This is a genomic window from Streptacidiphilus sp. MAP12-33 (genome assembly GCF_041261265.1).
In the GTDB taxonomy this organism is placed as follows: Bacteria; Actinomycetota; Actinomycetes; order Streptomycetales; family Streptomycetaceae; genus Streptacidiphilus.
The window spans coordinates 115,095-171,790 of sequence record NZ_JBGCCA010000014.1; the positions used below are offsets into that span (position 1 = coordinate 115,095).

Consider the following 56,696-nt stretch of genomic DNA (forward strand, 5'->3'; position numbering starts at 1 on the left):
GGCGACGACCTGCTGACCAAGGTGATCACCGCCGCCAAGGCGGGCAGCGCGCCGGACCTGGTCCAGGCCGAGTACCAGGCCCTGCCGACGCTGGTCAGCAACAACGTCCTCGCCGACATCTCCGCGCAGGACGGCTCGGCCTCGGGGAAGTTCGCACCCGGCATCTGGAAGCAGGTCACCCTCGGCACGGGCGCCGTCTACGCGATCCCGCAGGACAGCGGTCCGCTGATGTTCTACTACCGCACCGACCTGTTCCAGAAGTACGGCCTGACCGTCCCCACCACCTGGGACCAGTTCAGGGCCGACGCCGAGAAGCTGCGCGGCGAGGACTCCTCCAGGTACCTCACCACCTTCTCCGCCAACGACGCCGGCCTCTTCGCCGGTCTGGCCCAGCAGGCCGGCGCACAGTGGTGGACCACCTCGGGCAGCAGCTGGAAGGTCAGCCTCGACGACGCCGCCACACAGAAGGTCGCGAGCTTCTGGGGCGGCCTGGTCAAGGAGGGGGCGATCGACAACCAGCCGATGTACACCCCCGCGTGGAGCAAGGCTCTGGACGACGGCACCCAGCTCGCCTGGGTCAGCGCGGTGTGGGCGCCCGGCGTGCTGAGCAGCAGCGCCCCGTCGGGCAAGGGCAAGTGGGCGATGGCGCCGCTGCCGCAGTGGACAGCCGGTCAGAACGTCACCGGCAGCTGGGGCGGCTCCTCGACGGCCGTCACCGCCGACTCCAGGAACAAGGCCGCGGCCGCGCAGTTCGCGCTCTGGCTGAACACCGACCCGCAGGCCGTCGCCGCGCTGGTCAAGGACTCCTACGTGTACCCGGCCGCGACCGACGCCCAGACCGGTGGCGCGCTGTCCACCGCGCCGGACTACTTCAGCAACCAGCCCGACTTCTACACCCAGGCCGCGAAGATCGCCGCGACGACCGCGCCCGCCGCGTGGGGCCCGAACGTCAACACCGCCTACAGCGCCTTCAAGGACGCCTTCGGCAAGGCCGCGCAGAACAGGACCGACTTCCTCGCCGCGCTGAGCACCGTCCAGCAGACCACCCTCGCCGACATGAAGAGCCAGGGCTTCACCGTCTCCGGCTGACCCTGCGTCACCTCTCGCCCCGGGCGTTCCTGCGCCGCGCCCGGGGCCCTGTCCCCACGATGCTTACGGAGACCCGCATGGCCGCTCGCCGCGTCCGCAGCGCGCCCTACCTCTTCATCGCCCCCGCCGTCCTCGCCTTCACACTGCTGCTGGCCGTGCCGATCGGCTACGCCGTCTACCTGAGCCTGCGCGAGGTGCACATCAGCGGCCTGGGCCTCGGCCCCGGCGCGCGCACCGAGCGTTGGGCGGGCCTGGCCAACTACACCGCCGCGCTGGGCGACCACGAGCTCCTCGCGGGAGCGGGCCGGGTCCTCGTCTACGGCGGGCTGCTGGTGCCGGTCATGCTCGGCCTGGCGCTGCTGTTCGCCCTGCTGCTGGACGCGGACCGGACGCGGCTGCGCGCGTTCTCGCGGATCGCGATCTTCCTGCCCTACGCCGTTCCCGGGGTCGTCGCCACGCTGCTGTGGGGCTTCCTCTACCTGCCGACCACCAGCCCCGGCTACTACGTGTTGCACCAGCTGGGCATGAGCGGCCCGCAACTGCTCCAGGGCAACGGGATGTACGTGGCCCTGGCCAACATCGCCATCTGGGGCGGCACCGGCTTCAACATGATCGTCATCTACACCTCGCTGCGCTCCATCCCGGCGGAGCTCTACGAGGCCGCGCGTCTCGACGGCGCGAGCGAGCTGCAGATCGCGCGGCGGATCAAGATCCCGATGGTGCTGCCCTCGCTCGTGCTCACCTTCTTCTTCTCGCTCATCGCGACGCTCCAGGTCTTCGCCGAGCCGATGAACCTCAAGCCGCTGACCAACGGCATCTCCTCCACCTGGAGCCCGCTGATGAAGGTCTACCGCGACGCCTTCGTCCGCGGCGACATCTACTCCGCCTCGGCGACCTCCGTGGTCATCGCCGCCGTCACCCTGGCCGTCTCCTTCGGCTTCCTCAAGCTCGCCGGCCGCCGCGCCTACGGGGAGGACACCACCTCATGAGCACCCTGACCACCACCCCCCGGCGCACCCGCAAGGGCGGCTGGATACCCACCGTCGGTCTGCTCGTCGGCGCCGCCTACACGCTGCTCCCGGTGCTGTGGGTGCTGATCGCCTCCACCAAGAGCATCAGCCAGCTCTTCTCCACCTTCACCCTGTTGCCCGGCACCGGCCTCCTCACCAACCTGCACCAGCTCTCCGCCTACCGCGGCGGCGAGTTCTGGCAGTGGATGCTCAACTCCGCCCTCTACGCCGGGGTCGGCGGCGCGCTGTCCGCGCTGCTGTCCGGCGTCACCGGCTACGCGCTGGCCAAGTACCGCTTCGCGGGACGTGCCGCGATCTTCAACATCCTGCTGGCGGGCGTGCTGATGCCGCCGGTCGTGCTGGCTGTGCCGCAGTACCTGCTCTTCGCCAAGGCCGGGTTGGCCGACAGCTACTGGTCCGTCCTGCTGCCCAGCGTCATCAGCCCCTACGGTATCTACCTGGCCCGTATCTACGCCGCCGGCGCGATCCCGGACGACGTGCTGGAGGCGGGCCGGATGGACGGCACCGGCGAGTGGCGGCTGTTCCGCTCGGTCGCGCTGCCGATGATGGCTCCGGGCCTGGTCACCGTCTTCCTCTTCCAGTTCGTGGCCATCTGGAACAACTTCCTGCTGCCTTTCGTGATGCTCGGCGACGACCACAAGTTCCCGGTCACCGTCGGCCTCTACACGCTGCTGCTGCAGGGCGCGAACGCCCCGTCGCTGTACACGCTGGTGATCACCGGGGCGCTGCTGTCGGTGCTGCCACTGATCGCGCTCTTCCTCTCGCTCCAGCGCTTCTGGCGGCTCGATCTGCTCTCCGGGGCCGTAAAGTCCTGAGCAGCGCCGACCCCCGTTCCTGTGACCACTCGTCAGAAAGCTCTCCATGACCGACCCCGAGGCCACCCCCGCCCGACGCCGACCGCCGACGATCCACGACGTCGCGCGCGAGGCGGGGATATCGCGCGGCACGGTCTCCCGTGTGCTCCAGGGCGGCCACAACGTCAGTCCGGAGGCTTTGAAGGCGGTCAACGCGGCGATCAAGAAGACGGGCTACGTCGTCAACCGGCACGCCCGCAGTCTGGTCACCCAGCGCTCGGACTCGGTGGCCTTCCTGCTGACGGAACCGCAGGACCGCTTCTTCGAGGACCCCAACTTCGGCCACCTGCTGCGCGGCTGCACGGCGGCGCTGGCCGAGCACGACATCCCGCTGTTGCTGATGATCGCCGGCACGGAGGAGGAGCGGCGCCGGATAGGGCGCTACATCACCTCCGGGCACGTCGACGGGGTGCTGCTGGTCTCCTCCCACTCGGGCAACCCGATGGTGGAGCTGCTCCAGGAGGCCCGCATGCCCGTCGTCGCCTGCGGCAAGCCGCTCGGCCACGCGACCGCCACCCCTTACGTCGCGGCCGACGACCGCGAGGGCGCACGGCAGTTGGTGCGGCACCTGGTGCAGGGCGGGCGCCGCCGGGTCGCCACCATCACCGGCCCCCTGGACACGCCCGGCGGCGTGGACCGCCTCTCCGGCTACCGCGAGATGCTGGCCGAGGCGGGCCTGGGCTACGACCCGGCCCTGGTCGTCGAGGGCGACTACAGCCGCGCGAGCGGCAGCGCCGGCATGGACGCGCTGCTGCGGCAGGCCCCGGACCTGGACGCGGTCTTCGTCGCCTCCGACCTGATGGCCGACGGCGCGCTCGCCGCGCTGGACCGCACGGGCCGCCGCGTGCCGCAGGACGTCGCGGTCGGCGGCTTCGACGACTCCGCCGTGGCCGCGTCGACGCGTCCCTCGCTGACGACGGTCCGTCAGCCGTGGGAGCGGATCAGCGGTGAGATGGTCCGCGTGCTGCTGGACCTGATCGCGGGCCGCCCGCCGGCGTCGGTGATCCTGCCGACGGAGCTGGTGCGCAGGGAGTCGGCGTAGGGAGTCGGCGCAGGGCGGGGCCGGACGGGTGGAATCGGCGGGCGAGCGGGCTCGGGGCGCGGGGTGACGGTGATGATCCCGGAAAGGTCACCTCACCACACGAACGGACAAGCTGCCCGCCATGCGCCCTGCCTCCGCCCGCCGACTCGCCTCCGCCCTGCTCGCGCTCGCCGCGCTCACCCCCGCCGTCCTGGCCGCCCCGTCGGTCCAGGCCGCGCCACGGACGACGGTCCATCCGTCCGTCCAACGGTCGGCGGACGACTGTCCGCTCGACCCCGTGCTGGCCGCCCGTCTCGACAAGGCGATCGAGGCGGTCCGTAAGGAGACCGGCACCCCGGGCGTCACCGTGGGCCTGTGGATGCCGGGCCGGGGCACCTACCTGCGCTCGTTCGGGGTGGCCGACAAGGCCACCGGTGCGCCGATGCGGCCCGATCTGTTCATGCGGATCGGCAGCGAGACCAAGACGTTCACCGCGACCGCCGTGCTGGAGCTGGTCGACCAGGGCCTGGTCAAGCTGGACGACCCGATCGGCGACTACATCCGCGGTGTGCGGAATGGGCGGAAGATCACGATCCGTCAGCTGCTGGAGATGCGCAGCGGTCTGTTCTCCTACACCTTCGACAAGGCCTTCCAGACGGCCCTGCTCACGAACCCGACCCGGTCGTTCACCCCGCAGCAGCTGCTCGCCTACTCCCACAGCCACAAGAACCTCTTCGCGCCGGGGGCGAGGTTCGACTACTCCAACACCAACTACGTCCTGCTCGGCCTGCTGGTGGAGAAGCTGGGCCGGATGCCGCTCGCCGACTTCATCCGCGAGCGGGTACTGAAGCCCTCCCACCTGGACCACTCCTTCCTCCCGGTCGGAGCCGAGTTCCCCTCGCCGCACGCGCACGGCTACACCAACCAGACGCTGTCCGGTGCCGTCGAGGACAGCACGCACTGGAACCCCAGCTGGGGCTGGGCGGCCGGAGCGATGATCTCCGACCTGCGTGACCTGCACCTGTGGGCCAAGGAGGCCGCGACCGGCACCCTGCTCTCGCCCGCCACGCAGGCCCAGCGGCTGAAGTTCATCCCCGTCGGGGACCCCTCCGGCCTCGGCTACGGCCTGGGCCTCCTCACCAGCCACGGCTGGCTCGGCCACAACGGCTCCCTGCCCGGCTACGAGAGCGTCACCGTCTACCTGCCGCAGCAGGACGCCACGCTGGTGATCCTGCTCAACACCGACGTCCTCCACAACGGCGCGGAGCCCAGCACGCTCTTCGCCACCGCTGTCACCGCGATCGCCACCCCGTCGAACGTCTACGGCGCGCCGAGCCAGCGCTGACCCGCCCGCGCGGCCCGCTCCAGCTCCGCCGGCTCCGAGCCGGACGCCATCCACGACCCGCCGAACCAGGGCTGACCCGCCCAGGGGCTCCTGGGCGTCAGAAGCCGAAGTCCTGGGTCCACCACGGGCCGCCCGCGCCGTAGAAGACGCCGACGCCGAGGGAGTGGTAGGCACAGTCGAGGATGTTGGCGCGGTGGCCCGGGCTGTTGAGCCAGGCGGTCATGACCGCGTCCGGGGTCTGCTGGCCGCGGGCGATGTTCTCGCCACCCAGGTTGGTGATGCCGAGGGCGCGGGCGCGGTCCCAGGGGGTGTGGCCGTCCGGGTCGGTGTGGGAGAAGAAGCCGCGGGCCGCCATCTCGCGGCTGAAGGACTGGGCCAGCTCCGTCAGGGCCGGGGAGGCGCTCAGCGCCCCGCAGCCGTGCTGGGCGCGCGCGGTGTTCACCAGGGCCAGCACGGCGGCCTCGTCCGTGCCGGTCCCGGCGGAGACCGAGGCGGAGACGGAGGGCGAGGCCGAAACCGACGCGCTCGCCGTCGCGGACGGGCTCGTGGACGGGGGTGCGGACGTGGGCGTGCTCGACACGGACCACGTCGCCGTGGGTACCGCCGGGGTCGACGGTCGGCTGCCCGTCGGGTGCGCGCCGATCGGCACGGGACGCGCGCGGGTGCTCGACGCGGTGGCGGTGGGGGTACCGACCGCGCCGGCCGGGTCGCCCGCCACGGTGACGCCCGGGGACATGCCCGGCGGCATCGGCAGTGCGCCGCTCAGGACGACGCCCACCCCCGCCGCCGCGGCCGTCGCCACCGCGGCCAGGACCGCTCTGGCCGGCCCACGCCGACGTGGTGACCCGCGGTGTCCACGGTGTCCGCCCCGCTGGGGGCTGCGCGCATGACGCGACACGACCGTCGCCCTCCCCGCCCCCGACTCGCCAACTCGCCCCACTCGTCCGACTCGCCCGTCCGAGTGATGGCTCAGGACTGTAGGGCATCGCCGGGCAGGAGCGGGAGCGGTGGCGCAGAGTGCCGGTGAGAGACTGGCCCACATGAGTGCAGAGGTTCGGATGACCGCCTGGGTGCGCGGCAAGGTGCAGCAGGTCGGCTTCCGCTGGTGGACCCGCTCCCGCGCTCTGGAGGTCGGCCTGACCGGCTACGCCTCCAACCTCGGGGACGGCCGGGTCCAGGTTGTCGCCCAGGGCACCCGTGAGCAGTGCGAACAGCTGCTGGACCTGCTGCGGCACGGCGACACGCCCGGCCGGGTTGACGGGGTCACCGAGCTGTGGGGGAGCGTCGACAGCGCGTACGACGGCTTCGCCATCCGCTGAGTCGATCCGGGGCATCGCCGCAGGCCGGAAGTATTTCCCGGCTGTTGCGCATTGGGCTGTCGCGTGGTTGACTGCGCACCAACGAAGTCGCCGTGCCACGCAGCGTGACATATCCGCCGCGTCCGTCGGACGACTCAGGTAGCACGCTGTGATCGTGTTGACCGTCTGCGCGTTTGGTGAGACGCTGGAAACCCGCGCACCCGTACGTCCGCTCAGGGCTGATCGGCCCCGTACAGCCTTGCTCGGGCACGCGTTCCGGTGCGGCCCACCTCACACGACCCCAATCGCGGTCGGTCACTCAGCGTGGAGGACCATCCATCATGGCAAAGGCGCTTCTCGGTTACGTCGGCGGACCCGACCCCCGACTGCTCGCCGAGATGCGACGTCTCCAGCAGCGTGTCCAGGACCTGGAATCCGAGCTCATCCGTATCCAGGCCGAAAACGATGCGCTGCAGGCCGTCGCGGACCACGAGCAGCTGCTCCGCATGGACGCAACCCAGCCGGTGCTTGCCTGAACCTGACCTTTCCGCGTAGGTCAGGAACAGTCGGCATCGTCACTGGATAGTGCAAGGGACGCCTCCCCGGCGTCCCTTCGTCGTTCCCCGGCCCTGTTGCTCTGTTCGCCCCCACATGGTTGACCCCTCAACCGCGATATGCCCCTTACTCATGCGCACGAAACCGAGCCGTCACCGGGCTCGGAGGGTGCCGGCGGTTAGGGTGTCCCCGAGTCGTGGGACAGGAGGTCGGGCCGGTGCATCTGAAGAGCCTCACGCTGCGCGGGTTCAAGTCCTTCGCCTCCGCGACGACCCTGCGCTTCGAACCGGGCATCACCTGCGTCGTCGGCCCCAACGGCTCCGGCAAGTCCAACGTCGTGGACGCGCTCAGCTGGGTCATGGGCGAGCAGGGCGCGAAGTCGCTGCGCGGCGGCAAGATGGAGGACGTCATCTTCGCCGGCACGACCGGCCGCGCGCCGCTCGGCCGCGCCGAGGTCGCGCTCACCATCGACAACACCGACGGCGCGCTGCCGATCGAGTACGCCGAGGTCACCATCTCGCGGACGATGTTCCGCAACGGCGGCAGCGAGTACGCCATCAACGGCGACACCTGCCGCCTCCTCGACATCCAGGAGCTGCTCTCCGACTCCGGCATCGGCCGGGAGATGCACGTCATCGTCGGCCAGGGCCAGCTCGACTCCGTCCTGCACGCCGATCCGATGGGCCGCCGGGCCTTCATCGAGGAGGCGGCCGGCGTCCTCAAGCACCGCAAGCGCAAGGAGAAGGCGCTGCGGAAGCTGGACGCGATGCAGGCGAACCTGACCCGCGTGCAGGACCTGGTCGGCGAGCTGCGGCGGCAGCTGAAGCCGCTCGGACGGCAGGCCGCGATCGCCCGCCGGGCGGCGGTGATCCAGGCCGACCTGCGCGACGCGCGGCTGCGGCTGCTCGCCGACGACCTGGTGACGCTGCGCAAGACGGTCGAGGAGGAGATCGCCGACGAGATGGCGCTGCGGTTGCGCCGCGGCGGCGTGGAGGAGGAGCTGACCCGGCTGCAGCAGCGCGAGGCGGTGCTGGAGGCGCAGGTCGCGCAGCTCGGCCCGGCCGTGGAGCTGGCCCAGCAGACCTGGTTCGACCTCTCCTCGCTCGCGGAACGGGCCCGGGGGACCATCGGCCTGGCCGAGGCCAAGGTCCGGCACGCCCGCTCCCCGCAGGGCGAGGAGAGGCGCGGCCGCGACCCCGAGGACATGGAGCGCGAGGCCGCGCGGATCCGCGAGCAGGAGGCGGAGCTCGCGGAGGCGCTGGAGGAGGCGCAGTACGCGCTCGCGGAGACCGTGGAGCGGCGCGCGGAGCTGGAGCGTGAGCTCCAGGCCGAGGAACAGTCGCTCCGGGCCGCGGCCCGTGCGCTGGCCGACCGCCGCGAAGGGCTGGCCCGCCTGCAGGGCAAGGTCGCGGCGGCGCGCTCGCGCGCGTCCGGCTCCGCGGCGGAGATCGGCCGCCTCGCCGAGGCGCGCGACGCCGCGCTGGAGCGCGCGGCGGCCGCGCAGGAGGAGTACGAGACCCTCCAGGCCCAGTCCGACACCCTGGACACCGCGGACGAGGCCCGCGACGCGGAACACGCCGCGCTTCGCGCCTCCCTCGCCGCCGCCGAGGAGGCCCAGTCCGGCGCCCGCGACTCCCTCGCCACGGCGGACCGCGAGCACGCGGCCGTGACTGCCCGCCGTGACGCTCTGGCGCTGGCCCTGCGCCGCAAGGACGGCACGGCCGCGCTCCTCTCCGCCACCGACCGCCTCGCGGGCCTCCTCGGCCCGGCTGCGGGCCACCTCACGATCGCTCCGGGCATGGAGACCCCCGTCGCCGCCGCCCTCGACCGCGCGGCGGACGCCGTGGCGGTCTCCTCCCTCACCACCGCTGCCGACGCCCTCCGCCTCCTCCGCAAGGACGACTCCGGCCGCGCGGCCCTCCTCATCGCCACCCCACCCCCGGTCCCGGCGGGTGGATTCGCCGGCGCGGGTGGTTCGGTCGGCTCGGCGCAGGCGGCTGCGCCCACCCCGGTCCCGGCGGGTGGCTCTTCCGGGCTTCCCGCAGGGGCGGTGGCGGCGGCCGGGCTGGTGTCGGGGCCGGGGGAGCTGGTCGGGGCTGCGCGGGCGTTGTTGCGTGGGTACGTCGTGGTGGACGGCTTGGCCGAGGCGGAGGCCGTGGTCGCCGCGCGGCCCGACCTGGTCGCCGTGACCGCCGAAGGCGATGTGCTCGGGGCCGCGTACGCCTACGGCGGGTCCGCCGGGGCGCCGAGTGTGCTGGAGACGCAGGCCGCCGTCGACGAGGCCGTGGCCACGCTGGAGGCGCTCGGCGTGCGGCGGCAGGCGCTGCGCGTGGAGCTGGAGGAGGCGACCGCGCAGCGGAAGGCGCTGGCCGCGCGGGTCGAGGAGGTCGCCGTCGTGCGGCGGGCCGCCGAGAAGGAGAAGGCCGCGGTCGCCCAGCAGGTCGGACGCCTCGCCGGGCAGGCGCGTGGCGCGGCCGGAGAGGCCGAGCGGCTCGCGGCGGCCGCCGCCAAGGCGGAGGACGCCCAGGAGCAGGCCGCGATGGAGCTCGCCGAGCTCGAGGAGCGGCTGCTCGTCGCCGAGGAACTGCCCGCCGACGAGGAGCCGGACACGGACCGTCGCGACCGCCTGGCCGAGGAGGCGACCTGCACCCGCGCCGCCGAGATGGAGGCCCGGCTGTCCGTGCGCACGCACGAGGAGCGCGTCCGCGGTCTCGCGGGGCGCGCCGACGGCCTGGACCGCGCCGCCCGCGCCGAGCGGGAGACCCGGGCCCGCGCCGCCGCGCGCGCTGCTCGCGCCGCGCACGACGCCCAGGTCGCGACCGCCGTCGCCGACGGCGCGCGGCAGCTGCTGGCCCATGTCGAGCACTCCCTCGGCGAGGCAGCCGGCGCCAAGTCCACCGCCGAGCAGGACCGTGCCGCCCGCGACGCCGAGCTGACCCGCGAGCGCGCCCGCAGCCGCGAGCTGAAGGCCGAGCTCGACAAGCTCACCGACTCCGTCCACCGTGACGAGGTGCTCCGCGCCGAGAAGCGGCTGCGTATCGAGCAGCTGGAGAGCAAGGCGCTGGAGGAGCACGGCATCGAGTCCGCCGCGCTGCTCGCGGAGTACGGCCCGGACCAGCTCGTCCCGCCGCCGCTCCCCGTCGAGGGCGAGGAACCGACCGACGAGGAGCCGCAGCCCCGTCCCTACAGGCGCGCCGAGCAGGAACGCAGGCTCAAGGCCGCCGAGAAGGCCTACACCCAGCTCGGCAAGGTCAACCCGCTCGCGCTGGAGGAGTTCGCCGCGCTGGAGGAGCGCCACCAGTTCCTCTCCGAGCAGCTGGAGGACCTCAAGTCCACCCGCCGCGACCTGCTGACCGTCGTCAAGGAGGTCGACGAGCGGGTCGAGCAGGTCTTCACCGCCGCGTACCACGACACGGCGCGTGAGTTCGAGGGCGTCTTCTCCCGGCTCTTCCCCGGCGGAGAGGGCCGGCTGATCCTCACCGACCCGGACAACATGCTGACCACCGGCGTCGAGGTGGAGGCCCGCCCGCCGGGCAAGAAGGTCAAGCGTCTCTCGCTGCTCTCCGGCGGCGAGCGCTCGCTCACCGCCGTCGCCCTGCTGGTCTCGATCTTCAAGGCACGCCCCAGCCCGTTCTACGTCATGGACGAGGTCGAGGCCGCGCTCGACGAGACCAACCTGCGGCGCCTGATCGCGATCATGGAGGAGCTGCGGGACAACTCGCAGCTGATCGTGATCACCCACCAGAAGCTGACGATGGAGTGCGCCGACGCCCTCTACGGCGTCTCGATGCGCGGCGACGGCATCTCCCAGGTGATCAGCCAGCGCCTGCGTGACGAACCCCGCAAGCCGCCGCGTCAGCTGCGCCGGGCCGAGCCGGTGCGAGAGCCGGCGCAGGCCCAGACGGAGGCCCAGACGGAGGCGCAGGTGGAGGCACCGTCGGCGGAGGCGTTGGAGCAGACGGCGGACGCTTCCGAGTAACGCCCCGGCCGTACCCGATACTGGGAGGGCCATGGAAACCGTCATTCTTGCTGTAGTCATCGCTGTGGTCGCCGTCACGGCGGCCGCTGGTCTCGTCGTCACCGGTCGACGGCGCAAGCAGCTGCCGCCTGCCCCCCAGGCGCAGCCGCAGATCACCAAGCCCGCCGAACCGACGCCCGAGCCGCAGGTCGGCGAGGATGCCGCGGTCACCGCGCCCGAGGAACGGCGCACCGTCGAGGAGGTCGCACTCCCCGCCCAGGCGGAGCCCGCGCAGGCGGAGGCCGCCGAGCCCGCCCTGGAGCTGGAGGTCCCCGAGCCGACCGCCGGCCGCCTGGTCCGGCTGCGCTCGCGCCTCGCGCGCTCGCAGAACACCCTCGGCAAGGGCCTGCTCTCCCTCCTCTCCCGGGACCGCCTCGACGAGGACACCTGGGAGGAGATCGAGGAGCTGCTGCTCACCGCCGACGTCGGCGTCGCGCCGACCCAGGAGCTCGTCGAGCGCCTGCGCACCCGCGTCAAGGTGCTCGGCACCCGCAGCCCGGAGGAGCTGCGCACCCTGCTGCGCGAGGAACTCGTCGCGCTGATCGACCCCTCGATGGACCGGACCCTGCACGTCGCCCGCCACGACGAGGAGACCCCGGCCCGCCCGGCGGTGTTGCTGGTCGTCGGCGTCAACGGCGTCGGCAAGACCACCACCAGCGGCAAGCTGGCCCGCGTGCTGGTCGCGGACGGTCACACGGTCGTCCTCGGCGCCGCGGACACCTTCCGCGCCGCTGCGGCGGACCAGCTGCAGACCTGGGGCGAGCGCGTCGGCGCCCGCACCGTCCGCGGCCCGGAGGCCGGCGACCCGGCGTCGGTGGCCTTCGACGCGGTCAAGGAGGGCATCGCCGAGGGCGCGGACACCGTCCTGGTCGACACGGCCGGCCGCCTGCACACCAAGACCGGCCTGATGGACGAGCTCGGCAAGGTCAAGCGCGTCGTGGAGAAGCACGGCCCGGTCGACGAGGTCCTCCTCGTCCTCGACGCCACGACCGGCCAGAACGGCCTGGTCCAGGCGAAGGTCTTCGCCGAGGTCGTGGACATCACCGGCATCGTGCTGACCAAGCTCGACGGCACCGCCAAGGGCGGCATCGTCATCTCCGTCCAGCGTCAGCTGGGCGTCCCGGTCAAGCTCATCGGGCTCGGCGAGGGCGCGGACGACCTCGCCCCGTTCGACCCCGGCGCCTTCGTCGACGCCCTCCTGGGCTGAGCCCCGCTCCACGCCCCCAGCCGCCGCCCGCACCCCGCGGGCGGCGGCTTCGTCTTTCCGCCCGGCCCCACCCGCGGATACGGTCCTCGTCGTGACGACGGGAAGCGGGACGCGTGGATCGGCGCTGCGCGCGCTCTGCGGGCTGCTCGACGCCTCCGTCGAGCAGATCGCGGCGGCCTCCGCCGACGCCCGGACCTACGACCGCGGCCTGATCGCCCGGACCGCCGACGTCTGGGACAACAACACCTGGCCCTTGTTCCACGTACTGAGCGCCCGTACCCCGTGGGGGCGGGAGCACAGGGCCCGGGCGGCGCTGCGGTCGATGGCCGGGCTGGGGGAGTCGCGGCGGGCGTGGATGACCGAGACCGCGGCGGCACGGGGTGAGCGCCTCGAGCGCCTGGTGCCGTCGATGCCAGGGTCCCTCTACGCCCGCGACTTCCGCGGGCAGGTCCGGCCCTGGTACGACGAGCTCGGCGCGGGCGTTGTCGCCGAACTCGCCGAGGACTACGACCTCGGGTCCGCGACCGTGCGCGCGCTGCGCGTCGAGCGGGCGGGGAGCCGGTTGACCGCGGCGGTGGTGCTCGAGATCGCCCGCCGCTTTCCGATGCCTGACGTGGCCGTCCCCCCGGCGACGCTGAGCCTTCGCTGGCACACGATCGACGGGCTGGCCTTCGACTCCCGGGAGGCCACGGGAGTCCGGATCCCGCCCGGCGAGGGAGGGGTCGCCGAGACGAGTGCCGAGCTCGGCGCTGCGGGCCTCCTGTCGGGCCGGGACGTCACCCTCCGGCTGGACGACAACCACTGGCACCGCTCCGCCGCCGGTCGTCGCGCGGACGGCGTCCTCCCCCCGAACCGGCCGGACGAATCCCGTCGCGACCTTCGTACCCGCCGGTTTCCTGCGGACGCCGTCGTCGCGGCGCGGTTGCTGCACCGCGCCGTGCTGGAGATCCGCGGCGTGCGCCACCCGCGCCGTGCCGCGCGGGTGCCCGTGGCGGACTTCTGCCGCGCCCTCGACGGCGCGGGGACGGAGCTGCTCGACGCGGCGCGGACCGGGGCGTTCGCGCCGCTGGTCGACCGGTGGGCCGGCCGCGGGGGACCGCGGCTCGCGCGTTGGTTCGCGGCGACGACCGGTGCTCCGGCGGAGTGGCCGGCCGCGGTGGAACCGGCTCGGGCGCCGTGGCAGCCGGGGCGGGGCGAACTCCGGTTCCTGTCCTACGCGCGAGCAGAGGGAACGGCCGAGGCCGGGCTCGAACTGCTCTACGCGGCCCCTGCCGCCGACGGGAGTTGGCGGCTGCGTTCGTGGTGCGGCCCGGCTCCCGCACGGTTCCGGCTGCGGTACGAGGCGTTCCGGCGGGTGCCGTGAGGGCTCAGCGGCGGCCGACGAGTTCCGGGGCGCGCTGGTGGCTGGCGTAGGCGAGGGTACCGAGCAGGAGCTTGGGGTCCGGGAGGCGCAGGGCGTTCTCGGGGGTCGGCGGGCGGAGCCAGCGCGCGCCCGGGGTGGGCGGGGCCGGGACGGAGGAGCCCGAGCCGTGGGGGAGGAGGTCGAGCGTCGCGTCGTCCCAGCCGGTGCGGTACAGCAGCTCCGGCAGGCGGGACGCCGTCTGCGGGGTGACGAAGAAGAACGCGCGGCCCTGCGCGGCGAGGACCGGGCCGGGGCGGATGCCCATCCGCTCCAGGCGGACCAGCGCCTGGCAGCCGGCCGGCTCGGGGATGTCGAGCGCGTCGAAGCCGTGGCCGGTGGGGAGTCGGAGGGCGTCCCCCTCCAACTCCGCGGTCCAGCCCCAGCGTGAGCGGTACTCCGCGGCTGCCTCGGACCGGGTCAGCTTGGCCCGGCGCCGCTGAACCCGGAGCCAGCTGTCGCCGAACAGGGAGTCGGTGCTCATCAAGTCCACTCACCTCCAACCGATCGGGGGAGACCTTGGTTACGGGGCGCAGACCCGCCGCCTTCGCGCCCGCACAATTCGGGCAGTCGGCGCCGACGTTCGGGCGGTGTGCTATTTCTGGACTGCGGCGATGAACGGCCTGCTCACCAGTGAAGCGTGAGTGAGTCTCAGGAAGTTCACTCGTAGGGGTGGCGAAAGGTGGCGTTTCTTCGCGCAAGCTCCCCCGGTCGGCGCAAATCGCGCTACGTTCCTGGTGCAGGGTCGGAGAACCCGGCGCGACATGAGCACGTCAGCGGGTATGCCAGAGGCACGGCCGACAGTTTGTTCGGTCATCGCTCAACGGCACTGTCAACTCAGCCCGCTCCACAGCAAACTGACGGCCGCGAGCCCGGGATGGGGGCGTTCCGGTGGGCGACAAGCAACCCAACGACAAGCTGACGGCGTGGTTCGTCAGGAGTGGCTGGTCCAAGGGCGAGTTGGCCCGTCAGGTCAACCGCCGTGCCCGCCAGATGGGCGCAGCCCACATCAGTACCGACACCTCGCGGGTGCGGCGCTGGCTGGACGGCGAGCAGCCGCGTGAGCCGATTCCGAAGATCCTCTCGGAGCTGTTCTCGGACCGCTTCGGATCCCCGGTTCCCGTCGAGGACTTGGGCCTCAAGGCGGTCGCGCCGCTCACCCCCGGCTCCGGTATCGACCTGCCCTGGGGCGGGGACCAGACGGTCCAACTCATCTCCGAGTACTCGCGCAGCGACCTGATGCTCAACCGCCGGGGCTTCCTCGGCACCTCCCTCGCGCTCACGGCCGGTTCCGCCCTGATCGAGCCGATGCAGCGCTGGTTGACGCCCAACGCCCACGGCCGCCCCACCCCGGTGCTCTCCGCCGCCCGCGACGGCGAGGCGGTCACCGGCCGGCTTTCCGGGCCCGAGCTGGACCTGCTCGGTTCCACGGTCGAGATGTTCCGTCGCTGGGACGCCCAGAACGGCGGCGGCCTGCGCCGCAAGGCGGTCGTCGGCCAGCTGCACGAGGTGTGCGACCTGCTCCAGGAGAGCTACAGCCCCGGCACCACCCAGCGCCTGTTCCAGACCACGGCCCAACTCGCCCATCTGGCCGGGTGGATGTCCTACGACGTCGGCATGCATCCGAGCGCGCAGAAGTACTACGTGCTCGCGCTGCACGCCGCCAAGGAGGCGGGGGACCGTCCCTTCGGCGCGTTGATCCTGACGGACATGTGCCGTCAGATGATCCACCTCAACCGCCCCGGCGACGCGCTGGAGCTGATCCACCTGGCCCAGTACGGCTCCCGCGACACGGCGAGTTCACGCCAACTCGCGCTGATGCACGCCATGGAGGCCCGCGCCTACGCCAACCTCGGCGAGGCCGGCAAGTGCTATCGGGCCGCCCGGCACGCCGAGGACTGCTTCGACGAGGCCGGCAAGGACGACCCGATGCCGGACTGGCTGGGCTTCTTCTCCGAGGCCGAGCTGCACGCCGAGAACGGCCACTCCTACCGCGACCTGTGCTACCACACCGGCCGCAGCCAGGTGTACGCGTTGCAGGCGGAGCCCGAGATCGGTGAGGCGGTGCGGCTCTTCTCGGAGGATCCGAGCCACAAGCGCTCCTACGCCCTCAACCTGATCGGCATGGCCAGCGTCCACGTGCTCAACCACGAGCCCGAGGCGGCGGCGGCCACCGCCGAGCAGGCCATGGAGATCGCCGCGCGCATCCGCTCGGAGCGTGTCAATACGCGGCTGCGCAAGACGACGGAGGCGGCCGAGCGGGAGTTCAAGGACGTCCCCAGCGTGCGTCGGCTGCGCGAGCAGATCGACCAGACCATCCCCGACAGCCTGGCCAACCGGAACAGCGCCTGAACAGGCGGTTCCCCGCGTGAACACCGTGGTCTCCGGCCGCGAGCGCCGTCCCCCTTCACCCGACTCGGCTCCCCCACGCCAGGTCATTCGGACGGTTCTCGCGGCCGGTTTTCGGTGAGGTTGCGTTCACCGCCGCGTAACACCGGCGTCAGCTTCGTCACGCATGCGAAACAACACCAGGTCATCTGTGGAAACCGGCCTGCGTCAATCTCCTCAGCATCAGCCGACGACCCCGGGGGCACGGGACGGGATACCCGGGATCGGAGCGGCCCGACATTTCGAGGAGACGCCGATGCCCAGCGGCTTCAGCGGCGGAGACACCGCATTCGTACTCATAAGCGCAGCCCTGGTCATGTTGATGACCCCGGGCCTCGCTTTCTTCTACGGCGGCATGGTCCGGGTCAAGAGTGCCCTGAACATGCTGGCCATGAGCTTCATCGCGCTCGGCATCGTCACAGTGCTGTGGGTGCTCTTCGGCTTCTCGATCGCTTTCGGACCGGATTCCTTCCACGGTCTGATCGGTGACTTCTCGATGGTCGGCATGCGCCACATCGGAATGAACCAGCTCTCCGGAACCATTCCGACCTTTGCCTTCTCGATGTTCCAGCTGATGTTCGCCGTGATCACCCCCGCGCTGATCTCCGGCGCGATCGCGGACCGGGCCAAGTTCACCGCTTGGGCCCTGTTCCTCACCTTCTGGGTCAGCGTCGTGTACTTCCCGGTCGCGCACTGGGTCTTCTACACCGACAACGGCAAGGGCGGCTGGCTGGTCGACCACATCGGCGCGCTGGACTTCGCCGGTGGCACAGCGGTCCACCTGAACGCCGGTATCGCCGGTCTGGCGCTCGCCTTCGTGCTCGGCAAGCGGGTCGGCTTCAAGAAGGACCCGATGCGTCCGCACAGCCTGCCGCTGGTGATGCTCGGCTCCGGGCTGCTCTGGTTCGGCTGGTTCGGCTTCAACGCCGGCTCCGCGCTCTCGGCCAACGGCCTGGCCGCTCTCGCCTTCACCAACACCCAGGTCGCCACCGCCTCCGCCATGGTCGGCTGGCTGATCTTCGAGCGGATCAAGCACGGGGCGATCACCACCCTGGGCGCCGCCTCCGGCGCGGTCGCCGGCCTGGTCGGCATCACCCCCGCCTGTGCCTACATCAGCCCGCTCGGCTCGATCGCGCTCGGCCTGATCTGCGGCGCGCTCTGCGCCTGGGCGATCAGCCTCAAGTACAGGTTCGGCTTCGACGACTCGCTCGACGTCGTGGGCGTCCACGCGGTCGGCGGTGCGGTCGGCGCCCTGCTGATCGGTCTGCTGGCCACCGGTGGCGGCGGCTCCACGGCCAAGGGCCTCTTCTACGGCGGCGGCTTCTCGCAGCTGGGCAAGCAGGCGATCGGCGTGGGCGCGGTCGGCGCCTACTCCTTCGTCCTGGCCTGGATCATCGGCACGGTCATCCAGAAGACCATCGGCTTCCGGGTCTCCGAGGAGGTCGAGATCGCCGGTATCGACCAGGCGGAGCACGCCGAGTCGGCGTACGACTTCAGCGCGGTGGGCGCGGCCCTCTCCAAGGCCTTCGCCCCCTCGGCCCCGGTCACCAAGACGGCAGCCGCCGAGGAGAGCCCCGCCGAAAGCCCCGCCGAGACGAAGGTCGATGCCTGAGATGAAGCTCATCACCGCCGTGATCAAGCCCCACCGCCTGGACGACGTCAAGGAGGCCCTGCAGGCCTTCGGCGTCCACGGGCTGACGGTCACCGAGGCCAGCGGCTACGGCCGCCAGCGCGGCCACACCGAGGTCTACCGGGGTGCGGAGTACACCGTCGACCTGGTGCCGAAGGTCCGCATAGAGGTGCTGGCCGAGGACGACGACGCCGAGAGCGTGATCGATGTCATCGTGAAGGCGGCCCGGACCGGCAAGATTGGTGACGGCAAGGTCTGGAGCGTCCCGGTCGAGTCCGCGGTGCGGGTGCGCACCGGGGAGCGCGGACCGGACGCGCTGTAGGCAGCCACTCCAGCTACACAGTTCAGGGCAGGCGAAGCGGGCTCGCGACCGATGAGGGTCGCGGGTCCGCTCCGCCGTATCCGCAGGCGGGCACTCCCGAGGAACGGGGAAGAACGTGACGGACCAGCAGGCGGCCGGGTCGGGCTACGCGGCGGCGCGGCTCGCGTTGCTGCGGGAGGACGAGCGCAGCGGCGCGGCACGGCGCCAGGCGCTGTCGCAGTTGACGGACCGTTGGCTGTCCGGTCTGCTGGCCGACGCGCTGCAGGGCGCGCCCGCGCAGGGCGTCGCGCTGGTCGCCGTCGGCGGCTACGGGCGCGGCGAGCTCTCCCCGCGCAGCGACCTGGACGTGCTGCTGCTGCACGACGGCGGCGCCCGCGCGGCTGCCGTCCCGGCGCTGGCCGAGCGGCTCTGGTACCCGGTGTGGGACCAGGGCGTGGCGCTCGACCACTCCGTGCGGGACCTGGGCCAGGCCCGCAAGGTCGCCGCCGAGGACCTCAAGGCCCAGCTGGGCCTGCTCGACGCCCGCCACGTCGCGGGCGACCAGGAGCTCACCGCCCAGCTGCGCTCCGCCGTCCTCGCCGACTGGCGGGCGACGGCGCCCAAGCGGCTGCCCGAGCTGCGCGAGCTGTGCCGGGAGCGCGCCGAGCGCCAGGGCGAGCTCGCGTTCCTGCTGGAGCCGGACCTGAAGGAGGCGCGCGGCGGCCTGCGTGACGTCACCGCGCTGGACGCGGTGGCCGCCTCCTGGGTCGCTGACGCCCCGCGCGCCGGTCTCGCCGACGCGGCAACCAGGTTGCGTGACGTCCGCGACGCGCTGCACCTGGTCACCGGCCGCACCACGGACCGGCTGAGTCTCCAGGAGCAGGACGCCGTCGCCGCCGACCTCGGTCTGCTGGACGCGGACATCCTGCTGCGGCAGGTCTACGAGTCCGCCCGGGTCATCGCCTACGCCGCCGACGTCACCTGGCGTGAGGTCGAGCGGGTGCTGCGGGCCCGCAGTGGGCGCGGCAGCCGCCGGATGTTCGGCTTCGGGGGTGGCGCGGCGGGCTCCCGCGGCCCGGTGGAGCGCCGTCCGCTGGCCGAGGGCGTGGTGGAGATGGAGGGCGAGGCCGTGCTCGCCGCGCCCGCGCGGCCGGGAAACGACCCGGTGCTGCCGCTGCGCGCGGCGGCAGCCGCCGCCCAGGCGGGCCTGCCGCTGGCGCTCAGCACCGTCCGGCGGCTCGCCGCCGAGGCGAAGCCGCTGCCGGTGCCGTGGCCGGACGAGGCCCGCGAGCAGCTGATCACGCTGCTGGGCGCGGGGGAGAGCGCGATCCCGGTCTGGGAGGCGCTGGAGGCCGAGGGCCTGGTGGCCCGGCTGCTGCCGGACTGGGAGCGGGTCCGCTGCCGGCCGCAGCGCAACGCCGTGCACCGCTGGACCGTGGATCGGCACCTGGTCGAGACGGCCGTTCGCGCCGCCGCGATGACCCGTCGCGTCGCCCGCCCCGACCTGCTGCTGGTCGCGGCGTTCCTGCACGACATCGGCAAGGGCTGGCCGGGCGACCACTCCGAGGCCGGTGAGGTGATCACTCGCGACGTGGCCACCCGGATCGGCTTCCCCAAGCAGGACGTGGAGACCCTCGCCCTGCTGGTCCGCCACCACCTACTGCTGGTGGAGACGGCGATGCGCCGCGACCCGGACGACCCGGCCACCGTCGCGGTGGTCACCGACGCGGTCGGCACCGTCGGCGCGCTGGAGCTGCTGCACGCGCTGACCGAGGCCGACGCGCTGGCCACCGGCCCGGCCGCGTGGAGCAACTGGCGCGCGACGCTCGTCGGCGAGCTGGTCCAGCGTGCGGCGGCGGCGCTCGCGGGCGTCGCTCCGCCGCAGGACAGCGCGACCGAGGCCACGGCGGAGGAGGAGCGGCTGGCCGTCGAGGCGGCCAGGACCGTCGGCCCGGCGCTGTCGGTGCGCGCCGAGACGGAGGGCGGTGAGGGCACCGGCAGCGAGGCGATGGGCGTCGAGCTCACCCTCGCCCTGCCGGACCGCCCGGACGTGCTGCCGACCGTCGCGGGTGTCCTCGCCCTGCACCGCCTCGCCGTCCGCACGGCCGCGATCCGTGAGCTGGACCCGATCGGCGCCGGCCCGGTCCTCGTGCTGACCTGGAAGGTCGCCGCGGAGTTCGGCGACGTGCCGGAGGCGGCGCGGCTGCGCGCCGACATCCGCCGTGCGCTGGACGGCGGCCTGGACGTCGCCCGCCGCCTCGCCGAGCGCGACGCGTCCGCGCCCCGGCGGCGCGGCGTGGTCGCCCCGCCGCCGCGCGTGACGGTGGCGCGGGGGAGCAGCGCGTCGGCCACGGTGCTGGAGGTCCGCGCCCACGACGCGCCCGGCCTGCTGCACCGGATCGGCCGCGCGCTGGAGGGTACGGGCGTGCGCGTGCACCGCGCCCGCATCTCCACGCTGGGCGCGGACGCGGTCGACGCCTTCTACCTCACCGACGCGGCCGGTCAGCCGCTCTCGGACGCGGCGGCGACGGAGCTGGCGCGCTCGGTGGAGCGGGCGCTGCTGGCCTGAGGCTGCCTGTCCACGGGCCCGGGCAGCGGTTCCCTGAAGCCCACGCGGCGGGCCGGCACCCCGGCCCAGATCTCGTTCGGCCCGGTGGAGCGCGTCAGCACGGCGTTGGCGCCGACGATGGTGCCCGCGCCGACGGTCAGCACGCCGTCCTTGCAGACCACGCGCGCGCCCGAGCACAGGACGGCGCCGTCCTCGACGACGACGCGCTCCATCCGGCTGAGCTCCTGCGGAACCCAGGGATCGGCGCGGCCGATGGTGACGTTGTTGTAGAGGACGACGTCGGCGCCCAGGGTCGTGTAGGGGTGCAGGACCAGCCCGAAGCCCCGGTGGAAGACGACGAGCCCCGGCCCGATCTCGGCGGCGGCGGGCACCTCGACCCCGTAGAGCGCGAGCACCTCCTGCACGAGGCGTTTCAGCAGCGGGTGACGGCGGGCGTAGATCAGCTTGGCGACCAGCGACATACACCCATGCTGGTGACGTCCCGCCGCACCGCGGGGAAGACTCGCGCAGGGTCCCCCCGTACGGGTGGCTGAGAGGGGCCGGCAGCAGGGGGCCAGCGTCGCGGCGCCCGGACTCCCGCCCCCAGCCTTCGGCCGGGGGTGCCCCCTCGTCCGCCCCGCCCAGACTCGGCCCGCTGCGGACATCAGCCGCTTCGCGGCGGGCGCTCCTTGCTCTGGCCCCCCGCTGCCGGCCCCTCTTGCGGGTGCGTTCCCGGGACCGTCGGGCGGGCAGATACCCTGGAAGGCGAATCTCTTCCCGCCCCCGAGCAACGAGGACCCGCGACCGACGTGTTCGACACCCTTTCCGACCGCCTCGCAGCGACGTTCAAGAACCTCCGGGGCAAGGGCCGCCTCTCCGAGGCGGACATCGACGCCACCGCCCGTGAGATCCGCATCGCCCTGCTGGAGGCGGACGTCGCCCTCCCGGCGGTGCGTGCCTTCATCTCCCGGATCAAGGAGCGCGCGGCCGGCGCCGAGGTCAGCGCCGCGCTGAACCCGGCCCAGCAGGTCATCAAGATCGTCAACGAGGAGCTCATCGGCATCCTCGGTGGCGAGACCCGCCGCCTGCGCTACGCCAAGACCGGCCCCACGGTCATCATGCTGGCCGGTCTCCAGGGTGCCGGTAAGACCACCCTGGCCGGAAAGCTGGCCAAGTGGCTCAAGGACCAGAAGCACACCCCGCTGCTGGTCGCCTGTGACCTCCAGCGCCCGAACGCGGTCACCCAGCTCGGCGTCATGGCCGAGCGCGCCGGTGTCGCGATCTACGCCCCCGAGCCGGGCAACGGCGTCGGTGACCCGGTCAAGGTCGCCCGCGACTCGATCGACTACGCCAAGAACAAGCAGTACGACGTCGTCATCGTCGACACCGCCGGCCGCCTCGGCATCGACGCCGAGCTGATGCAGCAGGCCGCGGACATCCGCGCCGCGATCAACCCGGACGAGGTCCTCTTCGTCGTCGACGCCATGATCGGCCAGGACGCGGTCACCACCGCCCAGGCGTTCCTCGAGGGCGTGGACTTCACCGGTGTCGTGCTGTCCAAGCTCGACGGCGACGCCCGCGGTGGCGCGGCCCTGTCGGTGGCGCACGTCACCGGCCGCCAGATCATGTTCGCCTCCAACGGCGAGAAGCTCGAGGACTTCGACGCGTTCCACCCGGACCGGATGGCCTCGCGCATCCTGGGCATGGGTGACGTCCTCTCCCTGATCGAGCAGGCCGAGAAGACCTTCTCCCAGGAGGAGGCCGCCAAGGTCCACGCCAAGCTCGCCAGCAAGGGCGGCAAGGAGTTCGGTCTCGGCGACTTCCTGGCCCAGCTGGAGCAGGTCGCCAAGATGGGCTCGATCACGAAGCTGCTCGGCATGCTGCCCGGCATGGCGCAGATGCGGGACCAGATCAACAACATCGACGACAAGGACGTCGCCCGGGTGGGCGCGATCATCAAGTCGATGACCCCGGCGGAGCGCGACGATCCGAAGCTGATCAACGGCTCGCGCCGCGCGCGTATCGCCAAGGGCTCCGGCGTCCACGTCTCCGAGGTCTCCAGCCTGGTCGAGCGCTTCTTCGAGGCGCGCAAGATGATGTCCGCGATGGCCGGTGGCAAGGGCATCCCCGGGATGCCGGGCATGCCGGGCATGGGCGGGGGCGCGTCGCGCAAGCCCAAGCAGCAGAAGGCGGCCAAGGGCCGCCGCCAGAGCGGCAACCCGCTCAAGCGCCAGCAGGACGCGCAGCAGGCGGCCCAGAAGAAGACCGACGGCACGGCCCAGCCCGGCGGCGCCTTCGGCCTCGGCCCCGGCCAGGGCCCCTCGGACTTCGAGCTCCCCAAGGAGTTCAAGGACCTGCTGTAACCCTTCGGGGGCGCGGGGAACCGCGCGTTTCTCGCGCAGTTCCCCGCGCCCCTTCAATGACTATGGTTGCTGCATGCGTGTAGAGATCCGTTTCCCTCAACTCTCCGACGCCGCCGCGTACTACGCGGCCGTCACCCGCTCGGCGGAGCACATCGGGCGGTGGAACCCCGTCGAGCCCGAGGCGCTGCCGGACATGGTGCGGCGTCAGGGGGACACCCTGCGCACGTTCCTGGTCTTCGACACCGAGGACGGCGGCCTCGTCGGCACCTGCAACGTGTCGAACGTCGTCCGGGGGCGCTTCCAGAACGCGTCCCTCGGTTACAACTCCTACCTCCCCTACAACGGCACCGGTCGCATGACCGAGGGCATGCGGCTCGTCGTCGGGGCCTGCTTCCGCCCGCAGACCGAGGGGGGCCTCGGCCTGCACCGGCTGGAGATCAACGTGCAGCCGGAGAACGGCCCGTCCATCGCGATGGCCAAGCGCCTCGGCTTCCGCCTGGAGGGGTACACCCCGCGGATGCTGTTCCTCCAGGAGGCCTGGCGCGACCACGAGCGATACGCGCTGACCGCGGAGGAGTGGCCCGGCGCGGGCGCTGGCGACGTGTCCTGATTGTCCGTATTGTCACAAGGGTGACCAGCCCCGTGCCGCCCCGTGAGGATCCCGACAAGCTCTGGCGGTCGGAGGGCGCCCCGCCGACGCCCCCGCCGCCGCGGAAGACCTCGCGGGGCAACTGGTTCAGCATGATCCTCACCGCGCTGGTCGTCTTCCTCCTGGTGGATCTGCTGCTCAGCGCGTTCGGGGGCGGGAGCAAGACCAACGTCCCGTACACCGAGTTCACCAAGCAGCTGAACGCCGGTCAGGTCTCGGAGATCTACGCCAAGGGCGAGTCCATCCAGGGCAAGCTCAAGAGCGCCCAGCCGAACCCGAACAACGACAAGCAGACGTACCAGAACTTCACCACCACCCGTCCGGCGTTCGCCGACGACAACCTGTGGTCCGAGCTGACGGCCCAGAACGTCAAGGTCGACGCCGAGCCGGTGGTGAAGGAGCGCAGCTTCCTCGCCAACCTGCTCATCTCGCTGGCACCGATGCTGCTGCTGGTCGTGCTCTGGGTCTTCATCGCCCGCCGGATGAGCGCCGGCGGCGGGATGGGCGGGCTGGCCCGCAAGGCGCCGCCGAAGCCGGTGGAGCTCGCGCCCGGCGCCAAGCGGACCACCTTCGACGACGTGGCCGGGATCGACGAGGTCAAGGACGAGCTCACCGAGGTCGTCGACTTCCTGCGGCGCCCGGACGCCTACCGCAAGCTCGGCGCGAAGATGCCGCGCGGCGTCCTGCTGGCGGGCCCGCCCGGCACCGGCAAGACGCTGCTGGCCCGCGCGGTCGCCGGTGAGGCGAACGTCCCCTTCTTCTCCGCCTCCGCGTCGGAGTTCATCGAGATGATCGTGGGCGTGGGCGCGTCCCGGGTGCGCGAGCTGTTCGCCGAGGCGCGCAAGGTCGCGCCGGCCATCATCTTCATCGACGAGATCGACACCATCGGCCGCGCCCGCGGCGGCGGCAACTCCATGGGCGGTCATGACGAGCGCGAGCAGACGCTCAACCAGATCCTCACCGAGATGGACGGCTTCTCCGGCGCCGAGGGTGTCGTCGTCCTCGCCGCGACCAACCGCTCCGACGTGCTCGACCCGGCGCTGCTGCGGCCCGGGCGCTTCGACCGCACGGTGATGGTCAGCCCGCCGGACCGCACCGGCCGCGAGGCGATCCTGAAGATCCACACCCGCGACAAGCCGCTGGCGAACGACGTGGACCTGGAGCAGGTCGCCAAGACCACCCCCGGCATGACCGGCGCCGAGCTCGCCAACCTGGCCAACGAGGCGGCGCTGCTCGCGGTCAAGCGCAAGGACGACGAGGTCTCGGCGCGGGACTTCTCCGAGGCGCTGGAGAAGGTCCAGCTCGGCGCCGTCCGCGCGCTGGTCATGCCGGACGCGGACCGGCTCCGCACGGCGTACCACGAGTCCGGCCACGCACTGCTCGGCATGCTGCAGCCCGGCGCGGACCCGGTCCGCAAGATCACCATCGTGCCGCGCGGTCGGGCGCTCGGCGTCACACTCTCCACGCCTGAGGCGGACCGCTACTCCTACACCGAGGAGTACCTGCGCGGCCGCATCATCGGGGCCCTCGGCGGCATGGCCGCGGAGCAGGTGGTCTACGGGGTGGTCACGACGGGCGCGGAGAGCGATCTGGAGCAGGTCACCAACATCGCCCGCGGCATGGCGGGGCGCTGGGGCATGAGCGAGCGGGTCGGTCGTCTGACCGCCATCCCGAGCGACACCCAGGGCGCCTACGGCCTGGCGGCCGCGCCGAGCACGCTGGACGCGGTGGACCAGGAGGCGCGCCGGATCGTGTCGGAGTGCTACGAGGAGGCGTGCCGCAAGCTGGTCGCCCACCGCGACCAACTCGACTCCCTGGCGAACGCCCTGATGGAACACGAGACCCTCGACGAGGACGACGCCTACCGCGTCGCCGGCCTCGAGTCCGTGAGGTCCTAGCGGATCCGTCAGCGGATCCGTTCCGCCAGCACGTACCGGAAGACGTTCTCCATCCGCACCGACCCGTCCCGCCTGGTGAACGGGAACAGCGCCTCCCTGAGCTCCTTCTCCACCTGCCGCTCGCCGGCGAACTCCGTCGCCGCGTCGAAGAACCCCGTCGACACCAGCCCGCGCAGCGCGCTCTCCAGGTCGGGGTAGGCGTACGGGCAGCACACCCGTCCGCCGCCGGCCGGGCGCAGGCCCGCGCCGGTGACGAGGGACTCCAGAGCGCCGGGGGCGGAGAGCGCGAACGCGTCGTAGCCGCCGTGGCGGCGGGCGACGTCGAGGACGGCGGCCGTCTCGCACCGCTCCTCGGGGCCCCAGACAGCCAGGGCGACGTGCCCGCCGCGCAGCGTCAGCGCCGCCGCGTCGCGGACCAGGGCCTGTGGGACCGCCGTGCAGGAGAGGTGCTCGAACGCCGTGACGACCGAGTGGGTCGCGCCGAGGCCCGGCAGCCCGGGGGAGAGCTCGCGGTAGACGTCGGACAGGACGCGCAGCGAGCGGTCCTGCGCCAGCTCCCGCAGCTCCGCCTCCGGCTCCAGCCCGGCGACCTCCGCCCCGCGCGCGGCGGCCAGCAGCAGGGCCAGTCCGCTGCGGCAGCCGAGGCCCAGCACGGACGTCGCGGGGCCGATGTCGAGGCGGTCGTAGACCGCCTCGTAGAGGGGGACGAGCATCCGCTCCTGGATCTCCGCCCAGTCCCGCGCCCGTTGCCGGGCGCTCGTCCGAGTCGTATGCGCAGAGACCATGTGACGGCTCCTCAAGTCGGACGTGCCGGGGGTCTGCCTCCAATCAAGCGCGCGAGCAGCCCGGCGTCCATAGGCCGGACGGTCCCCCTTGCCGCGGTCCGGGCAGGGATCTGATTGGAGCCGGAGCCTTTCAGCCCCGTACCATTCGCCCCATGGCAAAGGCTCCCATTCTCACCCCCCAGGCGGAGGACTTCCCGCGCTGGTACCAGGATCTGATCAACAAGGCCGAGCTGGCCGACAACGGTCCGGTGCGCGGCACCATGGTCATCCGACCGTACGGCTACGGCCTGTGGGAGCGGATGCAGCAGGAGATGGACGCGCGGATCAAGAAGGCCGGCGCGCAGAACGCCTACTTCCCGATGTTCATCCCGCAGTCCTACCTGACGCGTGAGGCCGAGCACGTCGAGGGCTTCGCTCCCGAGCTCGCCGTGGTGACCCATGGCGGCGGCAAGGAGCTGGAGGAGCCGGTCGTCGTCCGGCCCACCTCCGAGACGATCATCAACGAGTACTTCTCCAAGTGGGTCCAGAGCCACCGCGACCTGCCGCTGCTGATCAACCAGTGGGCGAACGTCGTCCGCTGGGAGCTGCGTCCGCGCGTCTTCCTGCGCACCACCGAGTTCCTCTGGCAGGAGGGCCACACGGCCCACGCCACCTACGAGGACGCGCACGCCTACGCGTCGATGATCCACACCGACGTCTACGGCGACTTCATGACCAACGTGCTCGGCATCGACGTGGTCCTCGGCCGCAAGACGGCCAAGGAGCGCTTCGCGGGCGCGATCAACACCCTCACCCTCGAGGGCATGATGGGCGACGGCAAGGCGCTGCAGATGGGCACCAGCCACGAGCTGGGTCAGAACTTCGCCAAGGCGTTCAACACCACCTACCTCAAGGGCGAGGGCGAGCGCGAGCACGTCTGGCAGACCTCCTGGGGTGTCTCCACCCGCATGGTCGGCGGCCTGATCATGTCGCACGGCGACGACAGCGGCCTGCGCGTTCCGCCCCGCCTCGCCGCCGTCCAGGCGGTCGTGCTGGCGATCAAGGGCGACGACGCCGTGCTGGCCAAGGTCCGCGAGATCGGCGCCCAGCTGGAGGCCGTCGGCGTCCGCGTGGTCGTCGACGACAGGACGGACACCCCGTTCGGCCGCCGCGCGGTGGACTGGGAGCTCAAGGGCGTTCCGCTGCGCATCGAGGTCGGCCCGCGCGACCTGGAGAACGGCACGGCCATGCTGGTCCGCCGCATCGCCGGCGGCAAGGAGCCGGTCAACGCCGACGCGCTGGCCGCTCTGGTGCCGACGATCCTGGAGGAGGACCAGGCGCTGTTGCTGCGCCAGTCCCGCGAGCGCCGGCTGGCCCGTACCGTCGACGTCGCCTCGATCGAGGAGGCCCGCGAGGCCGCGGCGACCGGCTGGGGCCGCATCTCCTGGGCCGAGCTGGGCCCGGAGGGCGAGGCCAAGCTGGCCGCCGACGGTGTCTCGGTGCGCTGCATCGTCGCCGAGGACGGCTCCGTGCCGGCCGAGGACGACCAGGCCGGCAATGTGGCGATCGTGGCGCGCGCCTACTGAGACCCGTCTCGGTGGTTGAGACCACGCTCAGCCGATCGTCGTAGCAGGGCCGGTCCGGGACCCCCGAACAGGGGGCCTCGGACCGGCCTGCTCCGTTTGGTCAACTACCTTTCCGAGAACGGAAGATGGCTGACGGGTGGCGAATCGGACCGCGATGGCCCCCGGATGTGGCCCAGGTCACGGAAAAATAAAGCCTTCAACAATTCCTGAATCTGCGGAACATCCCGGGAACCTTCCTCGTTTGCGTTGCGTGAGCACGACACAACCTCTTGTTCTCGCCGCTGAGCTGGCCGTCGCCTGGGGCGACATCCAGCGCTTCCACTCCGACCTGCCGAATCTCGCAGCCCCGGAGTCGCTGATCGGGGAGTCCTCCTCGGCCTGCGGCACCGAGCTGGGTTTCGAGCGGCTGCTGCACGAGGCCGCACACGGCCTCGCTGCCGCGCGCGGCATCCGGGACACCTCCCGGGCCGGGCGTTACCACAACCGGCGCTTCCTGGCCCTCGCCGACGAGCTCGGCCTGGACCACAACGCCGATCCTCATCCGAGCTCCGGGTTCTCCCTGGTCACCATGCGACCGGAGACCCGCGAGCGCTTTGCGGAAACGATTGATCGCCTGCAGCAGGCGCTCGGCGACCACGCCGCGGCGACCAGCGGCGTGCTGGACCGTTCGCGGACGTTCCGCGGTCCGGCCACGCGACACGGCTCCTCCGGGGGTGGCGTCCGCGTCAAGGCGGTCTGCGGCTGCGGCCGCAACGTTCGGGTGGTCCCCTCCGTGCTGTCCCAGGCGCCGATCGTCTGCGGCAACTGCGGAGAGACCTTCCAGATCGCCGAACCCCGTCCCAGGCGCTGAAAGCGCCGGTAGGGGCGCGGGGCTCTGCCTGACGAACTGCGTGCGCGACAAGCCACCGATGAGCGGATGGTCCCCACCGAGCAGGGCCATCCGCGCAGGGTGGTTTCTCGCGTACGCAGTTCGTCAAGCAGAGCCCCGCGCTCCCAGGTGCTGCAACTCGCTGCCCGCGGTCAAGCCTCATGCGCCGATATGGCAGAATGGATCGCTGAGTACTCGGCAGCCGAGCAGGACCCCTCTCTCCTCCGGCTGACGTGTCCGTCGAGCAGCCAGCAGCCGCAACCCCACGTGGAATGCGCGGCTGCTCACCCACGTCAAAACCAGGAGAACCACTCCCGTGGCAGTCAAGATCAAGCTGAAGCGTCTCGGCAAGATTCGCTCCCCGCACTACCGCATCGTCGTCGCCGACTCGCGCACCAAGCGCGACGGCCGTGCGATCGAGGAGATCGGCATCTACCAGCCGACCTACGACCCCTCGATCATCCAGGTCGACGGCGACCGCGCGCAGTACTGGCTGAGCGTCGGCGCCCAGCCGACCGAGGCCGTGCTCGCCATCCTGAAGCTGACCGGCGACTGGCAGAAGTTCAAGGGCCTCGAGGCCCCGGCGCCGCTGAAGGTCGCCGAGCCGAAGATCACCGACTTCTCGCACCTCTTCGCCAAGGCCGTCGCCGGCTTCGAGGACTCGACGACCGGTGTCGCCATCACCCCGAAGGCGAAGAAGACGGAGAAGAAGGACGAGGCCGCTGCCGAGTCCGACGCTTCCGCCGAGGCCTGAGCATGCTGGAGGAAGCCCTCGAGCACCTGGTGAAGGGCATCGTCGAGAACCCGGACGACGTCCAGGTCCGCTCGCGTGAGCTCCGCCGGGGCCGGGTCCTTGAGGTGCGCGTGCACCCCGAGGACCTGGGCAAGGTCATCGGCCGCGGTGGGCGCACGGCTCGTGCGCTCCGCACCGTGGTCACCGCCCTCGGCGGTCGCAGTGTCCGCGTCGACCTGGTCGACGTGGACAGCGCCCGCTGAGCGGCTGCTGAGAGGCACCTCTGCGGACCGGCTGGGATCCTTGATCCCAGCCGGTCCTTTGTTTGTTCGTGAAGTCTGAAGGAGACGCGGAACAGTGCAGCTGATCGTCGGCCGGATCGGCCGCGCCCACGGGATCAAGGGCGACGTCACCGTCGAGGTGCGCACCGACGAGCCCGAGCTGCGGCTCGGCCCCGGCGCGGTGCTGATGACCGACCCGAGCTCGGCCGGTCCGCTGACCGTCGCCTCCGGCAAGGTGCACAGCGGGCGGCTGCTGCTGCGCTTCGAGGGCGTCCACGACCGCAACGGCGCCGAGGCGCTGCGCGGCACCATGCTGATCGCCGAGATCGACCCGGAGGACACCCCGGAGGACCCGGACGAGTACTACGACCACCAGCTGGTCGGCCTCGACGTGGTGCTGACCGACGGCACCCTCGTGGGCGAGCTCACCGAGGTGCTGCACCTGCCCTACCAGGACCTGCTGACGGTCCTCCGCCCGGACGGGACGGAGGTGCTGGTGCCGTTCGTCTCCGAGTTCGTCCCGGAGATCGACCTGGAGGCGCAGCGCGCCGTGATCACCCCGCCGCCGGGCCTGATCGACGCCGCCGAGGCCGTCGTCGCCTCCTCCCGCGAGGACGAGCCGGACGCCGCGGACGAGAAGAGCGGCGAGGCCGACGCCTGATGCGGATCGACGTCGTCACGATCTTCCCCGAGTACCTCGCCCCGCTCGACCTCTCCCTCGTGGGCAAGGCCCGCGCCCGCGGGCAGCTGGACGTGCGGCTGCACGAGCTGCGCGGGTTCACCCACGACATCCACCGCAGCGTGGACGACACCCCCTACGGCGGTGGCCCCGGCATGGTGATGAAGGCCGAGCCGTGGTCCGAGGCGCTCGACGCCGTCGTTGCCTCCGGGCCGGGGGAGGGCGCGGTGCCGACGCTCGTCGTCCCGACGCCCAGCGGGCGGCCGTTCACCCAGGAGCTGGCCCAGCAGCTCGCCGCGGAGCCGTGGCTGGCCTTCGCGCCGGCCCGCTACGAGGGCATCGACCGCCGGGTGATCGAGGACGCCGCCGACCGGATGCCGGTCGTCGAGGTCTCCATCGGCGACTACGTGCTGGCCGGCGGCGAGGTCGCCGTGCTGGTCATCGTCGAGGCCGTGGCCCGGCTGCTGCCGGGCGTGCTCGGCAACGCCGAGTCGCACCAGGACGACTCCTTCGCGCCCGGGAGGATGGCGGACCTGCTGGAGGGTCCCGTCTACACCAAGCCCGCCGAGTGGCGCGGCCGCGAGGTGCCCGAGGTGCTGCTCAGCGGCCACCACGGCAAGATCGCCCGCTGGCGCCGGGAGCAGGCCTTCGCCCGCACCCTCGCCCACCGCCCGGACCTGGTGGCCCGCTGGCGGCGCGAGGAGATGGACAAGCACGACCTCAAGGCGCTGGCCGCCCTCGGCGTCTGGTGGGACGAGGCGAGCGGTCGATTTCTCCAGTCCCCCGAGGCCGTGGCAGAATAACCCCTTGCTGCCTGTCTCCGGCCGCAGCGGCGCTCGCGCCGTGCACAGGACCGCCGCCTCTGCCTCAGGGGGGACGACGGGAACCGGCTGACACACAGCTCCTCATCTGCAGAACTATTCCGCGGGCGGCCTGTGGCGCTCGTGATGGAGAGATCATGACCAACCTGATCAGCGAGATCGACAACGCGTCGGTCCGCGATGACATCCCGACCTTCCGCGCCGGTGACACCGTGAACGTCCACGTTCGCGTCATCGAGGGCAACCGCTCCCGTATCCAGCAGTTCAAGGGTGTTGTCATCCGCCGCCAGGGTGCGGGCGTCCGCGAGACCTTCACGGTCCGCAAGGTCTCCTTCAACGTCGGCGTCGAGCGCACCTTCCCGGTGCACACCCCGATCGTCGAGAAGATCGAGCTCGTGTCCCGTGGCGCCGTCCGTCGCGCGAAGCTCTACTACCTGCGCGAGCTGCGCGGCAAGGCCGCCAAGATCAAGGAGAAGCGCGACAACTGAGTTTCGCGCTCAGCCTGATGGCTTAGGCTGCTGCCCGCCATGGAAACGCAGCAGCTTCCCGAGGACCGCGACAGCGCTCCGTCCCCCGTCGACGACGAGGGGACCGAGGCGCCGTCGCGGTCCTTCGGCGTTCCCGGCGCCCTGCGTGTCATGCGGCAGTGGCGCGGCACGCTCGCGCTCGTCGCGGTCTGCGTCCTGGTCCTGGTGCTGGTGAACCGTTTCGTCGCCCAGCCGTTCACGATCCCGTCCGGCTCGATGGAGAACACCCTCGCGGTCGGTGACCGGGTGCTGGTCAACAAGCTCTCCTACGACTTCGGCGGCGCCCCGCAGCGCGGCGACGTGATCGTCTTCGACGGCCGTGGCTCCTTCGTCGACACCGTGACCCAGGACACCGAGGACGGTTCGGGCAACGACTTCGTCAAGCGCGTCATCGGCATCGGCGGCGACACCGTCAAGTGCTGTGACGTCCATGGCCGGATCACCGTCGACGGCGTGCCGCTCGACGAGAGCTCCTACCTCTACCCGGGCGCCGCGCCGTCGAGCTTCCCGTTCGTGGTGCAGGTGCCGGCCGGCGAGCTGTTCGTGCTCGGGGACAACCGGGCCGTCTCCGCGGACTCCCGCGCGCACCTGGGCGACCCCGGCGGCGGCTTCGTGCCGGTGAGCCGGGTCGTCGGGCGCGCGGAGTGGGTCATCATGCCCGTCGGTCACTGGCGCTCGCTCGGTCGCCCGGCGGTCTTCGCCACGCTGGACCGTGCGATCGCGGCGGGAGGTGCGGCCCGTGGGCACCAGGGGTAAGCCGCGCGGCGGCGCGGAACCGGCGCCGATGCGCCACGACTTCACGTCCTCCCCGGAGACGTTCTCCGCAGAGCCGTCCTCCCCGGAGACGTCCTCCGCCCAGGACAGCGCTTTCGCCGACCCCGCCGGAGCCGGGGACAGCTCGCGCGCCGGTCGCGGGCGCGCGGACCGACGCCGCAGCGCGCTGCGCGCCAAGCGGCGGCGGCAACGCTCGCTGGTGCGGGAGGTGCCGTTGGTCATCGGGGTGGCGCTGGCGATCACACTGCTGCTGCAGACCTTCCTGGTCCAGGTTTTCTCGATCCCCTCGGGGTCGATGCAGAACACCATCGCCATCGGCGACCGGGTGGCCGTGGACAAGCTCTCGCCGTGGTTCGGCTGGACCCCGCAGCGTGGTGACGTCGTCGTCTTCAACGACCCGAGCGACTGGCTCGCCAACGACCCGGTGCCCTCCTCGGGCCCGGTGCTCGGCGCTGTGAAGGGCGCTTTCACCTTCCTCGGCCTGTTGCCCTCGGACCGCGACCTGATCAAGCGGGTCATCGGCCTGCCGGGCGACACCGTCGCCTGCTGCGGCGCCGACGGGAAGATCACGGTCAACGGGCACGAGATCGACGAGCCCTACCTCTACGCGGGCAACCCGCCCTCGCGGATCCCGTTCAAGGTGACGGTGCCGGCCGGGGAGTTGTGGGTGATGGGTGACCATCGCGACATCTCGGCCGACTCCCGGTACCACATGAGCGAGCCGGGGGGCGGCTTCGTGCCGGAGAAGGACGTGGTGGGACGGGCCGTCGCGATTGTCTGGCCGATCTCGCGCTGGCAGTCCCTACCGGGCGGTCAGCAAAGTGTTCGTCAAGTTTCCTCGGCGGGACCCCTCCACCCGGTTCCTGCGGAACTCCCGATCGTTATGGGTGTGGTCGCGGCTGCGCCTGGGGTGGGGCGCCTTCGCCGGGGCCGCCGCACGTGAGGTGTCGCGGGTGGGACGGGTGGTAGCGGGTGCAGGTGCAAGGTAGCGAGGAGGCGACGTGGGGGACTTGGTGATCGGTGCCCGCTCTGGTGTCGGCGAGCCCGAGGACTCCGGCGGCCGTACCGTAGGGTCCGTGGACGACAAGGCACGCGGGGAAGCCGCCGAGGAGAAGAGCGAGGCTGCGGAGAAGATGGGCGATCAGGCGGGGAGTTCGACTCCGGACCTCTCTCGGGACGAGGACTACCTCGGCTCCGGCGGTTCTGCCGGAGGCGGCGCGGGCGGGGGTGCCCTGGGCGACGAACCCGACGGCCCGTCCGCCACGGCGAGCGCCGCGGCCACAGCCGCGTCGACGAAGACGGCGAAGAAGCAGCGCTCCTTCTGGAAGGAGCTGCCGATCCTCGTCATCGTGGCGCTCGCGCTCGCGCTGCTGATCAAGACCTTCCTGGTGCAGGCCTTCTCGATTCCCTCGGGCTCGATGGAGAACACCCTCCAGGTCGGCGACCGCGTCCTGGTCGACAAGCTGACGCCCAACTTCGGCGCCAAGCCCTCCCGGGGCGAGGTCGTGGTCTTCCACGACCCGAGCGACTGGCTGGCGGGCGAGCCCGGCCAGCAGCAGAGCAGCAACGGCTTCGTCCGCGGCTTCCAGGACGTGCTGTCCTGGATCGGCCTGATGCCCTCGGTCAACGAGAAGGATCTGATCAAGCGGGTCATCGCGGTCGGCGGCGACACCATCAGCTGCAAGGGCACCGGCCCGGTCTACGTCAACGGCAAGGCGCTGACCGAGCCCTACCTCTACCCGGGCAGCACCGCCTGCGGCGACAAGAACATCCCCACGTTCAAGGTCCCGGCCGACTCGATCTACGTCATGGGCGACCACCGCCAGGACTCGCTCGACTCGCGCTACCACTCGGACGAGCCCGGTGGCGGCTCGGTGCCGGACAAGGACGTGGTGGGCCGCGCGATCGTGGTGGCCTGGCCGATCTCGCACTGGAAGACGCTGCCGATCCCGGACACCTTCTCCCAGCCGGGCATCACCAACCAGGCGCTCGCTCTCACCGCGGGCCACCCGGGCTTCGCCGGCCTCGCCGCCGCCGTCCCGCTCACCTGGCTGAACCGGCGGCGCAAGCTGCGCCAGAAGTAGCGGCCGGCGTTCTCCGCCCTTCCTCGCCGTTCTTCGGTGAACTCTTGCGGGGGCCGTGGTACCGACGAGTAATCTGCTCGAACGCACCACGGCCCTCCGCCGTGTGCGGCGGCATCGCGGTATCGAGCGGGGAGCGGCACATGGCGGGACGGAAGCCCACGGCGGGCGCGGTGATCCAGGCGCTGGGCATCGGGATCGGGCTGGTCGCGATGGTCGGCGGCTTCGTGCTGATCGCCCTGCAGTACCGCCCGTACCAGGTGCCGACCGGATCGATGGAGCCGACGGTCAACGCCGGGCAGACGGTCATCGCCGAGAAGGTCTCCGGCTCCGACATCGGCCGGGGCGACATCGTCGTCTTCAAGGACACCGACTGGGGCAACACCGCCATGGTGAAGCGGGTCATCGGTGTCGGCGGGGACGTGGTGAAGTGCTGCGACGCCCAGGGCCGGGTCACCGTCAACGGCGTCCCCGTCAACGAGACCTACCTCGACGAGAACCCGACTGTGGGCCGGGCCGGCCCCGCCGACCAGCAGTTCTCCGCCACGGTCCCGGCCGGGCGGCTGTGGCTGATGGGTGACAACCGGGCGATCTCGGAGGACTCCCGGGTCCACCTCGACCAGCTCGGCGGCACCGTCCCCGCCTCGACCGTGGTCGGCCGCGTCGAGGGCGTCGTCCTCCCGCTCGGCTCCATGCACAGCATCGCCCGCACGACGGTCTTCGACGCCCTCCCCGGACGCGCCGCGACCGACCACGGACCGCTCGGCCTGGCCGCCTACGCGGCGGTCGGCGGCGGGGCGCTGGTGTTGATCACCGCGGGGGCGGGTACGGTCGCTGGCATAGTGAAGCGACGGCGCACGCGCGGAGCGTGAGCGGGGCTCGGACGACGAGAGGCCGTGCATGGGACCGAAGCGGCGCCGGGCGGCGCGGGTGCTGCTGCTCGATCCGCAGGACCGGATCCTGCTGCTGCACGGGTTCGACCCGCAGGAACCCGGCCGCCAGTGGTGGTTCACCCCGGGCGGCGGCGTCGAGGAGGGAGAGGATCTCGCGGACGCGGCGTACCGCGAGATCGCGGAGGAGACCGGCATCCGCGACGCGCACCTGGGCGCGCTCCTGGCCACCCGTGCGACCGAGTTCCAGTTCGACGGACGTATGTACGCCCAGGACGAGTGGTACTACCTGGCCCGCACCGACACGGTCGAGACCGATGTCTCGGGCCAGACCGAGCTCGAACAGCGCAGCACGGACGAGCTGCGCTGGTGGACTCTGGACCAGTTGGCCGCCACCCGCGAGACGATCTATCCGAACGGGCTGACGAAGCTGCTGGGCCAGGTCCTGCGCAAAGGCCCACCGGCCCGCCCGGTCAGGCTCTCCGGGCCGCGCCTGTGGTCCACAATGGTTGGACGTACGCACAGCTGAGGGGAACGTAGGGATGAGTGCCGAGGATCTCGAGAAGTACGAGACCGAGATGGAGCTCAAGCTCTACCGGGAGTACCGGGACGTCGTCGGTCTGTTCAAGTACGTCATCGAGACCGAGCGCCGCTTCTACCTGACCAACGACTACGAACTCAAGGTCCACTCGCTCCAGGGCGAGGTGTTCTTCGAGGTCACGATGGCGGACGCGTGGGTCTGGGACATGTACCGTCCGGCGCGCTTCGTCCGGCAGGTGCGGGTGCTCACGTTCAAGGACGTCAACGTGGAGGAGCTGGCCAAGAGCGATCTGGAGCTCCCGCAGGACGACGCCGGCTTCGGCGGCACCGGTCACTGACGCGAGGAGTTTTCCACACCCGGGGTTTGTCCACAGGCTCGCCGGGGTCATTGGATTCGCGCTCCGCGCAGCGGAAGGCTGCTGCGCGGAGGTGATCCCCGATGACCGCACGGACCCAGGCGCTCGGCGCCTACGGAGAGCGCGCCGCCGTTCGGCACCTGGAGCAGGCCGGGCTGCGCATCCTCGACCGGAACTGGCGCTGCCGGGCCGGTGAGCTCGACATCGTCGCGCTCGACCCCCTGCCGGGCGGCAGCGTCCTCGCCGTCTGCGAGGTGAAGACCCGTACCGAGGGCGGTCGGCAGAGCCCCTCGGAGGCCATCGACGAGACCAAGGCGATGCGTCTGGCCTGCCTCGCGGAGCGCTGGGTCACGGAGCGGTGGTCGGGGCCGCCGCCCCCGGGCGGTCTGCGGATCGACCTGATCGGCGTCGTCCACGGGCGCCGGGGTCCGGCTCGGGTGACGTACCTGCGCGGGGCGGTGGCCTGAGATGGCCTTCGCCCGCACCGGATCCGTCGCGCTGCTCGGCGTGGACGGCGTCGTGGTCGAGGTCCAGGCCGACATCGAGCCGGGGCTCGCCGCGTTCACCATCGTCGGCCTGCCCGACAAGGCGGTCAACGAGTCCCGGGACCGGGTCCGCGCCGCCGTCGTCAACAGCGGCGAGAAGTGGCCGCTGCGCAAGCTCACCGTCGGCCTCTCCCCGGCCTCGGTGCCCAAGTCCGGCTCGGGCTTCGACCTGGCGATCGCCTGCGCGGTCCTGGCCGCGTGCGAGCGGCTCGAGCCGGCCGTGATCGAGCGGCTGCTGCTCGTCGGCGAGCTCGGCCTGGACGGCCGGGCGCGGCCGGTCCGCGGGGTGCTGCCCGCCGTGCTCGCGGCGGCCGAGGCGGGCTACGCCAGGGTCGCCGTCGCCGAGGCCACCGCAGCCGAGGCGTCGCTGGTGCCGGGCGTCGAGGTGCTCGCCGTCCGCTCGCTGCGGCAGCTGATCGCCCTGCTCTGCGGCGAGCCGGAGCCGGAGGAGCCGCCCGAGCCGCTGATCCCGGCCGGGCCGGATCTGGCGCTCGCGGGTCTGTGCCTGCCCGGGATCGGCATTCGCCGGGTGGGCGCGGACGCCGGTGCGTACGCGGCGGACGGCTGGCGCAAGGACCTGTCCGACGTCGCCGGTCAGTTCGAGGCACGGCGGGCGCTGGAGCTGTCCGCGGCGGGCGGGCACCACCTCTTCCTCAAGGGCCCGCCCGGCGCGGGCAAGACGATGCTGGCCGAGCGACTGCCCGGCATTCTCCCGCCGCTGGGACAGAAGGAGGCGCTGGAGGTCACCGCGATCCACTCCGTGGCCGGTCTGCTCCCGCCGGGCCGCCCGCTGGTGGGGAACCCGCCGTACTGCGCGCCCCATCACAGCGCGACGATGCCGGCCATCGTCGGCGGCGGCAGCGGCCTGCCGCGGCCCGGCGCGGCGTCGCTGGCCCACCGCGGGGTCCTCTTCCTCGACGAGGCCACCGAGTTCAGCGCGCGGGTGCTCGACGCGTTGCGGCAGCCGTTGGAGTCGGGGGAGGTGCTGATCGCCCGCTCGGCGGGCTGGCTGCGGTTGCCGGCCCGGTTCCTGCTCCTGCTCGCAGCCAACCCCTGCCCGTGCGGCCGGTGGTCGCGCCGCGGAGACTCCTGCGGGTGCACGCCGACGATGGTGACGCGCTATCAGGCTCGGCTGAGCGGGCCCCTGTTGGATCGGATCGACCTGCGCGTCGAGGTCGACGCGGTGAGTCGCGCGGAGCTCCTGGAGCGGGCGGCGCCCGCCGAGTCCAGTGCGGTCGTCGCCGCACGCGTCCTGGCCGCGCGGGAGCGGTCGGCCACGCGGTACCGCGACACGCCGTGGCGGCTCAACGGCGAGATCCCGGGCCACGAACTGCGCACCCGCTACCCGCTCGGCCCGGACGCGCTGCGGGACGCGGAACGGGAGATGGAGCGCGGGTTCCTCACCGCCCGCGGCCTCGACCGGGTCCTGCGCGTCGCCTGGACCGCCGCGGATCTCGGCGGTGCAGACCGCCCCCAGCGCGACCACGTCCACACCGCCCTGGCCCTCCGCGGCACCGCCTTCCGCGCGGCACCACCCCCGGACCCCTGCTTCTGACCCACCCACCCCCGGACCGGTTCCGTGCCGGCGCCCCGTCCAGAAGCGCGGCACCGGCACGGAACCCTCCCCACCCCGCCCCCAGGGCCCGCCCTGCCCTGACCCTGCCTGCCCTGACCCGATCGGCCCGGTGCCGGCCGGTAGGCGACCACCGGCCTCCTGGCGTTGTCTCCCCGACCCGACCCGACCCGACCCGACCCTCCCCGCCCCTCCTCCCTGCCCGATCGGCTGCCCGCCCTCTCGGCCCGGGTGCCCTCGGCCCTCTCGGCCCGTCCCTGGATCCGAGGGCCCGCCAGACCCTGTTGGCCAGCCCGCCAGGCCCTGTTGGCCAGTCCGCCCGGCCCGCCCGGTGGGCCGGACCCTCGGCCCCTTCCGTTCGCCCTTCCGCCCGTCCGCTACCGGCTTGCCCGGCTGGGAGCGTCGGGTGACCGTCCCTTACTCGACCCTCGCTCATCGATGGGAGCCCCCATGGACACCGTTGACTGCTCCGAGCCCGTCCCTCCTCCCGCTGCCGGGCTGCTGTCCGAGCGCGAGCGGGTGTGGTGGGCGGCGCTTGGGCGGGTGGTCGAGCCCGGGGACACGCGGGCGGGGCAGCTGATCGAGGAGTGGGGGCCCGAGGAGGCGCTGGCGCGCCTGACGCGGGCGCTGCCCGCGGGGGTGGAGCGGCCCGACGGGGCGCGGGAGCTCGCGCGGGGCGCGCTGATCGGCGCGCGCCTGGTCTGCCGGGGCGAGGCCGGCTGGCCCACGCAGTTGGACGACCTCGGGCCGGCGCGGCCCGTCGCCCTGTGGGTGCGCGGCGCGGCCTCACTGCGGGTGCTGGCCGTGCGGTCCGTCGCCGTCGTCGGCGCGCGGGCCTGCACCGGCTACGGCCAGCGCCTCGCGGCCGATCTCTCGGCGAGCCTGACCGAGCGCGGCTGGACGGTCTTCTCCGGCGCCGCCTACGGCATCGACGCCGCCGCCCACCGAGGCGCTCTCGTCGTCGGCGGCCCGACCGTCGGCGTGCTCGCCTGCGGCGTGGACCAGGCCTACCCGCGCGCCAACGAGCAGCTGCTGCGCCGGATCACGCAGTGCGGCGGCCTGCTGCTCAGCGAGCTGCCGCTGGGCGCCCACCCCAACCGGCCCAGGTTCCTGCAGCGCAACCGCGTCATCGCGGCCCTCACCCGCGGCACGGTCGTCGTGGAGGCGGCCCGCCGCAGCGGCTCGCTCAACACCGCCCGCTGGGCGGGCGATCTGCGCCGGCAGGTGATGGCCGTCCCGGGCCCGGCCACGAGTTCGCTCTCCGGTGGTACGCACGAACTGATCCGCCGCGGCGCGGTCCTCGTCGCGGACGTGGGGGAGGTGGTCGAACAGGTCGGCGAGATCGGAACGGACCTCGCGGCCACGCCGGAGGGGCGTGAACGCCTTCGCGACGCGCTGGCTCCCGAGACTCTGCGCGTGCTCGAATCGCTGCCCGCCTCGGCGCGCGGCGCAAGCCCGGAATCCCTGGTCCAGCGCTGTCTGTTGGGCCCGGACGTGGTGCTGCGGCGGCTCTACGAGCTCGCCTCGCTCGGCCTGGTCGAGCGGCTCGGGGCGCACTGGAGGCTGAATCCGGCGTGCAAGGGGACTTCATAGCGCTCAGAAACCGCATCGTCACGCTACGCTCGCAACCGTTCCGTTGAATGGCCCAATGGATCGTCAGAACGGCTCAAGAACGGCTCAAGCGACGCATGCCCAGGTACGCCAGCTCCCCTGCGGGGGAACCCCGCAGCATCCCCGGCCCGCGCACCGCGCGGGTGCGTACGGTGGACGAGCTCTGGCGCGCCTACAAGGACTCCGGTGACCCGCGGCTGCGCGAGCAACTGATCCTGCACTACTCGCCGCTGGTGAAGTACGTGGCCGGACGCGTGAGTGTCGGCCTGCCGGCCAACGTGGAGCAGGCGGACTTCGTCTCCTCCGGGATCTTCGGCCTGATCGACGCGATCGAGAAGTTCGACCCGGAGCGGGCGATCAAGTTCGAGACGTACGCGATCAGCAGGATCCGCGGCGCGATCATCGACGAACTGCGCGCACTGGACTGGATCCCGCGCTCGATCCGGCAGAAGGCGCGCGCGGTGGAACGCGCCTACGCGACGCTGGAGGTGAGCCTCCGGCGTACGCCGGGCGACTCCGAGGTCGCGGCGGCCATGGGCATCCAGATCGAGGAGCTCCACGGCATCTTCAGCCAGCTCTCGCTGGCCAACGTCGTCGCCCTGGACGAGCTCCTGCACGCCTCGGGGGAGAGCGGGGAGCCCCGCGGCAGCCTGGTCGACACCCTGGTCGACACCGCCGCGGACGACCCCGAGCAGGTCGCCGAGACCCGCGAGGTGCGGCGGCTGCTGGCGCGGGCGATCAACACGCTGCCCGAGAGGGAGAAGACGGTGGTGAGCCTGTACTACTACGAGGGGTTCACGCTGGCGGAGATCGGCAACGTGCTCGGAGTGACGGAGAGCAGGGTCAGCCAGATCCACACCAAGGCGGTGCTCCAGCTGAGAGCGAAGCTCTCCGACGCACGGTGAGTCACCCGCACCCCTGGCGGTAGCCTGAACCCGTGCCGAGAATCCGAGCCGCCTCTGTCGCAGAGCACCGCAAGCTGCAGCACGACGCACTGCTCGACGCCGCCCGCGAGCTCCTGGCCGAGGGCGGCACGGAGGCGTTGACCTTCCCCAGTCTCGCCGCCCGGACGGGCCTGGCCCGCTCCTCGGTGTACGAGTACTTCAAGTCCCGCGCCGCCGTCGTCGAGGCGCTGTGCGCCGTCGACCTGCCGGTGTGGGCCGCCGAGGTCGCGGACGCCGTGCGGGCCGAGCGCACGCCCCAGGCGCGCGTGGGGGCCTACGTGCGGGCGCAGCTCGCGTTCGCCGGGGGCGCCCGCCACCGCGCGCTGGTCGCGCTGTCCGCGCTGGAGTTGGACGACGCCGCGCGCGAGCGCATCCGCGCCGCGCACGGGCTGCTGGCCGGGCCTCTGGTGGAGGCGCTGACCGAGCTGGGGCACCCGCGTCCGGGTCTGGCGGCGCTGCTGCTGCAGGGCACTGTGGAGGCCGCCGCGAGGCGGCTGGAGCTGTGCGCCGCGGCGGACGAGTCGCCGGAGACGGTGGTCGAGACGGCGATCGCCCTGGTGCTGGACGGCGTCAGCGGGAGCAGCCGCGCCTGACCGGGGGCGACCAGGGCCAGGGGATCGAGGTAGTGCCGTCCGCGCAGCAGGCCCCAGTGCAGGCAGCTGACCGGGCAGTGCCCGCCGTGCGCGGCCAGGGAGCCGAGGACGGTGCCGGCGCCCACCGCCTCGCCGATCGTGACCTTCGCCTCCACCGGCTCGAAGGTGGTCCGCAGTGGCGGCGATCCCGTGCCGCTCAGCTCCACCGCGACGACCGGCTTCCCGGCGATCACCCCCACGTACGAGACGACGCCGGCCCGGACCGAGCGCACGGACGTGCCCACGGCGGCCGCCAGGTCCACCCCGCGATGGCCCGCCGCCCACCGCACGGGCGGCGGGGCGAACCGGCGCAGTACGTCCGCGAGCGTGCCGCCCGTCGGCAGCGGCCGCACCAGCCCACCGGACCAACCCGGTCGACCGGACCAGCCGGGCACGCCGGACCAGCCGGGCACGCCGGAACCGTCCGGCCCGGCGGAGGCTGCGTGGGCCCGCCCCGGCGGGCCGAGCGCCGCCAGGACGAGCCAGAGCGCCAGCCCGAGCAGGAGCAGCAGCCGCCGCCCACCGGGCAGCGGGGGGATCGGGGCGTAGGCGCCGGAAGAGCAGGAAGAGCTGGAAGGGCTCGAAGGGCTCGAAGAGCTGGAGGCGCTGGTCCGGTTCATGCCCGCACTCTGCCGACCGGACCGGACACCTGCGCCCACCCGCCGCCTGCTTGTGGACAAACCAGCCCCTGTGGAAAACCTCCTCACCCGTTCGGATGAGCCCGGGGGCCCGGCCGCGGTCGCCTGCTGTCCGGCGCGTCCCGTACACTTCTTTCGCGACCCGGCGTGCCGGGTCGACTTCGCACGCCCCGCGCCGGTTCTCCGGCGCTAGTGCCGCTCGGTCCTCGGTCAGCCCCTCGTGGGGAGCCCTGGAGCCGGCACGCAGCAGGGCGTCAGGCGCCACGGCCACCGGCCGCGGCGGAACAACCGAGCAAACTCAAGGAGTACGGCCATGGCCGTCGTCACGATGCGGGAGCTGCTGGAGAGCGGCGTCCACTTCGGTCACCAGACCCGTCGTTGGAACCCGAAGATGAAGCGCTTCATCTTCACGGAGCGCAACGGCATCTACATCATCGACCTGCTGCAGTCGCTGAACTACATCGACCGCGCGTACGAGTTCGTCAAGGAGACGGTCGCCCACGGCGGCTCCGTCCTCTTCGTCGGCACCAAGAAGCAGGCCCAGGAGGCCATCGCCGAGCAGGCCGGTCGCGTGGGCATGCCCTACGTCAACCAGCGCTGGCTCGGCGGCATGCTGACCAACTTCTCCACCGTCTACAAGCGTCTGCAGCGCCTCAAGGAGCTCGGCGAGATCGACTTCACGGATGTGCCCGGCTCGGGCCTCACCAAGAAGGAGCTCCTCGTCCTGCAGCGCGAGTACGAGAAGCTGGAGAAGACCCTCGGCGGTATCCGCGACATGCAGCGCGTGCCGTCCGCGGTGTGGATCGTCGACACCAAGAAGGAGCACATCGCCGTCGGCGAGGCTCGCAAGCTCAAGATCCCGGTCGTCGCGATCCTCGACACCAACTGCGACCCCGACGAGGTCGACTACAAGATCCCGGGCAACGACGACGCGATCCGCTCCGTCACGCTGCTGACCCGCGTGGTCGCCGACGCCGTCGCCGAGGGCCTGATGGCCCGTTCCGGTGCCGCCAAGGCCGACGCCAAGCCGGCCGAGTCGGGTGCCGACCAGCCGCTGGCCGAGTGGGAGCTCGAGCAGCTCGCCGGCGCCGAGAAGAAGGCCGACGAGGCCGAGGCCCCCGCCGCCGAGGCCGAGGTCCAGACCTCCGCCGAGACCGAGAAGGTCGCCGACGCCGAGGTCGCCGAGGTCGCTGAGGTCGTCGAGGTCGTCGAGACCCCCGCCGCCGAGGCCGAGGCCGAGTAGGCCTGAACCGCCTGACTGCTTGACACGAGGAGGGGTACGGCGGCGACCGCCGACGTACCCCTTCCGTGTGTCGAGCGCCCGCGATTCTTCGCTCACTTCACAAGACAACGCGAGAAGAGACTCAGGAACCATGGCGAACTTTTCCGCCGCGGACGTCAAGAAGCTCCGCGAGCTCACCGGCGCCGGGATGATGGACTGCAAGAAGGCCCTGGACGAGAGCGAGGGCGACGTCGAGAAGGCGGTCGAGCTGCTCCGCATCAAGGGCCAGAAGGGTGTCGCCAAGCGTGAGGGCCGCGACGCCTCGAACGGCGCCGTCGTCTCCCTCGTCGAGGGCACCTCCGGCGTCCTGGTCGAGCTGAACTGCGAGACCGACTTCGTCGCCAAGGGTGACCGCTTCGTGGCCGTCGCCAACGAGCTGGCCGCCTTCGTCGCCAAGACCTCCCCGGCCGACATCGACGCCGCCCTGGCCGCCGAGATCGAGCCCGGCAAGACCGTCCAGCAGTTCGTGGACGAGGCCAACGCGGGCCTGGGCGAGAAGATTGTCTTCCGTCGCTTCGCCCAGTTCAACGACGGCAACTACGTCAACGTCTACATGCACCGCACCGACCCGGACCTGCCGCCGGCCATCGGCGTCATGGTCGAGCTGGACGGCGAGAACGAGGACGTCGCCAAGGGCGTCGCCCAGCACATCGCCGCCTTCGGCCCGGGCTACCTCTCCCGCGAGGAGATCCCGGCCGACGTGCTCGACAACGAGCGCCGCATCGCCGAGGCCACCGCGCGCGAGGAGGGCAAGCCCGAGGCTGCCCTGCCGAAGATCGTCGAGGGTCGCGTGACCGGCTTCGTCAAGGAGAACGCCGTTCTCGAGCAGGCCTACGCCCGCGACAACAAGAAGACCGTCCAGAAGGTCCTGGACGAGGCCGGCGTCAAGCTGGTCCGCTTCGTCCGCTTCCGCGTCGGCGCCTGATCCTTCGGATCGAGCGACGGGGCCGGCCTCGGCCAGCCCCTACGATGTGAGTCGTGAGAACGACGAGGAGGCCACTGCCCTGCGGGTGACCGAACAGGTTCCGGCGGCAGTGGCCTCTTTCTCATACCTGTGCCCCGATTCCGGGGTATGCGCACCATGCACGATCCAGCACGACCCAGCTTGCTTCACAAGGAGGAGCCGATGCAGATGACCGCTGACGAGGGCACCACGCGTCGCCGCGTACTGCTCAAGCTTTCCGGGGAGGCGTTCGCCGGGGGCGGCGGCCTCGGTGTCGACCCCGACGTGGTGCACGCGATCGCGCGCGAGATCGCGACCGTGGTGCGTGGCGGCACCGAGGTGGCCGTGGTCATCGGCGGCGGCAACTTCTTCCGCGGTGCCGAGCTCCAGCAGCGCGGCATGGACCGGGCCCGCTCGGACTACATGGGCATGCTCGGCACCGTGATGAACTCCCTCGCGCTGCAGGACTTCCTGAACAAGGAGGGCATCGAGACGCGGGTGCAGACCGCGATCACGATGGGCCAGGTCGCCGAGCCGTACCTGCCGCTGCGCGCGGTGCGCCACCTCGAGAAGGGCCGCGTCGTGATCTTCGGCGCCGGTATGGGCATGCCCTACTTCTCCACCGACACCACGGCCGTCCAGCGTGCGCTGGAGATCCACGCCGAGGTGCTGCTCATGGGCAAGAACGGTGTGGACGGTGTCTACGACTCCGACCCGCGGAGCAACCCGGACGCCGTCAAGTTCGACGCCCTGGAATACTCCGAGGTGATCGCCCGGGACCTCAAGGTCGCCGACCTCACCGCGATCACGCTGTGCAAGGACAACAACCTGCCGATCCGCGTCTTCGAGCTGCTCAGGGAAGGCAATATCGCCCGGGCGGTTCGCAATGAGAAGATCGGGACGTTGATCAGCACGGACGCGCCCACCGCCTAGGGCGTCCGCCCTCGCGCGCGGGGGATGGACAACCGGTCGACCTTCAGTGAACGTGCCCGGTAGAAGCGATGTAGTTCCAGCAGTTCGAGACCGGGTCGCCCCGGACAGGAGCAGATTGTGATCGAAGAGACCCTCCTCGAGGCCGAGGAGAAGATGGAGAAGGCCGTCAGCGTCGCCAAGGACGACTTCGCCGCGATCCGCACCGGCCGTGCGCACCCGGCGATGTTCGCCAAGATCGTCGCCGAGTACTACGGCACGCTGACCCCGATCAACCAGCTCGCCTCCTTCTCGGTGCCGGAGCCCCGGATGGCGGTCGTCTCGCCGTTCGACAAGACCTCGCTCCGCGTGATCGAGGAGGCCATCCGCAACTCGGACCTGGGCGTCAACCCGAGCAACGACGGCTCGATCATCCGCGTGAACTTCCCGCAGCTCACCGAGGAGCGGCGCAAGGAGTACATCAAGGTCGCCCGCAACAAGGCGGAGGACTGCAAGATCTCCATCCGCAACGTCCGCCGCAAGGCCAAGGACACCCTCGACAAGATGGTGAAGGACGGCGAGGCGGGCGAGGACGAGGTCCGCCGCGCGGAGAAGGAGCTCGACGACGTCACCGGCCGCTACGTCGCCCAGGTGGACGAGCTGCTCAAGCACAAGGAAGCCGAGCTGCTCGAGGTCTGATGAACGACGATTCCTTCTGGGGGCCCACTCTTGGAGACAGGGGTGCCGGGGCCCGCGCACAGGGCCACGGAATGCCGCCGGAGGGACTGGCGCCGGAGGGACCGGCGCCGCTCGGCGACGACCAGGCCACCACGCTGCTGCCGCCCGTGATCGACCACGGGCCGGCGGCGGGGTCCGGCCAGCCTCCGCATGGTCAGCCTCCGTACGGCCAGCCTCCGTACGGCCAGCCTCCGTACGGCCAGCAGCCACCGCCGCCCGGCTACGGCGGCGCGCCCGCCGGACTGCACGGCGACGCGGCCATGGCGCACACTCAGTACATGCCTCCCGTCCCGCCGGCCCCCGAGCAGCAGCCCGGCGGTCCGGCCAAGGCCGTGCCCCCGTCCGACGCCGCGTCGGCCCAGGGCGCGCCCAAGGCCGCGCCCAAGGGCGGTCGTGACCTCCGGGCCGCGGTCGGCGTGGCTCTCGGCCTCGGCGCCGTCATCCTGGCCTCGCTGTTCGTGGTCAAGTGGCTCTTCGTCGGCGTGGTCGTGGCCGCGGCGGGCGTCGGCATGTGGGAGCTGACCAGCAGGCTCACCGAGGCCAAGGGCATCCGTGTCCCGCTGATCCCGCTACTGGTCGGCGGCGCGGCGATGCAGGTGGCCGCCTATCTCGGCGGCCCGCAGGCCGCGGTGGTGGCGCTCGCGCTGACCAGCCTCGCGGTGCTGGTCTGGCGGATGACCGAACCGCCGGAGAACTACCTGCGGGACGTGACCGCCGGGATCTTCACGGCCTTCTACGTCCCGTTCCTGGCGACCTTCGTGATGCTGATGCTGGCCGCGCACGACGGTCCGCAGCGGGTTGTCCTCTTCCTGGTCCTCACCATCTGCAGCGACACCGGCGCCTACGCGGCCGGCTCGCGCTTCGGCAAGCACAAGCTCGCTCCGCGGATCAGCCCCGGCAAGACCCGCGAGGGCCTGGCCGGCGGCGTGCTGCTGTGCATGGCCGCGGGCGCGGTCGGGATGCAGCTGATGATCACCGGCGGCAGCTGGTGGCAGGGCCTGGTTCTCGGTGCGTGTGTCGCGGTCTCGGCGACCCTGGGCGACCTGGGCGAGTCGATGATCAAGCGGGATCTCGGCATCAAGGACATGGGCACGCTGCTGCCGGGCCACGGCGGCATCATGGACCGCCTCGACTCGCTGCTGCCCACCGCGCCGGTGGTCTGGCTGGTGCTGGTCGGCTTCGTCGGCGCCGGCTGAGCCGTCGCCGCCCCGCTCGACATCCGCTCGAAACCCGCAGGCCCCGCCGTCCGACGGCGGGGCCTGCGGTGTCCCGTCACGCGCGCACCGGCTCCTCGGTGGGCGTGCGGCGGCCGCCGTAGGAGGCGATCAGGGCGTCGACGACGGCTGCCGCGTCCGCCTCGGCCACGTCCGCCGGGTACTCGGGCAGCAGGTCGTCCCAGACGGGCATCCACGACCCGTACAGCTGGGCCTGACCCTCGGGGCGGGCGAAGAACCACAGGTGCAGGTGCGCGGCCCCGTCGCCGATGCGGTAGACGTGGGCGCGGCTGACGTGCGGGAGAGCCTGCACGTGGCGGACGAGGTGGGTGGTGAGCACGCCCAGCTCGGCTGCCAGGCCGTCGGGCAGGTCCGCCATGTCGTGGTGGTCGCGCGGGTACAGCATCAGCACCAGCGGCACCCCGACACCCGGGATCCGCGCGAGCCGCCAGCGCTCGTCGAACCAGAGGCCCTCGTCCCGGGCCCGGCAGTCGCCGCAGTCGGCGGGATCCTCGCCGTGCCGCGCCGCCTCGGGCAGCACCGGTGGCCGCAACGGCGCGACGCGCAGCCCCTCGGGCTCGAACGGGCTGACGTTCCAGCCGGTCATCCGTGCCAGCGGCAGCCGCCCCTCGGCGTCGGCGGCGGCGCGGGCGTGGTCGTAGAACTCATCGGGTCGCAAGGCCATGATCAGCAGCGTAGTGGCGCCGCACCCGCGATCGGCTGGGGCCAGTGCTTCGCATGGGTCTGGTGGGGTTTGTCGCGGCGGGCCGAGGAACACTTCGGAAACAGTCTTGACCAGGGGTTTCGTGGGTCCTAGGTTCTCGGCTTGCTCGCTTTCGACAAGCCTTGGAGGGGACCGTGAACTGGTACACCGCCGTTCTCAAGAACTACGCCGGATTCGCCGGTAGAGCCCGCCGCCAGGAGTTCTGGTGGTTCATTTTGATCAACACCGTGGTGACGGTCGTACTCACCCTTGTGGACAACGCGATCGGCTCCCCGATCCTCGCAGGCCTCTACGGCCTGGCTCTCCTGGTGCCGACCCTCGCGGTCGCCGTCCGCCGCCTCCACGACACCGGCCGCAGCGGCTGGTTGCTGCTGCTCTCGTTCACCTGCATCGGCTGGTTCGTGGTGCTGTTCTTCTGGATCTCCGAGGGCACCCAGGGCCAGAACCAGTACGGCGACGACCCGAAGCTCGTCCCGGCCCAGGTCTGACCTCCGGCCACCCCGCAGGCCCCGCCCTCACGGGCGGGGCCTGTCGTCTTTCCGGGCAAGCGTTACCGCCGTGTACAGCCGTACACAGCTGGGCGGGGTCGTAGGGCTCCCTTCAAGGGAACCGCGAACGATCTGGGACACTGGAGGAATCATGCCTAAGCCACTTCCCGGTGAACTCACCTTCGTCGCGCCCCGCGGGGCCAAGCCGCCGCGTCATCTCGCCGACCTCTCCGCCGCCGAGCGGAAGGAGGCGATCGTCGCGCTGGGCGAGAAGCCGTTCCGCGCCGACCAGCTCTCGCGTCAGTACTTCGGGCGCCTTGCCGCGCGCCCCGAGGAGTGGACGGACATCCCCGCCGCGTCGCGCGAGCGGCTCGCCGAGGCGATGCTCCCGGAGCTGATGACGGAGGTGCGGCACGTCTCCTGCGACGACGACACCACCCGCAAGACGCTGTGGAAGCTGTTTGACGGCGTGCTGGTCGAGTCGGTGCTGATGAAGTACCCCGACCGGGTGACGATGTGCATCAGCTCGCAGGCCGGCTGCGGCATGAACTGCCCCTTCTGCGCCACCGGCCAGGCCGGGCTCACCCGTAACCTCTCCACCGCGGAGATCGTCGAGCAGATCGCCGCGGGCATGCGCGCGATCAAGGCCGGCGACTTCGGCGGCGTGCAGCCGGGCGAGGACGGCGAGGCGCGCGCGGTGCGGCTCTCCAACGTCGTGTTCATGGGCATGGGTGAGCCGCTCGCCAACTACAAGCGCGTCATCGCGGCGATCCACCGCCTCACCGACCCGGCCCCGGCCGGCTTCGGGCTGTCGCAGCGCGGCATCACCGTCTCCACGGTGGGCCTGGTCCCGGCGATCAACAAGCTCGCCGAGGAGCGCCTGAGCGTCCGCCTCGCGGTCTCGCTGCACGCCCCGGACGACGAGCTGCGCAACGAGCTGGTCCCGGTCAACACCCGCTGGAACGTCGCCGAGGTCCTGGACGCCGCGTGGGACTACGCGGCGCAGTCCGGCCGCCGGGTCTCCATCGAGTACGCGCTGATCAAGGACATCAACGACCAGGCGCGGCGCGCGGACCTGCTGGGCCGCCTGCTGAAGAACCGCAACGCCCACGTCAACCTGATCCCGCTGAACCCCACCCCGGGCTCCAAGTGGACGGCCTCCCGCCCGGAGGACGAGCGCGAGTTCGTCCGCCGCCTCCAAGCCCACGGCGTCCCGGTCACCGTCCGCGACACCCGCGGCCAGGAGATCGACGGCGCCTGCGGCCAGCTGGCCGCCGCGGGCTGAGCCGACGCCGTCCCCGCCGTCACTCGTCGACGGGCTGACCCGACGACGTGGTGACGGTCGTCACCTCGCATGCCATGAGCCGTGCAGCCCTGCGGAGGCGGGACAGGACCGGCGCATGTTGTGCGCGGGCGGGTAGCTGACGCGGATGGCATGCAGAGCGCCGATGTCGTAGGTCAGACGTCGCAGGTCATATGCCAGTCGCCGTCGAGAGGGGCGAACTGCTCCGGTGAGCCGGCAGAGCCGGTCGGCGTCCATGGTTGTGCCCGGACCAGCAGCCCGCCGGGCTCGTGGGAAGCCCGATCCCGGTGCCCGAGCGGGCTTCCGGCGCTCAGCGTGCGCGCAGCAGGGCCGCGCGCAGTGTCAACGGTGGGTGGGTGAGCCAGCCGAGGGTCGCGCGGTGCAGGCGGACGCGCGGGTTGGGCTCGGCGCTCAGGAGCGTTCGATGGAATTCGCCCCAGGCGGCGGCGCCCGCTTGGTGCCCGGGGCGAAGGGGATGTTCCCGGCGGGTCCCGGCTCGCCCGGGGCGTGCAGGATCTCGGCACTCAGGCCGGCCGCCCGGAGCAGATGCGTGGCCGGTTCGTCATCCCCAGGGATCAGCAGGATTCCGCCCAGCAGGTCGCTGCTCTCGATCTGGCCGCTGCCGCGTCGACGTGCGCTCTCCTGCGCCAGCACCACGACCTGCCTCGCCCCGTACGTGAACCGGTCGAACATGAGCCCCCCTGGCTGCCACGAGCGGGCTCATGGTGGCACGGCGGGCCGGGGGATGATGCCCTCTCACACGTGAACAGGCGGTGAAGGGGGGTCGGTGGGCTCAGACGCTCAGCGCGGCCGCCGCCAGCAGGCCCGCGCCGGTGCCGGCCGCGAGGACGACCGCGCCGGCGGCGGCGGTGCGCAGCGCGACGGAGCCCTGGAGCACCGAGGTCGGCGCGCCCATGCGCCGGAGCGGGCCGTAGGCCGCACGATGCGCTCCCGCGAGTTCGGCCAGACGGGTGAGCAGGGCGCCGAGGACGCACAGGGCGACCAGGGCGGCCTCGATCAGCGCCAGCGGACCCAGGCGGCGGTGGGGCGTGTCGGCGTACTGGAGCCAGGCGACAGCGCCGAGCGCGCCGGCGACCGACAGGACGGCGAGGGGAGTGCCGAGGCGCCAGGCCTGGGCCTGGAGGCCGCGGCCGGCCAGCAGGCGGGTGGCACGGGGGCGGCCCCAGGCGAGGGAGTGGCCCGCGCCGTAGAGGAGAACGGGGACGGCGAGGGCGATGCCGGTGGTGGCCACGAACCAGCCGACCGCCGCCGCCTCGGGGGCGTTCACCCGGACGGCCGTGACCACGATGAGGGTGCCGAACGCCGGCAGTCCGGCAGCCAGCGCGACGCGCCGCACAGTGGGGCGCCGCTGCGGCTCGTCCGAACCGTCGACGGGGATGACGTCCGAGGGCCGGACGGCCGCCGCCGCGGCCACGCCGCCGAACAGCGGGACCAGCGCCAGCAGCGTGATCGTGCCCGCGACCGGCAGCGAGCCGTGCGTGCCGAGGGCGTCGTCCAGGCGTCCGTCGGGGAGGATCTCCAGCAGGTGCGCCCGCAGCAGCAGGAAGCCGGCGAGCGCGACCAGAGCACCGCAGGCGCAGGCGAGTGCCATCTCCCCGGCGAGCAGCAGCCGCATCCGCAGCGGCCCGACGCCTGCGGCGACCAGGCCCGTCATCCGCTCGGGCTGCTGGAGGGGCAGGGCCCGCGCCCAGGCGCCCGCCAGGTAGGCGACGGCGGCGAGCGCGGGCAGGCACCACAGCAGGCGGCCCAGCGCCGGACCGGCGGGGGCGGGCGCGGGGGTGGAGACGGCGCGGCCGAGCGCGCGCAGCAGCAGCGCGGCCACGACCGCCGACGCCACGCTGGTCAGGGTCCAGCGCAGCAGGTCCAGCGCACGGTAACCGCGCGCTACACGGAGGTAGAACACGTAGGGGCGTCCTCTTCGAGCTCGCTCAGCGCGACGGCGTCCCGGGCGTCGACAGGGGTGGCGAGACGTCCGTCGGCCATCACCGCCACCCGGTTGGCATATCTGGCCACGCTCGCATCGTGCGTCGCCAGAATAAGCGTGATCTTGTGCGATCGCGACGCGGTGAGCAGTATCCGCATCACCTGGTCCTGCGACTCGCGGTGCAGCGGGGCGGTCGGCTCGTCGGCGAAGACCACGGCGGGCTCGGCGGCGAGCGCGCGGGCGACGGCGATCCGCTGGCGCTGGTCCTGGAGCAGCTCGGCGGGGCGGCGCTTGGCGCAGTCGGCCACGTCCAGGCGTTCCAGCCACTCCGCGGCGGAGGTCGCGGCGACCTTGCGGGAGATCCCGGCCAGCAGCATCGGAAGGGCGACGTTCTCGCGCGCGTTGAGCTCCGGCACCAGCTGCGGCTCGGGGCCCACGTAGCCGAAGCGCTCGCGCCGCAATCTCTCCCGGGCCACTCGGCCGAGCGTGTGAACGGGGGAGCTGTTGAACCAGATCTCGCCCTCGTCCGCCGGATGCATCCCGCTGAGCACGTCGAGCAGGGTGGACTTGCCGCAGCCGCTCGGGCCGGCCACGGCCAGCACCTCGCCTTCGCGCACGTTCAGGGAGACGCCGCGCAGCGCCGGCGTGCCGTGGTGCGACTTGACCAGCGACCGTGCCCACAGCACGTCGTTGTCGGGTGGTGCGACGCTCACGGCTTCCTCCGCCTTAAGTGAGTGTGTGGCTCACAGATTATGAACGAGTCAGCGGTGTGCCGGTTGCGTGACGGTTTTTCGGGTCGTGTCGCGTTTATCACTCACACGGGTGACCGAATCTTCACGAAAACACCGCAGGGCGGCTCCGGCTGGAGTAGCCGGAACCGCCCTGCGGCGGAGGGTGGTGACGGAAAGTCACATGGGAGGCTCTTTAGAGCTTCGTCCACGCCTCGGTCAGCACGCCACGCAGGATCTGCTCGATCTCGTCGAAGGTCGACTGGTCGGCGGTCAGCGGCGGCGAGAGCTGGATGACCGGGTCGCCACGGTCGTCGGCGCGGCAGTACAGGCCGTTCTCGAAGAGCGCCTTGGAGAGGAAGCCGTAGAGGACCTTCTCGCACTGCTCGTCGGTGAACGACTGCTTGGTGGCCTTGTCGGTCACCAGCTCGATGCCGTAGAAGAAGCCGTTGCCGCGGACGTCGCCGACGATCGGCAGGTCGTGCAGCTTCTGCAGCGTCGTGAGGAACGCGTTCTCGTTCGCAAGGACGTGCTTGTTCAGGCCCTCGCGCTCGAAGATGTCGAGGTTGGCCAGCGCCACCGCGGAGGAGACCGGGTGGCCACCGAAGGTGTAGCCGTGCAGGAAGGTGTTGTCCTGCTTGTAGAACGGCTCCGCCAGGCGGTCGGAGATGATGCAGGCGCCGATCGGGGAGTAGCCCGAGGTCATGCCCTTGGCGCAGGTGATCATGTCCGGCACGTAGTCGAACTTGTCGCAGGCGAACATCGTGCCGAGGCGGCCGAAGGCGCAGATGGTCTCGTCCGAGACGAGCAGCACGTTGTACTGGTCGCAGATCTCGCGCACGCGCTGGAAGTACCCGGGCGGCGGCGGGAAGCAGCCACCGGCGTTCTGGACCGGCTCCAGGAAGACGGCGGCAACGGTCTCCGGGCCCTCGAACAGGATCTCCTGCTCGATCTGGTCGGCGCACCAGCGGCCGTAGGCCACCGGGTCGTCGCCGAAGATCGGGGCGCGGTAGATGTTGGTGTTCGGGACCTTGTGGGTGCCCGGGACCAGCGGCTCGAACGGGGCCTTCAGGGCCGGCAGGCCCGTGATCGACAGGGCGCCCTGCGGGGTGCCGTGGTAGGCCACCGCGCGGGAGATCACCTTGTACTTGGTGGGCTCACCCGTGAGCTTGAAGTACTGCTTGGCCAGCTTCCACGCGGTCTCGACGGCCTCGCCGCCACCGGTGGTGAAGAAGACCTTGTTCAGGTCGCCCGGGGCGTAGCTCGCCAGACGCTCGGCCAGCTCGATGGCGGCCGGGTGCGCGTAGCTCCAGATCGGGAAGAAGGCCAGCTGCTCGGCCTGCTTGCGCGCGACCTCGGCCAGCTCCTTGCGGCCGTGACCGGCCTGGACGACGAACAGACCGGCAAGACCGTCCAGGTACTTGCGGCCGTTCGAGTCCCAGATGTACTCGCCCTCGCCGCGAACGATCGTCGGCACGGGGTTCTTCTCGTACGACGACATGCGGGTGAAGTGCATCCACAGGTGGTCGTAGGCGGATTTGGACAGGTCCTTGTTGGCGACCGCGTCGGCGCTCATCGGGTACCCCAGGTGTAGGTCTGTTTCCGGAGTTTCAGGTAAACGAAACTCTCGGTTCTCCGCACGCCGGGAAGCGCGCGGATACGCTTGTTGATCAGTTCGAGGAGGTGTTCGTCGTCCTCGCAGATCAGTTCGGCCATCAGGTCGAACGAGCCTGCGGTGACCACGACGTAGTCCACCTCGTCCATGGCGGCCAGCGCGTCGGCGACGGCGTCCACGTCACCTTCGACGGTGATGCCGACCATTGCCTGTCGGGTGAATCCCACGGTGCGGGGATCCGTCACGGCGACGATCTGCATGACACCCTGGTCGAGCAGCTTCTGGACGCGCTGCCGCACCGCCGCCTCCGAGAGGCCGACAGCCTTCCCGATGGTCGCGTAGGCGCGTCGCCCGTCCTCCTGCAGCTGCTCGATGATCGCCTTGGAGACGGAGTCGAGTGGAACGTTGGCGTTCCGGTCGCGGTTGGCCACGTCGCCACCTTGCCCGATCGTCCGCTTGTACGCAAGTGATTCCGTCGCTGATGCTTGAAACCGATACTGAATCCATCGTCTTCGCCGCCCGGACCTGTCGATAACCGCAGCACAGAGTTACCCTGGGCGCGACGACGACGACGTCGCCCACGCTTGAAGTCGAGAAGAGGTCCGAAGTGAGCGAGCTTCTGAAGCTGCGCAACTACATCAACGGCGCGTTCACCGATGCGGCGGACGGCCGCACCACCGAGGTCATCGACCCGACGACGGGCGAGGTCTACGCCACCGCGCCGCTCTCGGCCCAGGTCGACGTCGACGCCGCCATGGACGCCGCCGCCGCCGCGTTCGAGGCCTGGCGCGACACCACGCCCTCGCAGCGCCAGCTCGCCCTGCTGAAGATCGCCGACGCGATCGAGGCCCGGGCCGAGGAGCTCGTCGCCACCGAGTCCAAGAACACCGGCAAGCCGCTCGCGCTGACCGCCTCGGAGGAGATTCCTCCGATGGTGGACCAGATCCGCTTCTTCGCCGGTGCCGCCCGCATGCTCGAGGGCAAGTCGGCCGGCGAGTACATGGACGGCATGACCTCGATCATCCGCCGCGAGCCGGTCGGCGTCTGCGCCCAGGTGGCGCCGTGGAACTACCCGATGATGATGGCCGTGTGGAAGTTCGCCCCGGCGATCGCCGCGGGCAACACCGTCGTGCTCAAGCCCTCGGACACCACCCCGGCCTCCACCGTGCTGCTCGCCGAGATCATCGGGGAGATCCTGCCGGCGGGTGTCTTCAACGTCATCTGTGGTGACCGCGAGACCGGCCGCGCCATGGTCGAGCACGAGACCCCGGCGATGGCCTCCATCACCGGCTCCGTCCGCGCCGGCATGCAGGTCGCGGCCTCCGCCGCCAAGGACGTCAAGCGCGTCCACCTGGAGCTGGGCGGCAAGGCCCCGGTCGTCGTCTTCGCCGACGCCGACATCCCGGCCGCCGTCGAGGGCATCTCCGTCGCTGGTTACTTCAACGCCGGCCAGGACTGCACCGCCGCCACCCGCGTGCTCGTGCACGAGTCGATCCACGACGAGTTCGTGGCCCAGCTCGCCAAGGCCGCGTCGGAGACCAAGACCGGTCAGCCGGACGACGAGGACGTGCTCTACGGCCCGCTGAACAACGCCAACCAGCTCGCCCAGGTGACCGGTTTCATCGACCGCCTCCCGGCCCACGCCAAGGTCGAGGCCGGTGGCCACCGCGTCGGCGACAAGGGCTACTTCTACGCCCCGACCGTCGTCTCGGGCCTGCAGCAGGACGACGAGATCATCCAGAACGAGGTCTTCGGCCCGGTCATCACCGTGCAGAAGTTCTCCGACGAGGCCGAGGCCGTCCGCAACGCCAACGGCGTCGAGTTCGCGCTGGCCTCCTCCGTCTGGACCAAGGACCACGCGACCGCGATGCGCATGGCCAAGCGTCTCGACTTCGGCGCGGTGTGGATCAACACCCACATCCCGCTGGTCGCCGAGATGCCGCACGGCGGCTTCAAGAAGTCCGGCTACGGCAAGGACCTCTCCGCCTACGGCTTCGAGGACTACACCCGCATCAAGCACGTCATGACCTCCATCTCGGAGTGACTTACCTGACGCACCGAAGGGCCCGCGGCACCTGCCGCGGGCCCTTCGTCATGCGGTCACACGTTCAGACGTTCCAGGCGAAGCGGTGCGTGTGGATGCCGAAGTACGGGAAGTTGTCGACGGCCGTCACGCCCTCGACCGGGCGGATCACGTCGTTGATGAAGTCCAGCAGCGCCCGCGGATCCCGGCAGACGACCTCGGCGAACAGGTCGTAGCCGCCCGAGGTCAGCACCGAGTAGACGACCTCGTCCCGCCCGCCCAGCACGTCCGCGACCGCGCGCGCGTCCCCGTCGACCTTGATGCCGAGCAGCGCCATCGCCTGCCCG

Annotated in this window: 54 protein-coding genes and 1 pseudogene (2 of these 55 cut by a window edge); 43 read left to right on the top strand and 12 right to left on the bottom strand. The window is 71.7% G+C overall.

From position 1 onward, the window contains the following. From ABH931_RS16225 to ABH931_RS16245, 5 genes are all read left to right on the top strand, one after another. Positions 1-1,089: the 3' portion of an ABC transporter substrate-binding protein gene (locus tag ABH931_RS16225; RefSeq protein WP_370113718.1), read on the top strand. 234 nt of this gene lie to the left of the window's left edge; the window shows 1,089 of its 1,323 coding nt (coding positions 235-1,323); its start codon lies beyond the left edge, outside the window; it ends in the stop codon at positions 1,087-1,089. A gap of 77 nt (positions 1,090-1,166) precedes the next feature. Further along, positions 1,167-2,078, top strand: a complete 912-nt coding sequence (locus ABH931_RS16230) for a carbohydrate ABC transporter permease (RefSeq protein WP_370113720.1) — start codon at positions 1,167-1,169, stop codon at positions 2,076-2,078. Next, positions 2,075-2,935, top strand: coding sequence for a carbohydrate ABC transporter permease (locus ABH931_RS16235; protein WP_370113722.1), 861 nt, complete (start codon positions 2,075-2,077; stop codon positions 2,933-2,935). Before ABH931_RS16230 ends, ABH931_RS16235 begins: the two co-directional genes overlap by 4 nt. Before the next feature lie 46 nt (positions 2,936-2,981). Beyond that, on the top strand, positions 2,982-4,016 hold the full coding sequence (locus ABH931_RS16240; RefSeq protein WP_370113724.1) for a LacI family DNA-binding transcriptional regulator: 1,035 nt from the start codon (positions 2,982-2,984) through the stop codon (positions 4,014-4,016). A 121-nt stretch (positions 4,017-4,137) separates the two neighbouring features. Next, the gene (locus ABH931_RS16245) at positions 4,138-5,340 is read left to right on the top strand and encodes a serine hydrolase domain-containing protein (RefSeq protein WP_370113725.1); all 1,203 of its coding nucleotides are present in this window, start codon (positions 4,138-4,140) and stop codon (positions 5,338-5,340) included. A 97-nt stretch (positions 5,341-5,437) separates the two neighbouring features. On the opposite strand, the gene ABH931_RS16250 is transcribed toward ABH931_RS16245, so the two are convergent. After that, positions 5,438-6,142, bottom strand: coding sequence for a CAP domain-containing protein (locus ABH931_RS16250; protein WP_370113727.1), 705 nt, complete (start codon positions 6,140-6,142; stop codon positions 5,438-5,440). A 238-nt stretch (positions 6,143-6,380) separates the two neighbouring features. Here ABH931_RS16250 and ABH931_RS16255 point away from each other — a divergent pair, with 238 nt between their 5' ends. The 5 genes from ABH931_RS16255 (at position 6,381) to ABH931_RS16275 (ending at position 13,781) form a co-directional block, all read left to right on the top strand. Then, positions 6,381-6,659: an acylphosphatase gene (locus ABH931_RS16255; RefSeq protein WP_370113729.1), complete on the top strand. Its 279-nt coding sequence runs from the start codon at positions 6,381-6,383 to the stop codon at positions 6,657-6,659. Positions 6,660-6,979: 320 nt separating this feature from the next. After that, on the top strand, positions 6,980-7,174 hold the full coding sequence (locus tag ABH931_RS16260) for a hypothetical protein (protein ID WP_370113731.1): 195 nt from the start codon (positions 6,980-6,982) through the stop codon (positions 7,172-7,174). A gap of 236 nt (positions 7,175-7,410) precedes the next feature. Further along, positions 7,411-11,172 carry a chromosome segregation protein SMC gene (gene smc / locus ABH931_RS16265; protein WP_370113733.1) on the top strand — a complete coding sequence of 1,254 codons (3,762 nt, stop codon included), beginning with the start codon at positions 7,411-7,413 and terminating at the stop codon, positions 11,170-11,172. A gap of 31 nt (positions 11,173-11,203) precedes the next feature. Continuing rightward, entirely contained in the window at positions 11,204-12,418 is a 1,215-nt protein-coding gene (gene ftsY / locus ABH931_RS16270) for a signal recognition particle-docking protein FtsY (protein WP_370113735.1), read from the top strand. A gap of 91 nt (positions 12,419-12,509) precedes the next feature. Further along, entirely contained in the window at positions 12,510-13,781 is a 1,272-nt protein-coding gene (locus tag ABH931_RS16275) for a hypothetical protein (RefSeq protein WP_370113737.1), read from the top strand. Positions 13,782-13,785: 4 nt separating this feature from the next. On the opposite strand, the gene ABH931_RS16280 is transcribed toward ABH931_RS16275, so the two are convergent. Beyond that, positions 13,786-14,301, bottom strand: coding sequence for a DNA primase (locus ABH931_RS16280; protein ID WP_370113739.1), 516 nt, complete (start codon positions 14,299-14,301; stop codon positions 13,786-13,788). 407 nt (positions 14,302-14,708) lie between these two features. Between ABH931_RS16280 and ABH931_RS16285 the strand changes: the two genes are divergently transcribed. The 4 genes from ABH931_RS16285 (at position 14,709) to ABH931_RS16300 (ending at position 20,705) form a co-directional block, all read left to right on the top strand. Then, positions 14,709-16,169, top strand: coding sequence for a hypothetical protein (locus ABH931_RS16285; protein WP_370113741.1), 1,461 nt, complete (start codon positions 14,709-14,711; stop codon positions 16,167-16,169). A gap of 292 nt (positions 16,170-16,461) precedes the next feature. Beyond that, the gene (locus tag ABH931_RS16290; RefSeq protein ID WP_370113743.1) at positions 16,462-17,817 is read left to right on the top strand and encodes an ammonium transporter; all 1,356 of its coding nucleotides are present in this window, start codon (positions 16,462-16,464) and stop codon (positions 17,815-17,817) included. Between the two features lies 1 nt (position 17,818). Then, positions 17,819-18,157, top strand: coding sequence for a P-II family nitrogen regulator (locus ABH931_RS16295; RefSeq protein ID WP_370113745.1), 339 nt, complete (start codon positions 17,819-17,821; stop codon positions 18,155-18,157). Positions 18,158-18,272: 115 nt separating this feature from the next. Continuing rightward, positions 18,273-20,705: a [protein-PII] uridylyltransferase gene (locus ABH931_RS16300; protein WP_370113748.1), complete on the top strand. Its 2,433-nt coding sequence runs from the start codon at positions 18,273-18,275 to the stop codon at positions 20,703-20,705. On the opposite strand, the gene ABH931_RS16305 is transcribed toward ABH931_RS16300, so the two are convergent. Beyond that, positions 20,639-21,166: a hypothetical protein gene (locus ABH931_RS16305; RefSeq protein ID WP_370113750.1), complete on the bottom strand. Its 528-nt coding sequence runs from the start codon at positions 21,164-21,166 to the stop codon at positions 20,639-20,641. The genes ABH931_RS16300 and ABH931_RS16305 overlap by 67 nt on opposite strands. Positions 21,167-21,493: 327 nt before the next feature. Between ABH931_RS16305 and ffh the strand changes: the two genes are divergently transcribed. From ffh to ftsH, 3 genes are all read left to right on the top strand, one after another. Then, positions 21,494-23,047, top strand: coding sequence for a signal recognition particle protein (gene ffh / locus ABH931_RS16310; protein ID WP_370113752.1), 1,554 nt, complete (start codon positions 21,494-21,496; stop codon positions 23,045-23,047). A gap of 73 nt (positions 23,048-23,120) precedes the next feature. Then, positions 23,121-23,657, top strand: coding sequence for a GNAT family N-acetyltransferase (locus tag ABH931_RS16315; RefSeq protein WP_370113754.1), 537 nt, complete (start codon positions 23,121-23,123; stop codon positions 23,655-23,657). Positions 23,658-23,677: 20 nt separating this feature from the next. Then, positions 23,678-25,594, top strand: coding sequence for an ATP-dependent zinc metalloprotease FtsH (ftsH, locus tag ABH931_RS16320; RefSeq protein ID WP_370113756.1), 1,917 nt, complete (start codon positions 23,678-23,680; stop codon positions 25,592-25,594). An 8-nt stretch (positions 25,595-25,602) separates the two neighbouring features. Here ftsH and ABH931_RS16325 read toward each other — a convergent pair whose 3' ends face one another. Continuing rightward, on the bottom strand, positions 25,603-26,379 hold the full coding sequence (locus ABH931_RS16325; RefSeq protein WP_370113758.1) for an SAM-dependent methyltransferase: 777 nt from the start codon (positions 26,377-26,379) through the stop codon (positions 25,603-25,605). A 152-nt stretch (positions 26,380-26,531) separates the two neighbouring features. Between ABH931_RS16325 and proS the strand changes: the two genes are divergently transcribed. The 18 genes from proS (at position 26,532) to ABH931_RS16415 (ending at position 41,760) form a co-directional block, all read left to right on the top strand. Further along, entirely contained in the window at positions 26,532-27,944 is a 1,413-nt protein-coding gene (gene proS / locus ABH931_RS16330) for a proline--tRNA ligase (RefSeq protein WP_370113760.1), read from the top strand. 250 nt (positions 27,945-28,194) lie between these two features. Beyond that, on the top strand, positions 28,195-28,794 hold the full coding sequence (locus tag ABH931_RS16335; protein ID WP_370113762.1) for a hypothetical protein: 600 nt from the start codon (positions 28,195-28,197) through the stop codon (positions 28,792-28,794). Positions 28,795-29,128: 334 nt separating this feature from the next. Then, positions 29,129-29,566: a 30S ribosomal protein S16 gene (gene rpsP, locus ABH931_RS16340; protein WP_370113764.1), complete on the top strand. Its 438-nt coding sequence runs from the start codon at positions 29,129-29,131 to the stop codon at positions 29,564-29,566. 2 nt (positions 29,567-29,568) lie between these two features. Continuing rightward, positions 29,569-29,808 (top strand): RNA-binding protein, encoded by a 240-nt coding sequence (locus tag ABH931_RS16345; protein ID WP_042373980.1) that lies wholly within the window; start codon positions 29,569-29,571, stop codon positions 29,806-29,808. A 94-nt stretch (positions 29,809-29,902) separates the two neighbouring features. After that, positions 29,903-30,487, top strand: a complete 585-nt coding sequence (gene rimM, locus ABH931_RS16350; RefSeq protein ID WP_370113767.1) for a ribosome maturation factor RimM — start codon at positions 29,903-29,905, stop codon at positions 30,485-30,487. Beyond that, a complete protein-coding gene (gene trmD, locus ABH931_RS16355) occupies positions 30,487-31,308 on the top strand; it encodes a tRNA (guanosine(37)-N1)-methyltransferase TrmD (protein WP_370113769.1) in 822 nt (273 codons plus the stop codon). Before rimM ends, trmD begins: the two co-directional genes overlap by 1 nt. 155 nt (positions 31,309-31,463) lie before the next feature. Next, positions 31,464-31,814: a 50S ribosomal protein L19 gene (gene rplS, locus ABH931_RS16360; protein ID WP_370113771.1), complete on the top strand. Its 351-nt coding sequence runs from the start codon at positions 31,464-31,466 to the stop codon at positions 31,812-31,814. Positions 31,815-31,853: 39 nt separating this feature from the next. Further along, a complete protein-coding gene (lepB, locus tag ABH931_RS16365) occupies positions 31,854-32,609 on the top strand; it encodes a signal peptidase I (protein ID WP_370113773.1) in 756 nt (251 codons plus the stop codon). Continuing rightward, on the top strand, positions 32,593-33,570 hold the full coding sequence (gene lepB / locus ABH931_RS16370) for a signal peptidase I (protein WP_370113775.1): 978 nt from the start codon (positions 32,593-32,595) through the stop codon (positions 33,568-33,570). The genes lepB (ABH931_RS16365) and lepB (ABH931_RS16370) overlap by 17 nt, the downstream gene beginning before the upstream one ends. A gap of 58 nt (positions 33,571-33,628) precedes the next feature. Further along, positions 33,629-34,711, top strand: a complete 1,083-nt coding sequence (gene lepB / locus ABH931_RS16375) for a signal peptidase I (protein WP_370113777.1) — start codon at positions 33,629-33,631, stop codon at positions 34,709-34,711. Between the two features lie 140 nt (positions 34,712-34,851). Then, on the top strand, positions 34,852-35,580 hold the full coding sequence (lepB, locus tag ABH931_RS16380; protein ID WP_370113779.1) for a signal peptidase I: 729 nt from the start codon (positions 34,852-34,854) through the stop codon (positions 35,578-35,580). A gap of 28 nt (positions 35,581-35,608) precedes the next feature. Then, positions 35,609-36,127 (top strand): NUDIX hydrolase, encoded by a 519-nt coding sequence (locus ABH931_RS16385; protein ID WP_370113781.1) that lies wholly within the window; start codon positions 35,609-35,611, stop codon positions 36,125-36,127. Between the two features lie 13 nt (positions 36,128-36,140). After that, a complete protein-coding gene (locus tag ABH931_RS16390) occupies positions 36,141-36,476 on the top strand; it encodes a DUF2469 domain-containing protein (RefSeq protein ID WP_370113783.1) in 336 nt (111 codons plus the stop codon). A gap of 101 nt (positions 36,477-36,577) precedes the next feature. After that, a complete protein-coding gene (locus ABH931_RS16395) occupies positions 36,578-36,961 on the top strand; it encodes a YraN family protein (RefSeq protein WP_370113785.1) in 384 nt (127 codons plus the stop codon). A gap of 1 nt (position 36,962) precedes the next feature. After that, positions 36,963-38,594 carry a YifB family Mg chelatase-like AAA ATPase gene (locus ABH931_RS16400; protein ID WP_370113786.1) on the top strand — a complete coding sequence of 544 codons (1,632 nt, stop codon included), beginning with the start codon at positions 36,963-36,965 and terminating at the stop codon, positions 38,592-38,594. 468 nt (positions 38,595-39,062) lie between these two features. Next, on the top strand, positions 39,063-40,205 hold the full coding sequence (dprA, locus tag ABH931_RS16405; protein ID WP_370113788.1) for a DNA-processing protein DprA: 1,143 nt from the start codon (positions 39,063-39,065) through the stop codon (positions 40,203-40,205). A 95-nt stretch (positions 40,206-40,300) separates the two neighbouring features. Further along, positions 40,301-41,128, top strand: coding sequence for an RNA polymerase sigma factor WhiG (whiG, locus tag ABH931_RS16410; RefSeq protein ID WP_370113790.1), 828 nt, complete (start codon positions 40,301-40,303; stop codon positions 41,126-41,128). Between the two features lie 32 nt (positions 41,129-41,160). Continuing rightward, positions 41,161-41,760 carry a TetR/AcrR family transcriptional regulator gene (locus tag ABH931_RS16415; RefSeq protein ID WP_370113791.1) on the top strand — a complete coding sequence of 200 codons (600 nt, stop codon included), beginning with the start codon at positions 41,161-41,163 and terminating at the stop codon, positions 41,758-41,760. A gap of 80 nt (positions 41,761-41,840) precedes the next feature. Here ABH931_RS16415 and ABH931_RS16420 read toward each other — a convergent pair. After that, positions 41,841-42,419: pseudogene (locus ABH931_RS16420) on the bottom strand (hypothetical protein); the annotation flags it as partial. 331 nt (positions 42,420-42,750) lie between these two features. Between ABH931_RS16420 and rpsB the strand changes: the two are divergent. The 5 genes from rpsB to ABH931_RS16445 all read left to right on the top strand — a co-directional run bounded on the left by rpsB (position 42,751) and on the right by ABH931_RS16445 (position 47,505). Next, positions 42,751-43,680, top strand: a complete 930-nt coding sequence (gene rpsB / locus ABH931_RS16425) for a 30S ribosomal protein S2 (RefSeq protein ID WP_370113793.1) — start codon at positions 42,751-42,753, stop codon at positions 43,678-43,680. Positions 43,681-43,810: 130 nt separating this feature from the next. Next, on the top strand, positions 43,811-44,644 hold the full coding sequence (gene tsf, locus ABH931_RS16430; RefSeq protein WP_370113795.1) for a translation elongation factor Ts: 834 nt from the start codon (positions 43,811-43,813) through the stop codon (positions 44,642-44,644). A gap of 201 nt (positions 44,645-44,845) precedes the next feature. Beyond that, positions 44,846-45,595, top strand: a complete 750-nt coding sequence (gene pyrH, locus ABH931_RS16435) for a UMP kinase (RefSeq protein ID WP_370113797.1) — start codon at positions 44,846-44,848, stop codon at positions 45,593-45,595. A 117-nt stretch (positions 45,596-45,712) separates the two neighbouring features. Further along, a complete protein-coding gene (frr, locus tag ABH931_RS16440; RefSeq protein ID WP_370113799.1) occupies positions 45,713-46,270 on the top strand; it encodes a ribosome recycling factor in 558 nt (185 codons plus the stop codon). Beyond that, a complete protein-coding gene (locus tag ABH931_RS16445; protein WP_370113801.1) occupies positions 46,270-47,505 on the top strand; it encodes a phosphatidate cytidylyltransferase in 1,236 nt (411 codons plus the stop codon). Before frr ends, ABH931_RS16445 begins: the two co-directional genes overlap by 1 nt. Positions 47,506-47,581: 76 nt before the next feature. Here ABH931_RS16445 and ABH931_RS16450 read toward each other — a convergent pair whose 3' ends face one another. Beyond that, positions 47,582-48,208 (bottom strand): hypothetical protein, encoded by a 627-nt coding sequence (locus tag ABH931_RS16450; RefSeq protein WP_370113803.1) that lies wholly within the window; start codon positions 48,206-48,208, stop codon positions 47,582-47,584. Between the two features lie 173 nt (positions 48,209-48,381). Here ABH931_RS16450 and ABH931_RS16455 point away from each other — a divergent pair, with 173 nt between their 5' ends. Further along, positions 48,382-48,735, top strand: a complete 354-nt coding sequence (locus ABH931_RS16455) for a DUF805 domain-containing protein (protein ID WP_370113805.1) — start codon at positions 48,382-48,384, stop codon at positions 48,733-48,735. 151 nt (positions 48,736-48,886) lie between these two features. Beyond that, the gene (gene rlmN, locus ABH931_RS16460) at positions 48,887-50,020 is read left to right on the top strand and encodes a 23S rRNA (adenine(2503)-C(2))-methyltransferase RlmN (protein WP_370113806.1); all 1,134 of its coding nucleotides are present in this window, start codon (positions 48,887-48,889) and stop codon (positions 50,018-50,020) included. Positions 50,021-50,449: 429 nt separating this feature from the next. On the opposite strand, the gene ABH931_RS16465 is transcribed toward rlmN, so the two are convergent. The 5 genes from ABH931_RS16465 to ABH931_RS16485 form a co-directional block, all read right to left on the bottom strand. Beyond that, on the bottom strand, positions 50,450-50,731 hold the full coding sequence (locus ABH931_RS16465) for a hypothetical protein (RefSeq protein WP_370113807.1): 282 nt from the start codon (positions 50,729-50,731) through the stop codon (positions 50,450-50,452). A 100-nt stretch (positions 50,732-50,831) separates the two neighbouring features. After that, a complete protein-coding gene (locus tag ABH931_RS16470) occupies positions 50,832-51,962 on the bottom strand; it encodes a hypothetical protein (RefSeq protein WP_370113809.1) in 1,131 nt (376 codons plus the stop codon). Then, positions 51,944-52,696 carry an ABC transporter ATP-binding protein gene (locus tag ABH931_RS16475; protein WP_370113811.1) on the bottom strand — a complete coding sequence of 251 codons (753 nt, stop codon included), beginning with the start codon at positions 52,694-52,696 and terminating at the stop codon, positions 51,944-51,946. Before ABH931_RS16475 ends, ABH931_RS16470 begins: the two co-directional genes overlap by 19 nt. 211 nt (positions 52,697-52,907) lie before the next feature. Then, entirely contained in the window at positions 52,908-54,287 is a 1,380-nt protein-coding gene (locus tag ABH931_RS16480; RefSeq protein ID WP_370113812.1) for an aspartate aminotransferase family protein, read from the bottom strand. Continuing rightward, positions 54,284-54,757, bottom strand: a complete 474-nt coding sequence (locus ABH931_RS16485) for an Lrp/AsnC family transcriptional regulator (protein WP_042453924.1) — start codon at positions 54,755-54,757, stop codon at positions 54,284-54,286. Before ABH931_RS16485 ends, ABH931_RS16480 begins: the two co-directional genes overlap by 4 nt. A 176-nt stretch (positions 54,758-54,933) precedes the next feature. On the opposite strand from ABH931_RS16485, the gene ABH931_RS16490 reads away from it, so the two are divergent. Then, the gene (locus ABH931_RS16490) at positions 54,934-56,370 is read left to right on the top strand and encodes a gamma-aminobutyraldehyde dehydrogenase (RefSeq protein ID WP_370113815.1); all 1,437 of its coding nucleotides are present in this window, start codon (positions 54,934-54,936) and stop codon (positions 56,368-56,370) included. A gap of 64 nt (positions 56,371-56,434) precedes the next feature. On the opposite strand, the gene ABH931_RS16495 is transcribed toward ABH931_RS16490, so the two are convergent. Continuing rightward, positions 56,435-56,696, bottom strand: partial view of an Lrp/AsnC family transcriptional regulator gene (locus ABH931_RS16495; protein WP_370113817.1) — the 3' portion only. 176 nt of this gene lie beyond the right edge of the window; 262 of the gene's 438 nt are visible here — the last part of the coding sequence; the start codon falls outside the window, past its right edge — the gene reads right to left on this strand; it ends in the stop codon at positions 56,435-56,437.

What these genes read in the sequence shown, in the direction of transcription:
- ABH931_RS16325 (WP_370113758.1), bottom strand. Translation starts at nt 26,379, where the DNA reads ATGGTCTCTGCGCATACGACTCGGACGAGCGCCCGGCAACGGGCGCGG.
- ABH931_RS16445 (WP_370113801.1), top strand. Translation starts at nt 46,270, where the DNA reads ATGAACGACGATTCCTTCTGGGGGCCCACTCTTGGAGACAGGGGTGCC.
- lepB (WP_370113779.1), top strand. Translation starts at nt 34,852, where the DNA reads ATGGCGGGACGGAAGCCCACGGCGGGCGCGGTGATCCAGGCGCTGGGC.
- pyrH (WP_370113797.1), top strand. Translation starts at nt 44,846, where the DNA reads ATGCAGATGACCGCTGACGAGGGCACCACGCGTCGCCGCGTACTGCTC.
- rpsB (WP_370113793.1), top strand. Translation starts at nt 42,751, where the DNA reads ATGGCCGTCGTCACGATGCGGGAGCTGCTGGAGAGCGGCGTCCACTTC.
- dprA (WP_370113788.1), top strand. Translation starts at nt 39,063, where the DNA reads ATGGACACCGTTGACTGCTCCGAGCCCGTCCCTCCTCCCGCTGCCGGG.
- ABH931_RS16465 (WP_370113807.1), bottom strand. Translation starts at nt 50,731, where the DNA reads ATGTTCGACCGGTTCACGTACGGGGCGAGGCAGGTCGTGGTGCTGGCG.
- ABH931_RS16480 (WP_370113812.1), bottom strand. Translation starts at nt 54,287, where the DNA reads ATGAGCGCCGACGCGGTCGCCAACAAGGACCTGTCCAAATCCGCCTAC.
- whiG (WP_370113790.1), top strand. Translation starts at nt 40,301, where the DNA reads ATGCCCAGGTACGCCAGCTCCCCTGCGGGGGAACCCCGCAGCATCCCC.
- ABH931_RS16400 (WP_370113786.1), top strand. Translation starts at nt 36,963, where the DNA reads ATGGCCTTCGCCCGCACCGGATCCGTCGCGCTGCTCGGCGTGGACGGC.
- ABH931_RS16450 (WP_370113803.1), bottom strand. Translation starts at nt 48,208, where the DNA reads ATGGCCTTGCGACCCGATGAGTTCTACGACCACGCCCGCGCCGCCGCC.
- ABH931_RS16315 (WP_370113754.1), top strand. Translation starts at nt 23,121, where the DNA reads ATGCGTGTAGAGATCCGTTTCCCTCAACTCTCCGACGCCGCCGCGTAC.
- trmD (WP_370113769.1), top strand. Translation starts at nt 30,487, where the DNA reads ATGCGGATCGACGTCGTCACGATCTTCCCCGAGTACCTCGCCCCGCTC.
- ABH931_RS16390 (WP_370113783.1), top strand. Translation starts at nt 36,141, where the DNA reads ATGAGTGCCGAGGATCTCGAGAAGTACGAGACCGAGATGGAGCTCAAG.
- ABH931_RS16290 (WP_370113743.1), top strand. Translation starts at nt 16,462, where the DNA reads ATGCCCAGCGGCTTCAGCGGCGGAGACACCGCATTCGTACTCATAAGC.
- ABH931_RS16230 (WP_370113720.1), top strand. Translation starts at nt 1,167, where the DNA reads ATGGCCGCTCGCCGCGTCCGCAGCGCGCCCTACCTCTTCATCGCCCCC.
- ABH931_RS16305 (WP_370113750.1), bottom strand. Translation starts at nt 21,166, where the DNA reads ATGTCGCTGGTCGCCAAGCTGATCTACGCCCGCCGTCACCCGCTGCTG.
- ABH931_RS16385 (WP_370113781.1), top strand. Translation starts at nt 35,609, where the DNA reads ATGGGACCGAAGCGGCGCCGGGCGGCGCGGGTGCTGCTGCTCGATCCG.
- ABH931_RS16345 (WP_042373980.1), top strand. Translation starts at nt 29,569, where the DNA reads ATGCTGGAGGAAGCCCTCGAGCACCTGGTGAAGGGCATCGTCGAGAAC.
- ABH931_RS16280 (WP_370113739.1), bottom strand. Translation starts at nt 14,301, where the DNA reads ATGAGCACCGACTCCCTGTTCGGCGACAGCTGGCTCCGGGTTCAGCGG.
- ABH931_RS16395 (WP_370113785.1), top strand. Translation starts at nt 36,578, where the DNA reads ATGACCGCACGGACCCAGGCGCTCGGCGCCTACGGAGAGCGCGCCGCC.
- ABH931_RS16240 (WP_370113724.1), top strand. Translation starts at nt 2,982, where the DNA reads ATGACCGACCCCGAGGCCACCCCCGCCCGACGCCGACCGCCGACGATC.
- rplS (WP_370113771.1), top strand. Translation starts at nt 31,464, where the DNA reads ATGACCAACCTGATCAGCGAGATCGACAACGCGTCGGTCCGCGATGAC.
- tsf (WP_370113795.1), top strand. Translation starts at nt 43,811, where the DNA reads ATGGCGAACTTTTCCGCCGCGGACGTCAAGAAGCTCCGCGAGCTCACC.
- ABH931_RS16295 (WP_370113745.1), top strand. Translation starts at nt 17,819, where the DNA reads ATGAAGCTCATCACCGCCGTGATCAAGCCCCACCGCCTGGACGACGTC.
- ABH931_RS16235 (WP_370113722.1), top strand. Translation starts at nt 2,075, where the DNA reads ATGAGCACCCTGACCACCACCCCCCGGCGCACCCGCAAGGGCGGCTGG.
- lepB (WP_370113773.1), top strand. Translation starts at nt 31,854, where the DNA reads ATGGAAACGCAGCAGCTTCCCGAGGACCGCGACAGCGCTCCGTCCCCC.
- ftsY (WP_370113735.1), top strand. Translation starts at nt 11,204, where the DNA reads ATGGAAACCGTCATTCTTGCTGTAGTCATCGCTGTGGTCGCCGTCACG.
- ABH931_RS16260 (WP_370113731.1), top strand. Translation starts at nt 6,980, where the DNA reads ATGGCAAAGGCGCTTCTCGGTTACGTCGGCGGACCCGACCCCCGACTG.
- ABH931_RS16255 (WP_370113729.1), top strand. Translation starts at nt 6,381, where the DNA reads ATGAGTGCAGAGGTTCGGATGACCGCCTGGGTGCGCGGCAAGGTGCAG.
- proS (WP_370113760.1), top strand. Translation starts at nt 26,532, where the DNA reads ATGGCAAAGGCTCCCATTCTCACCCCCCAGGCGGAGGACTTCCCGCGC.
- rlmN (WP_370113806.1), top strand. Translation starts at nt 48,887, where the DNA reads ATGCCTAAGCCACTTCCCGGTGAACTCACCTTCGTCGCGCCCCGCGGG.
- ABH931_RS16245 (WP_370113725.1), top strand. Translation starts at nt 4,138, where the DNA reads ATGCGCCCTGCCTCCGCCCGCCGACTCGCCTCCGCCCTGCTCGCGCTC.